The organism is Achromobacter sp. SIMBA_011 (assembly GCF_046535435.1).
Classification (GTDB): domain Bacteria; phylum Pseudomonadota; class Gammaproteobacteria; order Burkholderiales; family Burkholderiaceae_B; genus Achromobacter; species Achromobacter dolens.
On the sequence record NZ_JAWRWN010000004.1, the window covers coordinates 452,427 to 509,125 of the forward strand.

General features: G+C 66.7%; 49 protein-coding genes and 1 other RNA gene (1 of these 50 only partly in view). 39 read left to right on the forward strand and 11 right to left on the reverse strand.

Features of this window, described 5'->3' with window-relative positions; genetic code table 11:
* Nucleotides 1-7 precede the first annotated feature (7 nt).
* Nucleotides 8-2,623 (reverse strand): cyanophycin synthetase, encoded by a 2,616-nt coding sequence (gene cphA / locus SB816_RS17785; RefSeq protein WP_054501471.1) that lies wholly within the window; start codon nt 2,621-2,623, stop codon nt 8-10.
* 260 nt (nt 2,624-2,883) lie between these two features.
* On the opposite strand from cphA, the gene SB816_RS17790 reads away from it, so the two are divergent.
* Together SB816_RS17790 and SB816_RS17795 are read left to right on the forward strand one after the other, a co-directional pair.
* The gene (locus SB816_RS17790; protein ID WP_064527105.1) at nt 2,884-5,169 is read left to right on the forward strand and encodes an ABC transporter ATP-binding protein; all 2,286 of its coding nucleotides are present in this window, start codon (nt 2,884-2,886) and stop codon (nt 5,167-5,169) included.
* Nucleotides 5,170-5,183: 14 nt separating this feature from the next.
* Nucleotides 5,184-5,654 (forward strand): DUF1854 domain-containing protein, encoded by a 471-nt coding sequence (locus tag SB816_RS17795; RefSeq protein WP_049072299.1) that lies wholly within the window; start codon nt 5,184-5,186, stop codon nt 5,652-5,654.
* A 4-nt stretch (nt 5,655-5,658) separates the two neighbouring features.
* Here the strand turns inward: SB816_RS17795 and SB816_RS17800 are convergent, their stop codons facing one another.
* Nucleotides 5,659-6,798 carry a GNAT family N-acetyltransferase gene (locus tag SB816_RS17800; protein WP_054501468.1) on the reverse strand — a complete coding sequence of 380 codons (1,140 nt, stop codon included), beginning with the start codon at nt 6,796-6,798 and terminating at the stop codon, nt 5,659-5,661.
* A 106-nt stretch (nt 6,799-6,904) separates the two neighbouring features.
* On the opposite strand from SB816_RS17800, the gene SB816_RS17805 reads away from it, so the two are divergent.
* The 3 genes from SB816_RS17805 (at nt 6,905) to SB816_RS17815 (ending at nt 9,574) form a co-directional block, all read left to right on the forward strand.
* Nucleotides 6,905-7,825, forward strand: coding sequence for a ferritin-like domain-containing protein (locus SB816_RS17805; RefSeq protein WP_410547341.1), 921 nt, complete (start codon nt 6,905-6,907; stop codon nt 7,823-7,825).
* Nucleotides 7,822-9,051, forward strand: coding sequence for a lytic murein transglycosylase (locus tag SB816_RS17810; protein ID WP_410547342.1), 1,230 nt, complete (start codon nt 7,822-7,824; stop codon nt 9,049-9,051). The genes SB816_RS17805 and SB816_RS17810 overlap by 4 nt, the downstream gene beginning before the upstream one ends.
* A gap of 109 nt (nt 9,052-9,160) precedes the next feature.
* Nucleotides 9,161-9,574, forward strand: a complete 414-nt coding sequence (locus tag SB816_RS17815) for a YidB family protein (RefSeq protein ID WP_054501465.1) — start codon at nt 9,161-9,163, stop codon at nt 9,572-9,574.
* Between the two features lie 124 nt (nt 9,575-9,698).
* Here the strand turns inward: SB816_RS17815 and ssrA are convergent.
* The 5 genes from ssrA to ompA all read right to left on the reverse strand — a co-directional run bounded on the left by ssrA (nt 9,699) and on the right by ompA (nt 13,868).
* Nucleotides 9,699-10,087: a transfer-messenger RNA gene (gene ssrA, locus SB816_RS17820) on the reverse strand.
* An 88-nt stretch (nt 10,088-10,175) separates the two neighbouring features.
* Nucleotides 10,176-11,351: an MFS transporter gene (locus tag SB816_RS17825; protein ID WP_054501464.1), complete on the reverse strand. Its 1,176-nt coding sequence runs from the start codon at nt 11,349-11,351 to the stop codon at nt 10,176-10,178.
* A gap of 381 nt (nt 11,352-11,732) precedes the next feature.
* A complete protein-coding gene (locus SB816_RS17830) occupies nt 11,733-12,407 on the reverse strand; it encodes an HAD-IA family hydrolase (RefSeq protein ID WP_175167614.1) in 675 nt (224 codons plus the stop codon).
* Complete coding sequence (ubiG, locus tag SB816_RS17835; RefSeq protein WP_410547343.1) at nt 12,404-13,132, reverse strand: bifunctional 2-polyprenyl-6-hydroxyphenol methylase/3-demethylubiquinol 3-O-methyltransferase UbiG; 729 nt, start codon at nt 13,130-13,132, stop codon at nt 12,404-12,406. Before ubiG ends, SB816_RS17830 begins: the two co-directional genes overlap by 4 nt.
* Before the next feature lie 142 nt (nt 13,133-13,274).
* On the reverse strand, nt 13,275-13,868 hold the full coding sequence (gene ompA / locus SB816_RS17840) for an outer membrane protein OmpA (protein WP_054429492.1): 594 nt from the start codon (nt 13,866-13,868) through the stop codon (nt 13,275-13,277).
* 413 nt (nt 13,869-14,281) lie between these two features.
* On the opposite strand from ompA, the gene gyrA reads away from it, so the two are divergent.
* The 15 genes from gyrA to cysM all read left to right on the forward strand — a co-directional run bounded on the left by gyrA (nt 14,282) and on the right by cysM (nt 30,968).
* Nucleotides 14,282-16,939: a DNA gyrase subunit A gene (gene gyrA / locus SB816_RS17845; protein ID WP_049072335.1), complete on the forward strand. Its 2,658-nt coding sequence runs from the start codon at nt 14,282-14,284 to the stop codon at nt 16,937-16,939.
* Nucleotides 16,939-18,069, forward strand: a complete 1,131-nt coding sequence (serC, locus tag SB816_RS17850) for a 3-phosphoserine/phosphohydroxythreonine transaminase (RefSeq protein WP_054501461.1) — start codon at nt 16,939-16,941, stop codon at nt 18,067-18,069. Before gyrA ends, serC begins: the two co-directional genes overlap by 1 nt.
* Nucleotides 18,062-19,147: a prephenate dehydratase gene (pheA, locus tag SB816_RS17855; protein WP_054501460.1), complete on the forward strand. Its 1,086-nt coding sequence runs from the start codon at nt 18,062-18,064 to the stop codon at nt 19,145-19,147. The genes serC and pheA overlap by 8 nt, the downstream gene beginning before the upstream one ends.
* 7 nt (nt 19,148-19,154) lie before the next feature.
* Nucleotides 19,155-20,276, forward strand: coding sequence for a histidinol-phosphate transaminase (gene hisC, locus SB816_RS17860; protein WP_054501459.1), 1,122 nt, complete (start codon nt 19,155-19,157; stop codon nt 20,274-20,276).
* Nucleotides 20,273-21,175 carry a prephenate dehydrogenase gene (locus SB816_RS17865; RefSeq protein ID WP_410547344.1) on the forward strand — a complete coding sequence of 301 codons (903 nt, stop codon included), beginning with the start codon at nt 20,273-20,275 and terminating at the stop codon, nt 21,173-21,175. Before hisC ends, SB816_RS17865 begins: the two co-directional genes overlap by 4 nt.
* A gap of 5 nt (nt 21,176-21,180) precedes the next feature.
* Nucleotides 21,181-22,503, forward strand: coding sequence for a 3-phosphoshikimate 1-carboxyvinyltransferase (gene aroA / locus SB816_RS17870; RefSeq protein WP_175142216.1), 1,323 nt, complete (start codon nt 21,181-21,183; stop codon nt 22,501-22,503).
* A 30-nt stretch (nt 22,504-22,533) separates the two neighbouring features.
* Nucleotides 22,534-23,223, forward strand: coding sequence for a (d)CMP kinase (cmk, locus tag SB816_RS17875; protein WP_410547345.1), 690 nt, complete (start codon nt 22,534-22,536; stop codon nt 23,221-23,223).
* Nucleotides 23,224-23,397: 174 nt separating this feature from the next.
* Nucleotides 23,398-25,110 carry a 30S ribosomal protein S1 gene (gene rpsA, locus SB816_RS17880; protein WP_026382780.1) on the forward strand — a complete coding sequence of 571 codons (1,713 nt, stop codon included), beginning with the start codon at nt 23,398-23,400 and terminating at the stop codon, nt 25,108-25,110.
* Between the two features lie 3 nt (nt 25,111-25,113).
* Nucleotides 25,114-25,473, forward strand: coding sequence for an integration host factor subunit beta (locus SB816_RS17885; protein ID WP_006388263.1), 360 nt, complete (start codon nt 25,114-25,116; stop codon nt 25,471-25,473).
* 191 nt (nt 25,474-25,664) lie between these two features.
* Complete coding sequence (locus SB816_RS17890; RefSeq protein WP_049072347.1) at nt 25,665-25,979, forward strand: lipopolysaccharide assembly protein LapA domain-containing protein; 315 nt, start codon at nt 25,665-25,667, stop codon at nt 25,977-25,979.
* Nucleotides 25,980-26,040: 61 nt separating this feature from the next.
* Complete coding sequence (gene lapB, locus SB816_RS17895) at nt 26,041-27,258, forward strand: lipopolysaccharide assembly protein LapB (RefSeq protein WP_054501455.1); 1,218 nt, start codon at nt 26,041-26,043, stop codon at nt 27,256-27,258.
* On the forward strand, nt 27,255-28,196 hold the full coding sequence (gene rfaE1, locus SB816_RS17900) for a D-glycero-beta-D-manno-heptose-7-phosphate kinase (protein ID WP_054501454.1): 942 nt from the start codon (nt 27,255-27,257) through the stop codon (nt 28,194-28,196). Before lapB ends, rfaE1 begins: the two co-directional genes overlap by 4 nt.
* Nucleotides 28,193-29,182, forward strand: a complete 990-nt coding sequence (gene rfaD / locus SB816_RS17905) for an ADP-glyceromanno-heptose 6-epimerase (RefSeq protein ID WP_116792628.1) — start codon at nt 28,193-28,195, stop codon at nt 29,180-29,182. The genes rfaE1 and rfaD overlap by 4 nt, the downstream gene beginning before the upstream one ends.
* A 195-nt stretch (nt 29,183-29,377) precedes the next feature.
* Nucleotides 29,378-29,890: a ComEA family DNA-binding protein gene (locus SB816_RS17910; RefSeq protein ID WP_144655002.1), complete on the forward strand. Its 513-nt coding sequence runs from the start codon at nt 29,378-29,380 to the stop codon at nt 29,888-29,890.
* Between the two features lie 166 nt (nt 29,891-30,056).
* On the forward strand, nt 30,057-30,968 hold the full coding sequence (gene cysM / locus SB816_RS17915; RefSeq protein ID WP_054501451.1) for a cysteine synthase CysM: 912 nt from the start codon (nt 30,057-30,059) through the stop codon (nt 30,966-30,968).
* Nucleotides 30,969-31,084: 116 nt separating this feature from the next.
* On the opposite strand, the gene SB816_RS17920 is transcribed toward cysM, so the two are convergent.
* Both SB816_RS17920 and SB816_RS17925 read right to left on the reverse strand, forming a co-directional pair.
* Entirely contained in the window at nt 31,085-32,065 is a 981-nt protein-coding gene (locus SB816_RS17920; RefSeq protein WP_064527124.1) for a Bug family tripartite tricarboxylate transporter substrate binding protein, read from the reverse strand.
* The gene (locus tag SB816_RS17925) at nt 32,062-32,838 is read right to left on the reverse strand and encodes an IclR family transcriptional regulator (RefSeq protein ID WP_054501449.1); all 777 of its coding nucleotides are present in this window, start codon (nt 32,836-32,838) and stop codon (nt 32,062-32,064) included. Before SB816_RS17925 ends, SB816_RS17920 begins: the two co-directional genes overlap by 4 nt.
* A 68-nt stretch (nt 32,839-32,906) precedes the next feature.
* Between SB816_RS17925 and SB816_RS17930 the strand changes: the two genes are divergently transcribed.
* On the forward strand, nt 32,907-33,956 hold the full coding sequence (locus SB816_RS17930) for a cyclase family protein (RefSeq protein WP_054501939.1): 1,050 nt from the start codon (nt 32,907-32,909) through the stop codon (nt 33,954-33,956).
* Nucleotides 33,957-33,993: 37 nt separating this feature from the next.
* Here the strand turns inward: SB816_RS17930 and mltB are convergent, their stop codons facing one another.
* A complete protein-coding gene (mltB, locus tag SB816_RS17935) occupies nt 33,994-35,154 on the reverse strand; it encodes a lytic murein transglycosylase B (protein ID WP_144655004.1) in 1,161 nt (386 codons plus the stop codon).
* Between the two features lie 10 nt (nt 35,155-35,164).
* Here mltB and SB816_RS17940 point away from each other — a divergent pair, with 10 nt between their 5' ends.
* The 17 genes from SB816_RS17940 to SB816_RS18020 all read left to right on the forward strand — a co-directional run bounded on the left by SB816_RS17940 (nt 35,165) and on the right by SB816_RS18020 (nt 55,499).
* Nucleotides 35,165-36,088 carry a histone deacetylase family protein gene (locus SB816_RS17940; RefSeq protein WP_082401859.1) on the forward strand — a complete coding sequence of 308 codons (924 nt, stop codon included), beginning with the start codon at nt 35,165-35,167 and terminating at the stop codon, nt 36,086-36,088.
* A gap of 79 nt (nt 36,089-36,167) precedes the next feature.
* Complete coding sequence (locus tag SB816_RS17945; protein WP_410547346.1) at nt 36,168-36,917, forward strand: electron transfer flavoprotein subunit beta/FixA family protein; 750 nt, start codon at nt 36,168-36,170, stop codon at nt 36,915-36,917.
* 1 nt (nt 36,918) lies between these two features.
* Complete coding sequence (locus SB816_RS17950) at nt 36,919-37,848, forward strand: electron transfer flavoprotein subunit alpha/FixB family protein (protein ID WP_144655005.1); 930 nt, start codon at nt 36,919-36,921, stop codon at nt 37,846-37,848.
* A gap of 199 nt (nt 37,849-38,047) precedes the next feature.
* A complete protein-coding gene (gene aspT, locus SB816_RS17955; RefSeq protein WP_116792316.1) occupies nt 38,048-39,739 on the forward strand; it encodes an aspartate-alanine antiporter in 1,692 nt (563 codons plus the stop codon).
* A 142-nt stretch (nt 39,740-39,881) separates the two neighbouring features.
* Nucleotides 39,882-41,696: a bifunctional aspartate transaminase/aspartate 4-decarboxylase gene (locus SB816_RS17960; RefSeq protein WP_054501444.1), complete on the forward strand. Its 1,815-nt coding sequence runs from the start codon at nt 39,882-39,884 to the stop codon at nt 41,694-41,696.
* A gap of 37 nt (nt 41,697-41,733) precedes the next feature.
* Entirely contained in the window at nt 41,734-43,437 is a 1,704-nt protein-coding gene (gene aspT / locus SB816_RS17965; RefSeq protein ID WP_116792314.1) for an aspartate-alanine antiporter, read from the forward strand.
* A 161-nt stretch (nt 43,438-43,598) separates the two neighbouring features.
* Complete coding sequence (locus SB816_RS17970; RefSeq protein WP_410547347.1) at nt 43,599-45,425, forward strand: acyl-CoA dehydrogenase; 1,827 nt, start codon at nt 43,599-43,601, stop codon at nt 45,423-45,425.
* A 153-nt stretch (nt 45,426-45,578) separates the two neighbouring features.
* Nucleotides 45,579-46,220, forward strand: coding sequence for a peroxiredoxin (locus SB816_RS17975; protein WP_006388282.1), 642 nt, complete (start codon nt 45,579-45,581; stop codon nt 46,218-46,220).
* 225 nt (nt 46,221-46,445) lie between these two features.
* Nucleotides 46,446-47,474 carry a sulfate ABC transporter substrate-binding protein gene (locus SB816_RS17980; protein WP_049072363.1) on the forward strand — a complete coding sequence of 343 codons (1,029 nt, stop codon included), beginning with the start codon at nt 46,446-46,448 and terminating at the stop codon, nt 47,472-47,474.
* A gap of 24 nt (nt 47,475-47,498) precedes the next feature.
* On the forward strand, nt 47,499-48,389 hold the full coding sequence (gene cysT / locus SB816_RS17985) for a sulfate ABC transporter permease subunit CysT (RefSeq protein WP_064526926.1): 891 nt from the start codon (nt 47,499-47,501) through the stop codon (nt 48,387-48,389).
* Nucleotides 48,386-49,285, forward strand: coding sequence for a sulfate ABC transporter permease subunit CysW (cysW, locus tag SB816_RS17990; protein ID WP_049072367.1), 900 nt, complete (start codon nt 48,386-48,388; stop codon nt 49,283-49,285). The genes cysT and cysW overlap by 4 nt, the downstream gene beginning before the upstream one ends.
* Nucleotides 49,286-49,310: 25 nt before the next feature.
* Entirely contained in the window at nt 49,311-50,375 is a 1,065-nt protein-coding gene (locus SB816_RS17995) for a sulfate/molybdate ABC transporter ATP-binding protein (protein ID WP_175167622.1), read from the forward strand.
* Nucleotides 50,372-51,121 carry a phosphoadenylyl-sulfate reductase gene (locus tag SB816_RS18000; protein ID WP_064526921.1) on the forward strand — a complete coding sequence of 250 codons (750 nt, stop codon included), beginning with the start codon at nt 50,372-50,374 and terminating at the stop codon, nt 51,119-51,121. The genes SB816_RS17995 and SB816_RS18000 overlap by 4 nt, the downstream gene beginning before the upstream one ends.
* Before the next feature lie 40 nt (nt 51,122-51,161).
* Nucleotides 51,162-52,070, forward strand: a complete 909-nt coding sequence (gene cysD / locus SB816_RS18005) for a sulfate adenylyltransferase subunit CysD (RefSeq protein ID WP_064526919.1) — start codon at nt 51,162-51,164, stop codon at nt 52,068-52,070.
* 43 nt (nt 52,071-52,113) lie between these two features.
* Entirely contained in the window at nt 52,114-53,412 is a 1,299-nt protein-coding gene (locus SB816_RS18010) for a sulfate adenylyltransferase subunit 1 (protein ID WP_410547348.1), read from the forward strand.
* Nucleotides 53,413-53,624: 212 nt separating this feature from the next.
* Nucleotides 53,625-54,965, forward strand: coding sequence for a PA0069 family radical SAM protein (locus SB816_RS18015; RefSeq protein WP_054501438.1), 1,341 nt, complete (start codon nt 53,625-53,627; stop codon nt 54,963-54,965).
* Nucleotides 54,966-55,037: 72 nt separating this feature from the next.
* The gene (locus SB816_RS18020) at nt 55,038-55,499 is read left to right on the forward strand and encodes a hypothetical protein (RefSeq protein ID WP_054501437.1); all 462 of its coding nucleotides are present in this window, start codon (nt 55,038-55,040) and stop codon (nt 55,497-55,499) included.
* A gap of 82 nt (nt 55,500-55,581) precedes the next feature.
* Here the strand turns inward: SB816_RS18020 and SB816_RS18025 are convergent, their stop codons facing one another.
* Nucleotides 55,582-56,454, reverse strand: coding sequence for a DMT family transporter (locus SB816_RS18025; protein WP_054501436.1), 873 nt, complete (start codon nt 56,452-56,454; stop codon nt 55,582-55,584).
* Between the two features lie 234 nt (nt 56,455-56,688).
* Here SB816_RS18025 and rplS point away from each other — a divergent pair, with 234 nt between their 5' ends.
* Nucleotides 56,689-56,699, forward strand: the 5' end (the start) of a protein-coding gene (gene rplS, locus SB816_RS18030) for a 50S ribosomal protein L19 (RefSeq protein ID WP_006218237.1). Its footprint extends 370 nt past the window's final position; 11 of the gene's 381 nt are visible here — the first part of the coding sequence; the start codon lies at nt 56,689-56,691; the stop codon falls past the right edge of the window.

The following is a 56,699-nucleotide window of genomic DNA, read 5'->3' on the forward strand; positions in this document are numbered from 1 at the left end:
GATGATGTCAGTGTTGCTGGATCCAGCGGCGGACGAGATCGATGGTGGGGCCGGAGAAGGCTTCGTCGGATTGCAGCAGCACGAAGTCGCCCGCCGCAATGCCGGCGAGCTGGCTCTCGATGGCCCTGCCGTGATCCGGCTCGTCCAGGATCTGCTTGACGCGGCTGCCTTGCTCCAGCCCCTGGCGCAGCAGCGCGCGGGCCTGGCCGGCGGGGCGCTTGCTGGTGACAGTGGTGTCGTCATACAGCACCACGCGGTCGAACGCATCGCCCAGCAGTTTGCCTTGCTCGATCAGGTCCACGTCGCGGCGGTCGGCGCCAGCCGAATAGACGGCGGCGCGGGTGGTCGCTGGGAACTGGTCGATGGCCGTGATGAGCGGGCGCAACGCGGAGGCGTTGTGGACGTCGTCCACCACCACGGTGCTGCCGTTGCGCTCGAACAGGGTGAACTGCCAGGGCGCGTCGGCCTGGTCGATGTCGAAGGTCTCGATGCCGGCGCGGATGAGTTCGACGGGGATGTCGAGCGCCCAGGCTGCGCCGACCGCGGCCAGCACGTTCTCGACCTGGAAGGCGACGCGGCCGCCATGGGTCAGCGGGATCGCGGCGACGTCGGCCAGGCGCTCTTCGTGCGCGCCTTGCGCCAGCACGATGGCGCCGTCGCGCACGAACACCGCGCGGCCCTCCTGTTGCAGGTGGGCGGTGATGGCGGGCAGGGCGGGATCGATGCCGAAGAAGATCACGGCGCCGTCGGACAGCTCCGCCATTTCCACCACGCGCGGATCGCGCGCGTTGAGCACGGCGGCGCCGGTCGGCAGCACCACGTCGACCTGGGTGCGGAACACATTGAACATGCGCTCCGTTTCGTTGATGTCGAAGTCGCCGAGATGGTCCGCGTCGTCGATGTTGGTGACCACGCCGACCTGGCAGCGGTCATACGCCAGGCCCTGGCCGAGGATCACGCCGCTGTCGTTCTCGATGACGGCGGCGTCGACGTTGCGGTTCATCAGCACGCGGGTGCCGGACGCGAAATCGGCGCGGTCGCCCTTTTGCACCAGGCGGCGGTCGAGGTACAGGCCTTCGCTGCAGGCCAGGCCGGTGCGCTTGCCCGACAGGTGCAAGAGGCGCGCGATCAGGCGCGCGACCACGGTCTTGCCGTTGGTGCCGGTGACGCCGACGATGGGAATGCGGCCGGCATCGCCTTCGGGGAACAGGTGCTCGACGATGGCGTGGCCGACCGGGCGCGGGGGGCCGTCGGCCGGCTTCAGATGCATCAGGAGACCCGGGCCGGCGTTGACTTCGACGATGGCGCCGCGCTGCTCGTCGAGCGGGCGCGAGATGTCCTCGGCCACCAGGTCGACGCCGGCGATGTCCAGGCCGACCACGCGGGCCGCCAGGGTCACGGTAGCGGCGACGCTGGGGTGCACGCGGTCGGTGACGTCGAAGGCGACGTTGCCGCTGCGCTGCACCAGCACGCGCTGGCCGTCGGCCGGCACGCTGTCTTCGGACAGGCCCTGGCGGGCGATTTCGAGGCGCGCGGCCGAATCCAGCCGCACCGGATTGAGCGGGTGGTTTTCGGTGCGGCCGCGGCGCGGGTCGGTGTTGATCTGGTTGTCGATGAGCTCGGTGATGGTGGATTTGCCGTCGCCGGTGACCCAGGCCGGTTCGCCGGCGGCGGCGGCCACCATGCGGTTGCCGACCACCAGCAGGCGGTGTTCGTTGCCGAGCACGAAGCGCTCGACGATGACGCCGCTGCCCTCGTCGACGGCGACGCGGTAGGCGGAAACCACTTCCTCGCGCGTGGTCAGGTTGGTGAACACGCCGCGGCCGTGGTTGCCGTCATACGGCTTGACCACCACCGGCAGGCCGATGTCCTCTGCGGCCGACCAGGCGTCGTCCTCGCTGTCGACCAGGCGACCCTCCGGCACCGGCACGCCGCAGGTCGATAGCAGTTCCTTGGTCAGGTCCTTGTCGCGCGAAATGCCTTCGGCGATGGCGCTGGTGCGGTCGGTCTCGGCCGTCCAGATACGGCGCTGGCGCGAGCCGTAGCCGAATTGCACCAGGTTGCCCTCGAACAGGCGGATGTAGGGGATGTCGCGGTCGTCGGCGGCATCGACGATGCAGGCGGTGCTGGGGCCCAGGCAGTGCTTGTCGACCAGCCGGCGCAGGCGCGCCACGGCGGCATCAACGTCGAACGGACGGTCTTCGATGGCGGCCATGACCAGGTCGCGGCCTTCGTTCAGGGCGGTGCGGGTGACCTGTTCCTGCCAGGCGCGCACGACGACCTTGTAGACGCCGCGGGTGGAGGTTTCACGGGCCTTGCCGAAGCCGCCGCGCAGGCCGGCCAGGTTCTGCAGCTCAAGGGTGACATGTTCGAGAATGTGGCCGGGCCAGGTGCCTTCCTTGACGCGGGACAGGAAACCGCCCCGCACGCCCGGGCTGCAGCGGTGCTCGATCAGGGTCGGCAGCCACGCGGTCAGGCGCTCGTAGAAGCCGGGGATCGTGTTGGAGGGATAGTCCTCCAGTTCGCCGATATCCACCCACGCCTCGAGTACCGGACGGTACGTCCAAATGTTCGGGCCGCGCAAAGCCACGACATCGAGGAATTCAATGTCTTTCTTTTTCATGTTTTAATTTACTTGAGAAGCAGGTTGGCACGCGCGGACGCCCCTATGCAAGACCGCGAATTTATTGGGGTTGCGCCTTAAGAATAATGCCAACGAGTGGGGGATCCCAGATATTCCTAATTAGAAAAATCGGCTGATACTATACGACGCCTTCAAAGGCGTGAACTCGTTGTGTTGTAAGGAAGGGACACGTTGCCAACCCGGGGTTGGCATGCCGTCGCCGCCTTGTAGGGCAGAGTCCTGGCCCGGTATGCGTTCTAATGAAAAAAACACACCTGCTTTCCGGCCTAGCCGAAGCCTTTCCTGCCCGCTGGCGGGATGACATCCGCGCGGAACTGGCGCAGGATGAGACCCTGCTGGCCTGGCTTGAAATAGACCTGGACCAGCGGCTGAAGTTCCAGCCCGGCCTGGTCGCCGTCACCGATCGCCGCCTGATCGCCCGCAATGCGGCCGATACCGGCTGGGAATCCTGGGCGTACGGCCCTCAACTGTCCCTGAATCTTTCCGACCACGCTGGCGCGGCCGTGCTGGAACTGCACGACGACACCGCGCGCCTGGGCATCTGGCGCTTCACGCTGGCCTGCAATCCGGCCGCGCTGCGGCTGCTGGGCCAGTTCGAGGCCCAACAGGCAATCCGCCTGTCCGGCCAGCCACAAGCCGAGGCGGGCGAACGCCAGTGCACGATCTGCAACAACGCCATCCCGGCTGGGCAGGACGAGTGTCCGGTCTGCAACCAGGAGCAGGCGGCGCCCTCGACCACCTGGGCGCTGCTGCGCCTGTGGCGCTTCGCGCGGCCGTATCGCGGGCCCTTGCTGGCCGGTTTCCTGCTGACCCTGCTGGGCACCGCGGCGACCCTGGTGCCGCCGTACCTGACCATGCCGCTGATGGACGACGTGCTGATTCCCTTCCAGAACGGCGCGCCCATCGATTACAGCAAGGTCCGCCTGTACCTGGGCGGGCTGCTCGGTTCCGCCATCCTGGCGTGGGGCCTGGGCTGGGCGCGGACCTACATCCTGGCCTGGGTCAGCGAGCGCATTGGCGCCGACCTGCGTACCACCACCTATGAGCACCTGCAGCAGTTGTCGCTGGAGTATTTCGGCGGCAAGCGCACCGGCGACCTGATTTCCCGCATCGGCAGCGAGACCGACCGCATCTGCGTGTTCCTGTCGCTGCACCTGTTGGACTTCGCCAACGACATCCTGATGATCACCATGACCGCGGTGATCCTGGTGTCGATCAATCCGTGGCTGGCGCTGGTCACGCTGGTGCCGCTGCCGTTCATCATCTGGATGATCCACGCGGTTCGCGACCGCCTGCGCCATGGCTTCGAGAAGGTCGATCGCATCTGGTCGGAGATCACCAACGTGCTGGCCGATACCATTCCCGGCATCCGCGTGGTCAAGGCCTTTGCCCAGGAGAAGCGCGAAGTGGCGCGTTTCCGCGAGGCCAACAACCGCAACCTGGAAGTGAACGACCGGGTCAACACCACCTGGTCGCTGTTTTCGCCCACCGTCACGCTGCTGACCGAGGTCGGGCTGCTGGTGGTGTGGATCTTCGGCATCTGGCAGGTCTCGCAGAAGCAGATCACGGTGGGGGTGCTGGCGGCGTTCCTGGCGTACATCGGGCGCTTCTACACCCGCCTGGATTCGATGAGCCGCATCGTGTCGGTGACGCAGAAGGCGGCCGCCGGCGCCAAGCGCATCTTCGACATCCTGGATCACGTCTCGAGCGTGCCGGAACCCCAGAACCCGGCCAAGCTGCCGCAGGTCAACGGCCGCATTGAGTTGCGCGACGTCGGTTTCCGCTACGGCAACCGCCAGGTCATCCGCGGCCTGGACCTGAGCATCGCGCCCGGCGAGATGATCGGCCTGGTCGGGCACAGCGGCTCGGGCAAGAGCACCCTGATCAACCTGATCTGCCGCTTTTACGACGTGTCGGAAGGCGCGATCCTGGTGGACGGCGCCGACATCCGTTCGGTGCGGGTGGCCGACTACCGCCGCAACATCGGGCTGGTGCTGCAGGAGCCCTTCCTGTTCTTCGGCACCATCGCCGAGAACATCGCCTACGGCAAGCCGGACGCTACCCGCGACGAGATCGTGGCGGCGGCCCGCGCCGCCCATGCCCATGAATTCATCCTGCGGCTGCCGCACGGCTACGATTCGCTGGTCGGCGAACGCGGCCAGGCGCTGTCCGGCGGCGAGCGCCAGCGCATCTCGATCGCGCGCGCGCTGCTGATCGACCCGCGCATCCTGATCCTGGACGAAGCGACCTCGTCGGTCGACACCACCACCGAGAAGGAAATCCAGAAGGCGCTCGACAACCTGGTGCGCGGCCGCACCACCATCGCCATCGCCCATCGCCTGAGCACCTTGCGCAAGGCTGATCGGCTGGTGGTGCTGGACCGTGGCCAGATCGTGGAGCAGGGCCCGCACGAGGAACTGATGGCGCGTGAAGGCGCCTACTACCGGCTGTATCAGGCGCAGGCGCGCCAGAACGAGGCCGATGCACAGTCCTCCGGCGGCGAAGACATGGCCGCCGTGGCCTGAGCGAGATAACCGTCATGACGCTTCCCGTTTTTCAACTGCGACGCAATGCGTTCGGGCGTTTGGTGTTCCAGGGCGCCGACGGCGTCGCGCACGAAGGCGTGATTCCGGTGCGGGCCTTTCCGATCAGCGAGGCCGATCGCGGGCTGTCGCTGGTGACCGGAGAAGGCCGCGAGCTGCTGTGGATCGAAAGGCTGGCCGACGTGCCCGCCGCCGAGCGCGCGCTGATCGAAGAGGAACTGGCAGGGCGTGAATTTATGCCCGAGATCCGCAAGCTCGCCAGCGTGTCGACCTTCGCCACGCCCAGCGTCTGGAAGGTGGAGACCGACCGCGGGGCCACCAGCTTCACGCTGCGGGGCGAGGAGGACATCCGCCGCCTTAGCCCGCAGACGCTGCTGATCGCCGACAGCCACGGCATCTTCTATCTGGTGCGCGACATCCTGTCGCTCGACAAGCACAGCCGCAAGCTGCTGGATCGCTTCCTCTGACCGCTCAGTCCGGGGCCGCGCGCTTGAACGGCGTGTGGGTCTCGAGCTCGCCCAGGTAGTCATCCACCGCGGCGGTTTCCTCATCCAGAAATTGCTGGATCGCAGCCGCGAAACGCGGGTCGGCGACCCAGTGCGCCGACCAGGTGGGCGTGGGCAGCAGCCCGCGCGCCATCTTGTGTTCCCCTTGCGCGCCGCCCTCGAATCGCGCCATGCCGTGGGCGATGCAGTAAGCGATGGCCTGCAGATAGCAGGTCTCGAAATGCAGCCCCGGCACGTATTCCGTCGCCCCCCAATAGCGCCCGTACAGCGTGTCGCCGCCCGCCAGGTTCAGGGCCGCCGCCATCGGCTGGCCGTCGCGCTCGGCCAGGATGAGCACGAAGGCGTCGGGCTGGTCACGGTAGGCGCGCAGGAAGAATTCGCGGCTCAGGTACGGCGGGTTGCCGTGGTTGAAGTAGGTATGGCAATAGCACTGATAGAAGAAGTCGAGGTCGGCGGCGTCGATCTGCGCGCCGCGTAGCCAGCGGAACGTCAGCCCGGCCTGCGCCACCTTTTTGCGGTCCTGGCGGATCTTCTTGCGCTTGTCGTGGCTCATCGTGGCCAGGAAGGCGTCGAAATCGGAGTAGCCAGGATTGGTCCAGTGGAACTGCACGCTTTCGCGCACCATGAAGCCGGCCTCGCGCAGGGCTCGCAGGTCCGCGGTGGCCGGAAACAGCAGGTGCAGCGACGACACCTGGATCTCTTCGGCAAAGGCGACCAGCCCGCGCACCAGCGTGTCGCGGTCTTCGTCGCTGCCGGCCAGCAGGCGCGGGCCCGAGACCGGGGTGAACGGCACGGCCGCCAGCAGCTTGGGGTAGTAGCGCAGGCCGTGGCGCTCGAAGGCGTCGGCCCAGGCGTAGTCGAACACGTACTCGCCGCGCGAATGCGATTTCAGGTAGAGCGGCACCGCGCCCGCCAGCGCATCGTCGCGCCACAGCATCAGATAATGGGGCGACCAACCGGTGCGCGGCGCGGCACAGCCGGAATCGTGCAGCGCGTGCAGGAACGCATGCCGCAGGAACGGCTGGTCCCCGGCCAACGCATCCCATTGGCGGGCGTCGATGCGCGACAGGTCGGTCTCGATGGTCAGGCGTAGCGGCGAATCCATGAACGAATGATAAAGTCTTCAGTGGCGCATGGCGCGCGGCGCGGGATGACCGCGCATGGTTATTGTCTTGCGGGCGGCGTTGTTCCGTCCCGCACCGGAAATCTTCATGGACAGCAATTCGATCCTTCCCGTGAACGGGAGCGATCCGCACGAACCCGGCACGCCCTGTCTGCGTGCCCAGGCCCTGCAGGCGCTGGCCGCCACCGGCTGGGCCGACAAGCTGGCGCGGGTGCGCGCCATCGGCGAAGATGCCCCGCTCGATAGCGTGCGGCGCTACGCGACGCCGGATGGATTGCCCGGGCGGCCCGCCGCGCCGGTGCTGGTGGCGCCGTCCGAGGTGCCGCAGCGTTCCATGGCGACGCTGGAGGGCCGCGCGGCGCTGCTGCACGCGCTGGCGCACATCGAATTCAACGCTGTGAACCTGGCGCTGGACATCCTCTGGCGTTTCGCCGGCATGCCGGATGCGTTCTACCGCGACTGGCTGCGCGTGGCGCGCGAAGAGGCTGCGCATTTCGACCTGCTCAATCAGCGGCTTGCCGACCTGGGCCATGCCTATGGCGACTTTCCTGGCCACAACGGCTTGTGGGAGATGGCCGAACGCACTTGCGGCGACCTGCTGGCGCGCCTTGCGCTGGTGCCGCGCACGCTGGAGGCGCGCGGCCTGGATGCGTCGCCGCTGATCCGCAACAAGCTGGCCGGCGCCGGCGATGCGCGGAGCGCGGCCATCGTCGACATCATCCTGCGCGACGAGATCGGCCACGTAGCCATCGGCAACTATTGGTACAAGCGGCTGTGCGCCGAGCAGGGCAGGGAGCCGGTCGCCTGCTATGCCGAGCTGGCCAGCCGCTACAACGCGCCGCGGCTGCGTGGCCCTTTCAACATGGAAGCGCGCCGCGCGGCGGGTTTCGACGAGGCCGAACTGGCCGCCTTGCTCGACAAACGCGCCGTCACGGGCGAAGCCGAAGACAGCCGGCGCCGCCCCGACGGCGGCGCGGCCAACGCATCCGCAGGAGCGCTTTCTCGATGACCTTTCGTCGCGCCATTCCCCTGGCCGCCATGCTGGCGTTGTCCGCGCCCGCCGCGCACGCCGCCGACACCTTCGCCGCTTGCCTGGCCGGATTGCGCGCCCCCGCCGCAAAGGCGGGCGTGTCGGGCGCCACGTTCGACCGGCATACCGCCAGCCTGTCGCCCGACATGGCGGTGATCGGCCTGCTGGATGCGCAGCCGGAATTCAAGACGCCGATCTGGGACTACATGGCGGCGCTGGTCGACGACGAGCGCGTCGCCGACGGCAAGGCCGGCATCGAGCGCTGGCGTGCCGAACTGGACCGCGCCGCGGCGCGCTACGGCGTGGACCCGGCCACCATCGCGGCCGTATGGGGCGTGGAGAGCAATTATGGCCGCACCCTGGGCGGACGGCCGCTTCTGACCTCGTTGTCGACGCTGTCCTGCTTCGGGCGCCGCCAGGCGTACTTCCGCGGCGAGTTCTTCGCCGCGCTCAAGATCGTGCAGGACGAGCGCATCGACCCGGACAAGCTCAAGGGTTCCTGGGCGGGGGCGTTCGGCCAGACCCAGTTCATGCCGTCGACCTATCTGCGGTTGGCCGTCGACTTTGACGGCGACGGCCGCCGCGACCTCATCGACAGCGTGCCCGACGCGCTCGCCTCCACGGCCAACTTCCTCAAGCGCGCCGGCTGGAACAGCGGCCTGGACTGGGGCTACGAGGTGATCCTGCCCGCTGGCGCGAACATCGCCGGCGCGGGACGCAAGAACAAGCGTCCGCTGTCGTTCTGGCGCGGCCAGGGCCTGACCCGCGCTGACGGCAAGCCGTTGCCCGGGGGCGATACGCCCGTCGGGCTGCTGTTGCCGGCCGGACCGAAGGGGCCGGCGTTCCTGGTGACCCGTAATTTCGATGCGCTGTATTCCTACAACGCCGCCGAAAGCTATGCGCTGGCGATTGCGCACCTCTCCGACCGCCTGCGTGGCGGCGGCCCGCTGGCGCAGGCCTGGCCGACCGATGATCCGGGGCTGTCGCGCGCCGAGCGGCGGGAATTGCAGCGGCTGCTGATCGCCCGCGGCTATGAGCTGGGCGAACCCGATGGCATGATCGGCGAGCGCACCCGCGAAGCCCTGCGCGCGGCGCAGCGCGAACTCGGCCTGCCTGCCGACGGCCGCGCCGGTCAGAAGGCGCTGAAAGCCCTCAAGGCCTCCCAGGTTCCCCTGGCCTCGCCAGCCCCGCGCGGCGCGGGCTGAGGGCCGGAACGACAAGCTTTGCAAAGATCGCCGGTTGCCGGCCTTTGGATGACCACATCGGCGCCGCCACGGGCCTATACTGGATTTCCGATTTTCCTGGAGAACGGCGATGAGTCTATTGGATACCTTGGCCTCGATGGCCGGCGGCGGCCAGCAAGGAGGTTCCGCCTCGCTGCTGCCCGCCCTGATCGAACAACTGAGCAAATACCCGGGCGGACTTTCCGGCCTGATCGCCAGCTTCCAGCAGGGCGGCCTGGGCGAGATCGTCGCGTCCTGGATCGGCAAGGGCCAGAACCTGCCGGTCAGCGCCGACCAGCTCGGCCAGGTGCTGGACCCGGGCGTGGTCAACGAACTGGCCGCCAAGACCGGCCAGGACACCGGCTCGGTGCTGGGCTCGCTGTCGTCGCTGCTGCCGCAACTGATCGACAAGGCCACTCCCGAAGGCGCGGTGCAACCCGGCCAGTCGCTCAATCCCGCCGACCTGCTGGCGTCGCTGTCGGGGCTGTTCGGCAATCGCGGCTGAATCCCGGCATGAGCCTGAATGCGGTGCGCGGCAGCACGCGTTGTTGACTCCCGCCCGGTGGCGGCCGCTGCAAAAAAAATGGCCGACCCGTGAAGGTCGGCCATTTGGCGCTATGGCGGAAATTTGGTGGAGCCGGGGGGAATTGAACCCCCGTCCGCAAGCCCTCCGCAACCAGTTCTACATGCGTAGTCGATCTATTTGGTTTTAACCCTGGACTTAGCCAACCGACAGGCCGGACCAGAGCGATTCACGTAATTTAAATTTGAACCGTGTGACCCCAGTTCAAACCGATTCCTTGTGAATGTCGCTGCTGCGGTTCGAGGGTTGCCCCCCTAGGAAGTTGCCTTCCTCCGCCTGACCCAAGGACAGATCAGTGCAGCGGCTCACCGCTTAAGCGGCGAGAGCGAAACGCTCGTCGTTGGCGTTTGTAGTGTTCCAGTGGTTTAACGAGCGTACTGGTGCTCGGCATGCCCTGAGTTGTTTCGCGACCCACGTCGAATCCGGATCGGCCCCAAGAACTTCTATTGTACTGGTAAACGCGATAGCCCGCTGCGTTTCCGCGCCCGCCCGCCCGGACGTGGCGCGAATACCGCAATGTGGCCTAGGCGTTGGCGCAGGCTGCCTTGCCGGCAGGACGGGCGCGCGAGGCCGCCATGAGCACGAACGCCAGGGCGACGGATACCGCGACGATGACCGCAGCCGCCCAGCCGAGCGAGGCCAGGCCGTACTGGTCGATTACGTGGCCGCCGACCACGGCGCCCAGCCCGATGCCGATGTTGGCGCCCGAAATGTTGAGCGACGCGGCGAAGGCGGGCGCTTCCGGCGCCGACTTCATCAGGCGCACGTGGCAGACGATGAACAGCGCCGCCTGGGCGATGCCCCAGATCGTCAGCGCTACGGCCAGCAGGCCATGCGATTGCATCACCGGCGCCACGAAGGCCAGGCCGACCGCCATCAGCGACGAGAACAGCGCGGTGGCGCCCAACGGGCTACGGTCGACCATGCGCCCGCCCAGGGTGTTGCCGATCAGGCCAACGGCGCCGAACGCCATCATGGTCCAGCCGACGATCTGGCCATTGAAGCCGGCCAGGCGCTCCAGCATGTCCGCCAGGTAGGTGTAGGCGGTGAACATGCCCGTGAACACCAGCAACGACAGCAGCACGTGGCCCACCACGATCGGGTTGCGCAGGATGCGCAGTTGCGTCACCAGTTTCACGTTTTCGGCGCGGATGCGGGTGCTGGGGAAGGCCAGCAGCAGCAACAGGGCCTTGGCGAACGCCACCGCCGAGAGCACGCCGAAGGCCGCGCGCCAGCCGAAGGCGTCGGAGATCAGCACGCCGATGGGAATGCCGAACACCGTCGCCGCGACGATGCCGAACGCCACCATCGAGATGGCGCGGCCGGCGCGGGCGGGGCCCACCAGTTCCACCGCGGTGGCGCTGGCCAGCGACCAGAACACCGGCAATGCCAGCGCCGGCACGAAACGGGCGACGGCCATGACCCAGATGTTCGGCGCTGCCGCCGCCAGGGCGTTGGACAGGCCGAACAGCGCCAGCACGCTGATGAACAGTCGTTTGCGCTCGATGTTGGCCATCAGCGCGGTCAGCAGGGGGCCGGTGGCCGCCACCGTGAAGGCGAAAAGTGTCACCAGCAGACCGGCCTGGGAAACCGTGACATCCAGATCGCGGGCCAGGCTGGGCAACAGGCCGACGATCAGGAATTCGGTGGTCAGGATGGTGAAACCGGCGGCCGAAAGTAGCAGGATGGGTAAAAGCATGGGCAATTCCAGGTGCGCACGAAGCCGTGAGGCAACGCGCGGTGGACGGATGGATGGTCTAAAAGGTCTAGGTTGCGCGCCGGGGAGACGTCGGCGCGCGGGCGCGTGAGGGTGGCAAACCGTCGATGCGTAACGAGAGTCGCCGTGCGGGCTTCGCCGCGCGGCGCCCGGCTTTGGCCGGGAAAGGCAATCGGGAGGCACCCGCATTGCCTTGCATTGAAGACACTTTAATTCACCGGCGGCCGGGGATAAACCCTTTTCAGTCGGATAAATTGTTCGGTCAGGCCAACTAATCGGGCCGTGCCGATGTCATCCCGGCCCGCATGCCGCCAGGCAGGGCGGCGATGCGGGACATGGGAGATCAGCGAGGATGACGGCGCCTCAACGCAGATCGCGCGGCAACAGCGGCTCGATTGCCGCCCACAGCTCGGCCGGGGTGTTGGCGCAGGTCTCGGCTTCCCAGGTGCTGATGTTGTCTTCTTCGCCGACGTATCCATAGGCGGCGGCGACCGCCGGCATCCCGGCCGCGTGCGCCGCCTGGATGTCGCGCAGGTCGTCGCCGACGTAGACGCAGCGGTCGGTGGCGAAACCGGCCTCGCGCGCGGCATGCTGCAGCGGCAGGGGATGCGGCTTGGCGTGGGCGGTGGTATCGCCGCAGACCAGCACGGCGCTGTCGCGGGTCAGGTTCAGGTGTTCGACGATCGGCAGGGTCAGGTAGGTAACCTTGTTGGTCACGATGCCCCAAGACAGGCCGCGCTGGCGGATATCGGCCAGCAGCGCCTCGATGCCCGGGAACAGCTTGCTGTGGACGGTGGAGCTGGCGGCGTAGTCTTCGAGGAATTGCAGGCGGGTCGGCTCGTATTCTTCATCGCCCGGCTTCAGCCCCAGCGCCACGCGCAGCAGGCCGCGCGCGCCCTGCGAGGCGACCGGGCGCAGCGTTTCGTAGGGCAGGGGTTCCAGTCCCCGGCGGGTGCGCTGCTGGTTGGCGGCGGCGGCCAGGTCGGGGGCGGTGTCGGCCAGCGTGCCGTCGAAATCAAACAGGATCAGGGCGCTCATTTGCGGGTAGCCATCAGGTAGTTGACCGAGGTGTCGGACGTCAGCGAATAGACCTGCGTGATCGGGTTGTATTCCATGCCGCGCATGCCCACCGGCTCCAGGCCGGCGCCGCGGGCGGCTGATGCCAGTTCGCTCGGCTTGATGAACATATCGTAGGTGTGGGTGCCGCGCGGCAGCAGGCGCAGCACGTATTCGGCGCCGATGATGGCGAACAGGAACGACTTCGGATTGCGGTTCAGGGTCGAGAAGAACACCCAGCCGCCCGGCCTGGTCAGCGTCGCGCAGGCGCGCACAATGGAGGCCGGGTCCGGCACGTGTTCCAGCATTTCCATGCAGGTGACCACGTCGAATTGGCCCGGCTGCTCGGCCGCCAGTTGTTCCACCGGCACCTTGCGGTACTCGACCTTCACGCCCGATTCGAGGCCGTGGAGCTTGGCGATCTTGAGCGACTTGTCGGCCAGGTCGATGCCGGTGACCTCGGCGCCCGCGCGGGCCATGGCTTCCGACAGGATGCCGCCGCCGCAGCCGACGTCCAGCACCTTCTTGCCCGCCAGGCTGCCCACGCTTTCCTGGATCCATTCCAGACGCAGGGGGTTGATGGCGTGCAGGGGCTTGAATTCGCTTTCGGGGTCCCACCAGCGGCTGGCCAGCGCGGCGAACTTGTCCAGTTCGGCCTGGTCTGCGTTGACGGTGGCTTGGGCGGAATCGTGGGTTTGGGTGCTCATGGGCGGTCCAGCATAAGACGGCTCTATATATAGAGGGTCGGCGGCGCCCGCGGGCGCCGGAGCGTTTGCACCGGATTGGTGCAAGCCGGGCGAAAAAAAGGGCCTCGCGATGCGAGGCCCTTTATTGTAGCTAGTCCGGCAATTACTTGCGGCTACCCACGATTTCGATTTCAACGCGACGGTTCTGGGCGCGGCCTTCCTTCGTCTTGTTGGAAGCGATCGGGTTCTTCTTACCCTTGCCTTCCGTGTAGATACGGTTCGGATCGATGCCCTTGCTGACCAGGTAGGCCTTGACCGAAGCGGCACGGCGCTCGGACAGCTTCTGGTTGTAGGCGTCCGTACCGATCGAGTCGGTGTGGCCGACGGCGATGATGGTTTCCAGCTCGATACCGCGAGCTTGCTGGGCGACTTGGTCCAGCAGTTGACGGCCTTCGGGCTTCAGGGTCGACTTGTCGAAGTCGAAGAACGTGTCAGCGTTGAACACGACCTTGGCCGCCATCGGGGCCGGCTTCGCCTTCTGTTGTGCAACCGGAACGCCGTCGCAGCCGGGGATGCCGGTGGCCGGGGTCCAGAACGCATCGCGCCAGCACAGTTCGTTCGTACCGTTCTTCCAAACGTTACCGAACGGATTGCGCCAGTTGTCCACCGTCTGGGGATAGGTCTGGGCCGAGGCTACACCCGAGGCCGTGACGGCGGCGAAGGCGAGCGCCAGAGCGAATTTGGAGGGTTTGTTCATGTTTCTCCTCGTTGAGCTTGAAGCTGGATAAGTGACTCGCAGCGAACCCCCGCCGCATATCAGGAAAACGGGGCCAGTATAGCAACGCCAAGAGCTGGTTCAAAGGAATAGCTACTGGGTTTCCTGCGTGCTGGAAACAATCTTAAGGCATTTGGGGGGCTTTGGCTTCCCTGGACAGCCGCATTGGTGCTGGATATGACGTTTTCCGCGCTCCATCCGTTTGCCATGTTGGTTTTTGACAACAGGCTCGCGGGACCTTGGCGAACGCACCGGTGCCGCTTGCCGCCGACATCCGGTTGCGGGGCCGCGCCGATGGCCGCTCGGGGCCCTTGGGGCCGCGATCCCAATCGAATGATAGAATTTCCTGTTTACCCGGCCCGGGTTCCTCCTTACACGATTCTGTCGTTATATATATGGATTCCTTTGCCAAGGAGACGCTTCCGGTATCGCTGGAAGAAGAGATGCGCCGCAGTTACCTCGATTACGCGATGAGCGTGATCGTCGGGCGGGCGCTACCGGATGTGCGGGACGGGCTCAAGCCCGTCCACCGGCGCGTGCTCTACGCGATGCACGAGCTCAACAACGACTGGAACCGCGCCTATAAGAAGTCCGCGCGTATCGTCGGGGACGTCATCGGTAAGTACCATCCCCACGGCGACCAGTCCGTCTACGACACCATCGTCCGCATGGCGCAGGATTTCTCCATGCGCTACATGCTGGTCGACGGCCAGGGCAACTTCGGTTCCATCGACGGCGACAACGCCGCGGCGATGCGTTACACCGAAATCCGCCTGGCCAAGATCGCCCACGAGCTGCTGGCGGACATCGACCAGGAAACGGTCGACTTCGGTCCCAACTACGACGGCAGCGAGCAAGAACCCCTGCTGCTGCCCTCGCGCCTGCCGAACCTGCTGGTCAACGGCAGCTCGGGCATCGCCGTCGGCATGGCCACCAACATTCCGCCCCACAACCTCCAGGAAGTGGTCGACGGTTGCCTTTACTGCCTGCGCAATCCGGCGTGCTCGGTCGATGAACTCATGGAGATCATCCCGGCGCCGGACTTCCCCACGGGCGGCGTCATCTATGGCATGTCCGGGGTGCGCGAAGGCTACCGCACCGGCCGCGGCCGCGTCATCATGCGCGCCAAGACCCACTTCGAGGACATGGAGAAGGGCAACCGCCAGGCCATCGTGGTCGACGCGATCCCTTACCAGGTCAACAAGAAGACGCTGCAGGAACGCATCGCCGAGCTGGTCAACGACAAGAAGATCGAAGGCATCTCCGACATCCGCGACGAGTCCGACAAGGACGGCATGCGCCTGGTGATCGAGCTCAAGCGCGGCGAAGTGCCCGAGGTGGTGCTGAACAACCTCTACAAGAACACGCAACTGCAGGACACCTTCGGGATGAACCTGGTGGCGCTGGTCGACGGCCAGCCCCGCCTGCTCAACCTGAAGCAGATGATCGACTACTTCCTGCAGCATCGCCGCGAAGTGGTCACCCGCCGCACCGTGTTCCAGTTGCGCAAGGCCCGCGAGCGCGGCCACGTGCTGGAAGGCCTGGCCGTGGCGCTGGCCAACATCGACGACTTCATCGCCATCATCAAGGCCGCCCCGACGCCTCCCGTCGCGCGCCAGGAACTGATGGCCAAGTCCTGGGATTCCTCGCTGGTGCGCGAAATGCTGTCGCGCGCCGACGGCGACACGCCGGGCGGCCGCGCGGCCTTCCGTCCGGACGACCTGGGCGCCGAGTTCGGCCTGCAGGGCGACGGCCTGTACCGCCTGAGCGACACCCAGGCCCAGGAAATCCTGAACATGCGCCTGCAGCGCCTGACCGGCCTGGAGCAGGACAAGATCGTCGGCGAATACAAGGACGTCATGTCCGCCATCGCCGACCTGCTGGACATCCTGGCCCGTCCCGAGCGCATCACCACCATCATCGGCGAAGAGCTGCAGGCCATCAAGGCCGAGTTCTCCACCGGCGCCAAGGACACGCGCCGTTCGGAAATCGAGCTGAACGCGACCGAACTCGACACCGAAGACCTGATCACGCCCACCGACATGGTCGTGACGCTGTCGCACGGCGGCTACATCAAGAGCCAGCCGCTGTCCGAGTACCGCTCGCAGAAGCGCGGAGGCCGCGGCAAGCAGGCCACGGCGATGAAGGAAAACGACTGGATCGACCAGTTGTTCATCGCCAACACCCATGACTTCCTGCTGTGCTTCTCGAACCGCGGCCGGGTCTACTGGCTCAAGGTCTGGGAAGTGCCGCAAGGCACGCGCAACTCGCGCGGCAAGCCGATCGTCAACATGTTCCCGCTGGCCGAAGGCGAGAAGATCACGGTGGTGCTGCCGGTCAAGGAATTCAGCGAAGACCACTACGTCTTCATGGCGACCTCGCGCGGCACGGTCAAGAAGACCCCGCTGTCCGACTTCTCCAACCCGCGCAAGGCCGGCATCATCGCGGTCGATCTGGACGATGGCGACTACCTGATCGGCGCCGATCTCACTGACGGCAAGCACGACGTCATGCTGTTCTCGGACGCCGGCAAGGCCGTGCGCTTCGACGAGAACGACGTGCGCCCGATGGGCCGCAATGCCCGCGGCGTGCGCGGCATGATGCTCGAGGACACGCAGAACGTGATCGCGCTGCTGGTGGCCGGGGATGAAACGCAGAGCGTGCTGACGGCCACCGAAAACGGCTACGGCAAGCGCACCCCGATCACCGAATACACGCGCCACGGCCGTGGCACCAAGGGCATGATCGCCATCCAGACCAGCTCGCGCAACGGCAAGGTGGTCGGCGCCGTGCTGGTGATGCCTTCGGATGAAATCATGCTGATCACCACCGGCGGCGTGCTGGTGCGTACCCGCGTCGCGGAAATCCGCGAAATGGGCCGCGCCACGCAAGGCGTCACCCTCATCAACGTCGACGACGGCAGCTCGCTGTCCGGCGTGCGCCGCGTGGTCGAGAGCGATGCGGACGATGACAGCGAAGACCTGGACGATGGCCAGGAAGAGGGCAACGGCGACGCCGCTGCAACGGATTCGACGGAACCTACGGAGCAATAATGGCCCGCCCCTGGAACTTCTCGGCAGGCCCCTCGGCCTTGCCCGAGGTGGTGCTGCAGCAAGCCGCTGCGGAAATGCTGGACTGGCACGGCAGTGGCATGTCCGTGATGGAAATGAGCCATCGCGGCAAGCACTTCGTGCAGATCTGCGACGAAGCGGAAAGCGACCTGCGCGATCTGCTCGGCCTGTCTCCCGACTACGCGGTGATGTTCATGCAGGGCGGAGGTTCCGGGGAGAACGCCATCGTTCCCATGAATCTCATGGGACGGCGCGGCACGCCGGCGGCCGACTTCGTCGTGACCGGCCACTGGTCGTCGCGTTCCCACAAGGAAGCCGGCCGCTACGGTGACGCGCAGGTCGCGGCCACCAGCGGTCAGGCGATACAGCTGGACGGCCGCGAGCAGGCGCCGTTCACCTGGGTGCCGCCGGTCGACACCTGGAAGGTGCGCAAGGATTCAGCGTACCTGCACCTGTGCAGCAACGAAACCATCGGCGGCGTCGAGTTCCTGGATTGGCCCGACACGGCCGCGCTCGGCGCGCCCGACGTACCGCTGGTGATCGACGCTTCCTCGCATTTTCTGTCGCGTCCGATGGACGTCAGCCGCTGCGGCATGATGTACGCCGGCGCCCAGAAGAACGCCGGCCCGGCCGGCGTGACCATGGCCATCTGCCGCCGCGACCTGATCGGCCACGCGCTGCCGATCTGCCCGTCGGCGTTCGACTACGCCAACGTGGCCGCCGAGCATTCGCGCTACAACACGCCGCCGACCTTCGCGATCTACATCGCCGGGCTGGTGTTCAAGTGGGTCAAGGCCAATGGCGGCGTGGCCGGCATGGAAGCGGCCAACAAGGCCAAGGCCGAACTGCTGTACGGCTACCTTGATAGCACCAGCTTCTATCGCAATCCGATCCACGCCCCCGTGCGCTCGCGCATGAACGTGCCGTTCGTGCTGCGCGACGAATCGCTCAACGACGCCTTCCTGCAAGGCGCCGACGCGGCCGGCCTGACCCAGCTCAAGGGCCACAAGAGCGTGGGCGGCATGCGTGCCTCGATCTACAACGCCGTGCCGCTGGCCGCCGTGGCCGCGCTGGTCGAGTACCTGAAGGAATTCGAGCGCCGCTATGGATGACGATCTGCAGCGCAAGCTGCGCCCCTTGCGCGACCGCATCGACGCGCTCGATGCGCAAATCCTGGATCTGCTGTCGCAGCGCGCCCGTGCCGCGCAGGAGGTGGGCGAGGTCAAGCACGCCGCGCACGCCGACGGTCCGGTGTTGCGTCCCGAACGTGAAGCCGAAGTGATCCGGCGCCTGCAGCAACTCAATCCCGGTCCGTTTCCGGCGGCCGGCGTGGCCTCGGTCTGGACCGAGATCATTTCGGCCTGTCGCGGCCTGGAGCGCGGCATGACCGTCGCCTACCTCGGGCCGCAGGGCTCGTTTTCCGAGCAGGCCGCGCTGGAGCATTTTGGCCACGCCGTGCAGAAGCTTCCCTGCGTGTCGTTCGACGAAGTCTTCCGCGCCGTCGAGGCGGGGCAGGCCGACGTCGGCATGGTGCCGGTCGAGAACTCGACCGAGGGCGCGGTCAACCGCAGCCTGGACCTGCTGCTGAACACGCCGCTGCGCATCCTGGGCGAGCGTTCGCTGGTCATCCGCCATTGCCTGATGTCGCAGTCCGGCAACATGGACGGCATCAAGACGATTTCCGCGCATCCGCAGGCGCTGGCCCAGTGCCAGGGCTGGCTGACACGCAATTACCCGGACCTGGAACGCGTGGCCGCGGCCAGCAATTCCGAGGCCGCGCGCGTGGCCGCGTCCGACCCGACCATCGCCGCCATCGCCGGCGAGGTGGCGGCGCCGGCCTGGAACCTGCAGGTCGTCAGCGCCGGCATCCAGGACGATCCGCACAATCGCACGCGCTTCCTGGCCATCGGCAACATCGAGCCGCTGGTCAGCGGCAAGGACAAGACCAGCCTGATCCTGGCGGTGCCGAATCGCGCGGGCGCGGTCTACGAGATGCTGGCGCCGCTGGCGGCCAACGGCGTGTCGATGACGCGCTTCGAATCCCGCCCGGCCCGCACCGGCGAGTGGGAATACTATTTCTACGTCGATGTCCTGGGACATCGCAACGATCCGAATGTCGCGCTCGCCCTGGATACCCTGCGGGCGCAGGTTGCCTACCTGAAAGTGCTGGGTTCCTACCCGGCGCCGTGAGTCCTCCATGACCAACACTTCCAAGCCTCTCGCCGCTCCCGCGCACGTCAGCGCCATCGCGCCTTACCAGGCAGGCAAGCCCATCGAGGAACTGGCCCGCGAATTCGGGCTGGATCCGGCCGGGATCGTCAAGCTGGCCTCCAACGAGAACCCGCTGGGCATGCCGCAGTCGGCGCGCGCCGCCATGCTGGCCGCCGCCGAGTCGCTGGCGCGCTATCCGGACCCCAACGGCTTCGACCTGAAGGCCGCGCTGGCCGCGCGCTACGAAGTGCCGATGAACTGGATCACGCTGGGCAACGGCTCCAACGACATCCTGGAAATCGCCGCGCTGGCATTGCTGGAGCCGGGTACGTCGGCGGTCTACGCGCAGCATTCGTTCGCGGTCTATCGCCTGGCCACGCAGGCCCGCGGTGCGCGCCACATCGTGGTGCCGGCCAAGGACTACGGCCATGACCTGGACGCCATGTTCGACGCCATCGCCGACGACACGCGCCTCTTGTTCATCGCCAACCCCAACAACCCCACCGGCACCTTCGTGCCGGGCGAGCAGGTGGCCGCGTTCCTGGAGCGCGTCCACGCCGCCCACGGCGATCGCGTCACGGTGGTGCTGGACGAGGCCTATAACGAATACCTGGAACCGCAATTCCGGTTCGACAGCACCGCGCTGGTGCGCCGCTATCCCAACCTGATTGTCTCGCGCACCTTCTCCAAGGCCTACGGCCTGGCCGGCCTGCGCGTGGGCTTCGCGGTGGCGCAGCCGACCCTGACCGACCTGCTCAACCGCGTGCGCCAGCCGTTCAACGTCAACACGCTGGCGCAGGCCGCCGCCGTGGCTGCGCTGGGCGATGCCGCCTACCTGGAACAGGCGTACACGTCCAACAAGGCCGGCAAGGCGCAGTTGTGCGAAGCCTTCGACCGCCTCAAGCTGCGCTACGTGCCCAGCTACGGCAACTTCGTGCTGGTGCACGTGGGCGATGCGCCGCGCATCAATCTGGCGCTGCTCAAGCGCGGCGTGATCGTGCGCCCCGTGGCTGGCGACGGCCTGCCCGAGTGGCTGCGCGTGTCCATCGGCCTGCCGCAGGAAAACGCCCGCTTCATCGACGCGCTGACCGCCATCCTGTCCGAATGAACGGCGCTTCCTCCAAGCCGAATCAGGGGGCCGCTGGCCCCCTGATTCCTGTGTTGGCCGTCGTCGGCGTGGGCCTGATTGGCGGTTCCTTCGCCGCGGCCTTGCGCCGGGCGGGGCAGGTGGGACGGGTGCTGGGCGTGGGCCGCAATGCCGCGTCGCTGGCGCGCGCGGTGGAGCTGGGCCTGATCGACGAGGCTGTCAGCGCCGAAGAGGCCGCCGCCCGCGCCGACCTGGTGTTCCTGGCCACGCCCGTGGGCGGCCTGCAGGACATGCTGGCGCGCATGCTGCCGCACCTGCGTGACGCGACGCTGCTGACCGACGGCGGCAGCACCAAGGCCGAGGTGGTCGATGCCGCCCGTCTGGCGCTGGGCGCGCGCATCGGCCAGTTCGTGCCGGGCCATCCCATCGCCGGCGCCGAGCGCAGCGGCCCCGATGCCGCCGATGCCGGCCTGTACCAGGGGCGTTGCGTCATCCTGACGCCGCTGGCCGAGAATAGTGCCGCCGCCATCGCCCTGGTGCGCGATGCGTGGCTGGCTTGTGGCGCGCAAGTCATCGACATGGACGCCGGCGCGCACGATCGGGTGCTGGCGTCGGTCAGCCACCTGCCGCACCTGCTGTCGTCCGTGTACATGGAGCAGGTCGCCACCGCCGAGGACGCCGCCACGCGGCTGGCGCTGGCGGGCAGCGGCTTCCGCGACTTCACCCGCATCGCGGCGGGTTCGCCCGAGATGTGGCGCGATATCTTTCTATCCAACCGCGGCGCCATGCTGGCGGAGCTGGCGGCCGTGCGCGCCGTGCTGGACCGCGCCGAGCGCGCGATCGATGGCGGCGACGGCGCGGCCTTGCTGGCATTGCTGGACACGGCGGCGCAGGCGCGCCGCAACTGGCGCAAGGAGTAATCGACATGGGCGCGTTGCCTTTCCTGGATCTGCCGCGCGTGCGGCGCGCGCAGGGCGTCATGGCCTTGCCCGGCTCCAAGAGCATTTCCAACCGCGTGTTGCTGCTGGCAGCCATCGCCGAGGGCGAGACCGCCATCACGGGGCTGCTGGATTCGGATGACACCCGCGTGATGCTGGCTGCCCTGCGGCAGTTGGGCGTGGCGGTGTCCGAGCTGGCCGAGGGCCGCGTCACCGTGCGCGGCGTGAGCCGCTTTCCGGTCGACAGCGCCGACCTGTTCATGGGCAACGCCGGCACCGCCATCCGGCCGCTGACGGCGGCCTTGGCGCTGATGGGCGGCGACTACCGCCTGTCCGGCGTGCCGCGCATGCACGAGCGTCCCATCGGCGACCTGGTCGATGCGCTCAAGGCGCTCGGCGCCCGCATCGACTACCTGGGGCAGCCTGGCTACCCGCCGCTGCATATCGGCCGCGGCGAGATCGCGACGCCGGCCGTGACGCAGGTGCAGGGTTCGGTCTCCAGCCAGTTCCTGACCGCCTTGCTGATGGCCGCGCCGCTGCAGGCCGGCCAGAGCGGCCAGCCGGTGGTGATAGAGGTGCTGGGCGAACTGATCTCCAAGCCCTACATCGAGATCACCCTGAACCTCATGGCGCGTTTCGGCGTGACCGTGCAGCGCGACGGCTGGAGCCGCTTCACCATCGCCGGCGGCGCCCGCTACCGCAGCCCGGGCCGGATCGCGGTCGAGGGCGATGCCTCCACCGCGTCGTATTTCCTGGCGCTGGGCGCCATCGGCGGCGGTCCGCTGCGGGTGACCGGCGTGGGCGCCGACAGCATCCAGGGCGACGTCAAATTCGCCGACACGCTGGCGGCCATGGGCGCCAGCGTGACCTACGGCGACGGCTGGATCGAAGTGACCGGCGTGCGCGTGGCCGAGGGCGGTCGCCTGAAGGCCTTTGACACCGATTTCAACCTGATTCCCGACGCCGCCATGACGGCCGCCGCGCTGGCGCTGTACGCCGATGGCCCCTGCCGCCTGCGCAACATCGGCAGTTGGCGCGTCAAGGAAACCGACCGCATTCACGCCATGCAGACCGAGCTGGAAAAGCTGGGCGCACGGGTGGAATCGGGGCCGGATTGGCTGAGCGTGATGCCACCCGCCGAGGGGGGCTGGCGCGATGCGCACATCGGCACCTGGGACGACCACCGCATGGCGATGTGCTTTTCGCTGGCCGCGTTCGGCCCGGCGGCGGTGCGCATTCTGGATCCGGGTTGCGTCAGCAAGACGTTCCCGGGTTACTTTGATGTCTACGCCGGCCTGGTGTCGGCGTAGCGACCACGGGCTCCGGCCCATTTTCCCTACATGACTTCGACTGATCCGATCGTGACTTCCGCTGCTCCCGTCATCACCATCGACGGCCCGACCGCCTCGGGCAAGGGCACCGTTGCCCACCGCGTCGCCAAGGCGCTGGGCTGGGCGGTGCTCGACAGCGGCGCGCTCTACCGGCTGACCGCCCTGGCTGCGATCAACCGGGGCGTCGACGCGGCCGACGAGCCCGCCGTGGCCCGCGTGGCCGAGACGCTGGACGTTCGTTTCGACGGCCCTCATGTCTACCTGGAAGGCGCCGATGTCGGCCATGAGATCCGCCGCGAGGCTGTTGGCAATTTCGCTTCGCGCGTGGCCGCGTTCCCCGGCGTGCGGCAGGCACTGCTCGAGCGCCAGCGCGCCTTTCGCCTGCCTCCCGGGCTGGTGGCGGACGGCCGCGACATGGGCACGGTGGTGTTCCCTGATGCGTCCCTGAAGGTGTTCCTGGTGGCCGACGTGGTCGCACGGGCTGAGCGGCGGCGTAAGCAGTTGATCGAAAAGGGAATTTCTGCTAATCTAGATAACCTTTTGCGGGACATGCGAGAGCGGGATGCCCGCGACACGCAACGCGCCACAGCGCCGCTTGCTCCCGCAGCGGATGCACACGTGCTGGATTCGTCGAATCTGACGATTGCGGAAACCGTGCAGGCAATACTGGATCTCTGGCAGGCCCGCCCGATCGACTGATCGGGCAGCCCCCCGCCAATCGTTTTTTTTATCGGCCCTGTCCTGGCCAGGCGACACCCCCACGGGACACCCCGCAAGGGCAAACCGGCAGGCAGGTATTTTGACTCCACTGTGGCGGGCAATCCGCTGCGGTGTGTTTTTAACGGCCATTTCGGCCCAATGGATTTCAACCCCATGTCTTCCGTTTCCACTACCGCCACCGGCGGCGAAAGCTTCGCCGACCTTTTCGCCCAGAGCCTCAAGAGCCAGGACATGAAGTCCGGCGAGGTCATCAGCGCCGAAGTCGTGCGCGTCGACCACAACTTCGTCGTCGTCAACGCCGGCCTGAAGTCCGAAGCGCTGATCCCCCTGGAAGAGTTCCTGAATGACCAGGGCGAGCTCGAAGTGCAACCCGGCGATTTCGTCTCGGTGGCCATCGATTCCCTGGAAAACGGCTACGGCGACACCATCCTGTCGCGTGACCGCGCCAAGCGCCTGTCGGCCTGGCTGCAACTGGAAAAGGCCCTGGAAAACGGCGAGCTGGTCACCGGCACCATCACCGGCAAGGTCAAGGGCGGCCTGACCGTCATGACCAACGGCATCCGCGCGTTCCTGCCGGGTTCGCTGGTGGACCTGCGTCCGGTCAAGGACACCACCCCGTACGAAGGCAAGACCCTCGAATTCAAGGTCATCAAGCTCGACCGCAAGCGCAACAACGTCGTGCTGTCGCGTCGCCAGGTGCTGGAAGCCAGCATGGGCGAAGAGCGCCAGAAGCTGCTCGAAACCCTGCACGAAGGTGCGGTGGTCAAGGGCGTGGTCAAGAACATCACCGACTACGGCGCGTTCGTGGACCTGGGCGGCATCGACGGCCTGCTGCACATCACCGACATGGCCTGGCGCCGTGTGCGTCACCCGTCCGAAGTCCTGCAAGTGGGTCAGGAAGTCGAAGCCAAGGTCCTCAAGTTCGACCAGGAAAAGAGCCGCGTCTCGCTGGGCGTCAAGCAACTGGGCGAAGATCCGTGGGTGGGCCTGGCTCGCCGCTACCCGCAAGGCACCCGCCTGTTCGGCAAGGTCACCAACCTGACCGACTACGGCGCGTTCGTTGAAGTCGAAGCCGGCATCGAAGGCCTGGTGCACGTCTCCGAAATGGACTGGACCAACAAGAACGTCGATCCGCGCAAGGTCGTGACCCTGGGCGAAGAAGTCGAAGTCATGGTCCTGGAAATCGACGAAGACCGTCGTCGCATCTCGCTGGGCATGAAGCAGTGCCGCCAGAACCCGTGGGAAGAGTTCGCCACCAACTTCAAGCGTGGTGACAAGGTCCGCGGCGCCATCAAGTCGATCACCGACTTCGGCGTGTTCGTCGGCCTGCCCGGCGGCATCGATGGCCTGGTTCACCTGTCCGACCTGTCGTGGACGGAAACCGGCGAAGAAGCCGTGCGCAACTTCAAGAAGGGCGACGAGATCGAAGCCGTGGTCCTGGGCATCGATACCGACAAGGAACGCATCTCGCTGGGCATCAAGCAGCTGGAAGGCGACCCCTTCAACAACTTCGTTGCCACGTTCGACAAGGGCGCCGTGGTTCCGGGCACCATCAAGTCGGTCGAAGCCAAGGGCGCCGTCGTGACGTTGTCCGTGGACGTCGAAGGCTACCTGCGCGCTTCCGAGATCTCCTCGGGCCGCGTCGAAGATGCCACCACCGTGCTGACCGCCGGCGAGAACATCGAAGCCATGATCGTCAACATCGACCGCAAGACGCGTTCGATCCAACTGTCGATCAAGGCCCGCGACAACGCCGAAACCGCCGAAACGATCCAGCGCATGTCCGACGCCAGCGCTTCGTCCGGCACCACCAACCTCGGCGCGCTGCTGAAGGCCAAGCTGGACCAACAGCGCAACGACGGTTAATTCGTGACCAAGTCGGAGCTGATCGCCGCCTTGGCGGCCCGCTATCCTCAGCTGGCCGCCCGCGACACCGATTACGCGGTCAAGACCGTGCTCGATGCGATGACCCAGGCCCTGGCCTCGGGCCAACGCATCGAAATCCGCGGTTTTGGCAGCTTCTCGCTGTCGCAGCGGTCTCCCCGCATCGGCCGCAACCCGAAATCCGGCGAACAAGTGCTGGTGCCTGGTAAACAGGTGCCGCATTTCAAGGCGGGCAAGGAATTGCGCGAGCGGGTGGACTTGGTCGGCGGCAACGACGAGGACGCTCAATCCTCTGGATCGAGCGAACCGATGCCGTCCATGGCTGGCTTGCACGCCATGCATTGACGGCACGGCCAGCAGGCCGCCTTCGGGCGGATCGGACCGCGAGCAAAGCCCCTTGAGCAATCAAGGGGCTTTGTTTTTGGGCTTCCCGCCAGCAGGCTTGGCGACCATCGAAGGCGCGCCTTTGATGGTCGATACACGAGGTGTGGAGGTCGCTTACAATTGACCCTCTCGAATTCTTAGGAGCATGCGTCATGCGCTACCTTGTCTGGGCCCTGCGATTGCTCGTGTTCGTGGCGGTATTGATGTTCGCGTTGAAGAACACCGATCCCGTCGCCGTGAAGTTCTATGCCGATTACGTGGTGCAGGACGTGCCGCTGATCGTCGTCATGCTGGTGGTGTTCGTGGTCGGCGCCCTGTTCGGCCTGCTGCTGACCGTGCCCGCCGCCATGCGCCGCCGCCGCGAGGCCATCCGCCTGCGCCGCGAACTCGACCGCGTGCAGGCCGCCGTGGCCGGCACCACGCCGGCCGTGCCGCCGGAAGCCGTCGCCCCGATGTCGCCGCTGTGACGGCGCCGCGCCATCCGCAGGCCTTTCTTTTCCGCATTGAATCTACGCAAGAGCCCGCATAGTGGATTTTGAACCTTGGTGGTTGATATTCGTGCCGGTGTTGTTCGCGCTGGGCTGGTTGGCCGCGCGCTTCGACATCCGGCAGATGCTGCGGGAGACCCGCAGCCTGCCCGATTCGTATTTCCGGGGCCTGAACTTCCTGCTCAATGAGCAGCCCGACCGCGCCATCGACGCGTTCGTCGAGGTGGCCAAGCTCGATCCCGAGACGACCGAACTGCACTTCGCGCTGGGCAGCCTGTTCCGCCGCCGCGGTGAAATGGAGCGCGCCATCCGCGTGCACCAGAGCCTGCTGAACCGCTCCGACCTGCCCGCCGCCGAGCGCGAGCACGCCCAGCATGAACTGGCGCAGGATTTCCTCAAGGCCGGCATGCTCGACCGCGCCGAAAGCGGCTTCGAGCAGCTCAAGGACACCCGCTATGCCTTGCCGGCGCTGCGCTCGCTGATCCGCATCTACGAATCCGAGCACGACTGGCCGCGCGCCATCGAGGCCGTCAAGACGCTGCATGGCCTGGTCGACGAGCCGGTGCCGCAGATCGTGCATTACTACTGCGAGCAGGCCGCGACCGCACTGGCCGCCAAGCCGCCCAATGTCGATGCCGCGCACGCCGCCCTGGATGCCGCCGATCACGCCCTGTCGACCGCGGATGCCGGCATGTCGAGCAAGGGCGCCATGGTGCGCACCGCGATGCTGCGCGCGCGCCTGGCGCTGATCGAGCAGGATCCCAAGCGCGAGCGCCTGTACCTGGAGTCGGTCATGACCGACGCCCCCGAGTACGCCGGCCTGGTGGCCGAGCAGTTGCTGGCCAACTACCGCGCCGCGGGCCAGGCCGAGGCCGGGCTGGAGTTGCTGCAGCGCCAGTACGCCCGCCATGCCTCGCTCGACCTGTTCAATGTCGTGTTCCGCGAGCTGCGCGTGCAGCAAGGCTCGGCGCCGGCCTGGGCGTTCGCCCGCGGCGCGCTGCGCAGCCATCCCTCGCTGCTCGGCCTGGACCGGCTGCTGGAGGCCGAACTGGCCAACGCGGAAGGCGCCACCGAACAGGGCCCCGTGCCCGGGGCCGACCTCACGCTGCTGCGCAGCCTGATCCACAAGCATACGCAACGACTGGACCGCTACGCGTGCCGGAGCTGCGGTTTTCAAGCGCGCCGTTTCTACTGGCAATGTCCTGGCTGCAATGCCTGGGAAACCTACGCGCCGCGTCGTCTGGAAGAACTTGAATGAGCCAATTTCCCGCCGAATCCATTTCGCATAGCCGCGTGCTCGTGGTGGGCGATGTCATGCTGGACCGTTACTGGTTTGGCGAGGTGGAGCGTATTTCGCCCGAGGCGCCGGTGCCGGTGGTGCGCGTCGCGCGCCGCGAGGACCGCCTGGGCGGCGCCGCCAACGTGGCGCGCAACGTCGCCGCGCTGGGCGGCCATGTCACGCTGGTGGGCGTGCTGGGCGAGGACGAGGCCGGCGACAGCGTGCGCCGCCTGGCCGCCGAGGCCGGCATCCAGGCCGACCTGATCACCGACCTGAGCCTGCACACCACGCTGAAGATGCGCGTGCTGGGCCGCCAGCAGCAGTTGCTGCGCGTCGACTTCGAGCAGCATCCGGCGCAGGAAGCGCTCGACAGCATCGACGCCGCGCTGGCGCGCCACCTGGCCAACCACGACATCGTGGTGCTGTCGGATTACGCCAAGGGCGTGCTGACGCGAGTCGAGTCGCTGATCGCGCTGGCCCGCAGCGCGGGCATTCCGGTGCTGGTCGACCCCAAGGGTGATGACTATTCGCGCTATCGCGGCGCCACGCTGGTCACGCCCAACCGTTCCGAAATGCAGCAGGCCGTCGGCCGCTGGAATTCCGAATCCGAACTGACCGATCGGGCGCAACGCCTGCGCGCCGATCTGGACCTGGAAGCCTTGCTGGTGACGCGTTCCGAGCAGGGCATGACTTTGTTTACCGACACGGGCCGCGAGCACATCGACGCGCAGGCGCATGAGGTGTTCGATGTGTCCGGCGCGGGCGATACCGTGTTGGCGACGCTGGCCGTCTCGCGCGCCATCGGCCTGCCGTGGGCGGATGCCATGGGCTGGGCCAACCGGGCCGGCGGCATCGCCGTGGGCAAGCTGGGCACGTCCGTCGTCACCGCCGCCGAACTGGCAGGAGAACTCTCATGATCGTCGTTACCGGAGCCGCGGGCTTCATTGGCAGCAACCTGGTTCGCGGCCTCAATCGTCGTGGCATCGAAGACATCATCGCGGTCGATGACCTGACCGAGGGCGACAAGTTCGTCAATCTCGTGGACTGCAAGATCGCCGACTACCTGGACAAGGACGACTTTCGCCGCCGCGTCGCCGATGGCAGCCTGCCGCAGATCCGCGCCGTTCTGCATCAGGGCGCCTGCTCGGACACCACCGAGCGCAACGGCCGCTACATGCTCGACAACAACTACCGCGTCACGCTGGAATTGTTCGAATTCTGTCAGGCGCGCCGCATTCCTTTCCTGTATGCCTCGTCGGCCGCTGTCTACGGCGGTTCGTCGATCTACGTGGAAGATCCGGCCAACGAAGGCCCTCTGAATGTCTACGGCTATTCCAAACTGCTGTTCGACCAGGTGCTGCGCAAGCGCATGGACTCCCTGACCGCCCAGGTTGTCGGCTTGCGCTACTTCAACGTCTACGGTCCGCACGAGCAGCACAAGGGCCGCATGGCCTCGGTGGCCTTCCACAACATGAACCAGTTCCTGGAACACGGCCACGTGCGCCTGTTCGCCGGCTGGGACGGCTATGTGGACGGCGGCCAGAGCCGCGACTTCATCTCGGTCGAGGACGTGGTGGCGGTCAATCTGCACTTCCTGGACCATCCGGAGCAGTCGGGCGTGTTCAATTGCGGCACGGGCCGGGCCCAGCCGTTCAACGACGTCGCCGCGGCGGTGGTGAATACGCTGCGCGCCGAACGCGGCGAGGCGCAGTTGACGCTGGCCCAGTTGGTCGAGCTGGACCTGATTCGTTACATCCCGTTCCCGGATGACCTCAAGGGCCGTTACCAGAGCTACACCCAGGCCGACGTCAGCCGCCTGCGCGCGGCGGGCTTTACCGCCCCCATGCGCGACGTGCAGACCGGCGTGGCCGAGTATGTGCGCTACTGGCGCGCGCGCAAGTAGGCCGATACGGCCGCCGCCGGCCTGTGGCCGTGCCGACTTGAAACAGAGCCGCCTTCCGAGGCGGCTTTTTTTGGCCTACGCAGTTGCCGAGGTGGATCAATCCATGCACAGCGCAACCGCCGGGCGCGGCGCGCGGGCCATGATCCGGAGGTGGCGCGGCAACCGTTGCGCCACGCCTTTTCCGGAGACCTGTCCATGAATCCCTTCCTCCATTCCACCGTTGCCCGCCGCCTGCCCGCGCTGCCGTGGCGCCGTCAACGACCCGTCGCCGCGCGGCGCGGTACGCCGGTGTTGCGCCAGGCGCTGGGTGCGGCCCTGCTGGTCGTCGGCGTGGCGCACGCGCCGGCGCAGGCGCTGGATCTGAACGATGCCACCGTGCAGCAGCTCGAGGGCATCCGCGGCATCGGGCCGCGCACGGCGCAGATCATCGTCAGCGAACGCGACCGCGCCGGCAAGTATGAATCGCTGCAGGACCTGGCCGACCGGGTACGCGGCATCAGCCAGAAGAAGGCGGAGGCCCTGGGGGCCGCCGGCCTGACGGTTGGCGCGGCCGGCGCCGAGCCGAAGGGCGCGGGCGCGAAACCGGCGGTCCCGGCGTCGGCCCGGTCCGCGGCAGGGGCGGGCGCCGCCAAGGGCGCCCCCGCGGGTGTCGGGGCCAGGCCCGGCGCGGCCCAGGCGGGCAAGCCCGCCGCGCCAACCCGGCCTTGACCGGCGCCGCCTCGGCCTGCCTGCGTTGCCATGTCCGCCGCCATGGCCGGGGCGGATTCGGGCCTTGCCCGGCGCCTGGCGGGGCTGGCGCTGCCGGGCACGGAACCCCTGGCGCGAGCGCGGCTTTTGGCGACGCGTCGCGCCGGGCGGGGTTATCATCGGCCCCATGACTACTACCTATCCCACTATCGAGCAGACCGTCGGCAACACGCCGTTGGTGCGCCTGCAGCGCATTCCCGGCGCCGCAGGCGCGGCGCGCGGCAACGTTATCCTGGCCAAGCTGGAAGGCAACAATCCGGCCGGCTCGGTGAAGGACCGGCCGGCGCTCTCCATGATCAAGCATGCCGAGGAGCGCGGCGACATCAAGCCGGGCGACACGCTGATCGAGGCGACCAGCGGCAACACGGGTATCGCGCTGGCCATGGCCGCCGCCATGCGCGGCTACCGCATGATCCTTATCATGCCCGACAACCTGTCGGTGGAACGCCGCGCCGCCATGACGGCCTATGGCGCCGAGCTGATCCTGACGCCGGCCGACAAGGGCGGCATGGAATACGCCCGCGACCTGGCCACGGAAATGCAGGCCGATGGGCGCGGCGTGGTGCTGGACCAGTTCGCCAATCCGGATAATCCGCGCGCCCACGTCGAGACCACCGGCCCGGAAATCTGGACCCAGACCGACGGCCGCGTCACGCACTTCGTCAGCGCCATGGGCACGACCGGCACCATCATGGGCGTGTCCACCTATCTGAAGTCGCGTAATCCGGCGGTGCAGGTGGTGGGCGCGCAACCGGCCGAGGGGTCATCGATTCCCGGCATCCGCAAATGGCCGGAAGCCTACCTGCCCAAGATCTTCGACCGCAGCCGCGTGGACGCCTACGAGTCCATCGAGCAGGCCGAGGCCGAAGCCATGGCGCGCCGCCTGGCGGCTGAAGAGGGCATCTTCGGCGGCATTTCGTCGGCCGGCGCGCTGGTCGCCGCCCTGCGCGTGGCCGAGCGCGTGAACGACGCGACCATCGTCTTCATCGTCTGCGACCGCGGCGACCGCTACCTGTCCACGGGCGTCTTCAACAACTGACGCCTTGCACGGGGCCGCTTCGCCCCAGGAAAAACGCCCCACGTCCCGGATGCCATCCGGAGCGTGGGGCGTTTGCGTTGCGGGCCCGATCGCGCGGCGCCGCGCCCGTCCAGTCCTTATTCGGGCTGGATGTTGGCGTCCTTCATCACCTTGATCCAGCGTGCGCTTTCGGCCAGGTTGAAGGCTTCGGCTTCCTGGTAGCTCATGGTGCTGGGCAGGGTGCCTTGCGATTTCAGCGCCTCGACCACCTTGGGCGATTGCGACGCCTCGATCATGGCCTTGTTGAGCTTGGCGATGATGGGTTCGGGCGTGTCCTTGGGCACCCACATGCCGTACCAGGTGACGATGTCGAAGCCGGGCAGGCCATTCTCGGCGATGGTCGGGACGTCGGGCAGCTCGGCCAGGCGGGTCTTGGTGGTGACGGCGATCGGGCGCACCTTGCCGCTCTGGATCAGGGGCAGGGCGGGCGCCAGCGGTGCGTACATCAGGTCGACGTGGCCGCCGGCGACGTCGGTCAGGGCCGGGCTGCTGCCGCGGTAGCCGACGTGCGAGATGGAGGCCTTGGTGGTGGTGTTGATCAGCTCACCGGCCAGGTGCGGCAGCGTGGCCACGCCGGGCGAGGCAAAACTGAGCGAACCCGGCTGGGCCTTGGCCTGCGCGATCAGCTCGCCGAAGGTCTTGAACTTGGAGTCGGGCGGCACCACGGCCACCATCGGCACCGTGCCCAGCACGCCGACCATGCGGAAATCCTTGATCGGGTCGAAAGTCAGGCTCTTGAACTGGGCGGGGTAGATGCCCTGCACCGACGGGTTCATCAGCACGGTGTAGCCATCGGCCGGCGCGCGCGCGACCTGGGCGGCGCCGATGGTGCCGCTGGCGCCGGGACGGCTTTCGATCACCAGCGGCTGGCCCAGGATTTCACCCATGCGCACCGCGATCACGCGGCCCACCACGTCGGTCGGGCCACCCGCGGCCCACGGCATGATTACGCGGATCGGCTTGTCGGGATAGGCGTCCTGCGCCTGTGCGCCAGCCAGCGGCAGGGCCCCTATGGCGATCGCCGAGCATGCCGCGGCGAGCAAAGTGCGCTTGTTCATCTGCTGTCTTCTCCTACAAAGGTGAGGTTGGCCGAGGGCAGGGCCGCGTACAGCAGCGCCTTGACCTCTTTCAGTTGCTGGCCAGTGGTGGCTTCGTTCTTCTGCATGCGCCCCAGGGGGCCGGCCACCACGATGGCGAAGGGTTGTTCATAGGCGCGGAACCCGAGCGAGATGGACATCACGTCCTCGACGTTTTCGCCCAGGGAACGTTGCCAGCCGCGCTGGATGCCGGCCTGCAGGTCGCGCTCGAACGCGGCCTGGCTGGTCAGGGTGGTTTCGGTGTACGAGGCGAAGCCGGGATAGGTCTTGAACCATTTCTGGCGCTCGTCCTCGGACAGCACCGAAAGCAGGGCCTTGCCCGAGCTGGTGGCGTGCACCGCCTTGAATCCGCCGGGCTGATGCGAGAAGCGGATGGTCTGCTTGGACTCGGCGACGATCAGGTACACGACCTTGTCGTCTGCAAGCTTGGCCAGCAGGGCGGTCTCGCCGGTGATGTCGCGCACCCGCGCCAGCACCGGTTCGATCACGGCGTTCAGCGGATCGCTGCGACAGATCAGGGTGGCGACGTGGATCAGCTTCTGCGTCGGGTAGTAGCCGTGCTTCTTGCCGATCTCGTACAGATAGCCGCGCGCCACCATGGTCTTGAGCAGACCATGGCAACTGGACAGCGGAATCTCCATCTGCGCGGCGATCTCGCTGTACAGCAATGGCTTCTGCGCCTCGGCGAAGAGGTTCAGAACATCCAGGACTCGTGCGGCTGTTTTCACATCCATGATGTTATTATCCTATATGTGATAAATTTGTGTCAAATTCTTAATTCATGGCCAAGGAGCCGCGCCACATGAGATGGAAGAACCGTCCCGAGGGATCGAACTGGGGAGACTTCGGCCCTGATGACCAACGGGGTTGCCTGAATTACATCACTCCCGCGAACGTGATGAAGGGAATCCAGGAAGTCCGCGAGGGCCTGAGCTTCTGTCTGTCGCTGCCGCTGGACTATCCCGGCGGCAACGGCGTCAATGTGCGCCGCCATCCGCCCAAGCTGCGGCCGACCGAGCGCGACGGCGACCAGTACCTGAACTTTCCGCTGGGCCGCCTGCGTCCGGGATGCGTCGATGTGCTGAGCGACGACATCGTCGAGATGAGCCTGCAGTACTCGACCCAGTGGGATTCGCTGGCGCACGTGGGCGCCTTGTTCGACGCCAATGGCGATGGCCTGCCCGAGCGCGTCTACTACAACGGCTACCGTCCCAACGAACACGTGGTCGGCCCGGTGGACTACGACGTCGACAATGGCTTCGCCAAGACCGACCTGGGGCGTGGCGGCGCCTCCCATGCCAAGAAACTGGACATCACCCACCTGGCTGAATCCTGCCTGCAGAGCCGTGGCGTCATGGTGGACCTGGCCCGGCATTATGGCCGCGAGCAGAAGTCGGTGGGCTACGACGATCTGATGCGCATCATCGAGGCCGATGGCATCGAGATCGAGCAGGGCGATATCGTGCTGTTCCATACCGAATTCGGCGATGCGCTGCTGGAAAAGCAGCGCCAGCCGGACCACCACACCCTGCACGAGATCTGCGCCGGGCTGGATGGCAGCGACGAGAAGCTGCTGCAGTGGATCACCGATTCCAAGGTGGCCGCCATGGCGTCGGACAACCACGCGCTGGAGATCTACCCGACGCAGAAGCCGAACGCGTGCTGCGCGGCATTGCCGCTGCACCACCACTGCATCTTCAAGCTCGGCCTGCCGATCGGCGAGATGTGGTATCTGGGCGCGCTGGCCCGCTGGCTGACCGCCAACGGCCGCAGCCGCTTCCTCCTGACCGCGCCGCCGCTGAACCTGCCGGGCGCGGTGGGTTCGCCCGCCACGCCGGTGGCCACGGTATGAAGCCTGCGGCGGCGCGGGCGCGGCGGGCACCGGCCCCTCAGCGGCCGACGCGCGCCTCGATTTCGCTGGCCAGATCTGCCACGGCAGTGGCGTAGAAGTAGCTGCGGTTGTACTTCGTCAGCGCGAAGAAGTTGGGCGTGCCGACGCGGTATTGCGCGGTGCCGCGGGCTTCTTCCACCAGATCGACCACGCCCATGGGCTGGCTGCCCCAGCCGTTGGCCGAGGCGCCGGGCTGCAGGCGCGCGCCGGCCGCTGTCAGGGTGCCCCAGGTCTGCTTGGGTTCCAGGCCGCCGTCCACCAGCGCGGTGGGATCGGCCGGCAACGTCACCGGCGCGAATACCGGCAGTCCGCGTTGCCAGCCGTGCTGCGACAGGAAGCTGCCGACCGACATGATGGCGTCGCGGGTGTTGTTGGTCAGGTCGATATGGCCGCTGCCGTCGCCGTCCACCGCGTAGTGTTTGATGCTGGTGGGCATGAATTGCGGCATGCCGATGGCGCCGGCGTAGGAGCCACGCGTTTCGAGGTCGAGCTTGCCGGTCATGGCCAGCGTCAGGAAGTCGGCCAGTTGGCCTCGGAACATGGTGGCGCGCTCGGGCTTGGCCGGGTCCGGATAATCGAAGGCCAGCGTGGTCAGCGCGTCCAGCACGCGGAAATTGCCCATGTTGCGGCCATAGAGCGTTTCAACGCCGATGATCGAGGCGATGATCGGCGCCGGCACGCCAAAGCGCTGCGCGGCCTGGTTGAGTTGGTCGCGATGCTCGTTGTAGAACTCCACGCCCCAGCCGATGCGCTTGGGCTCGACGAAGCGCGAGCGGTAGGTCAGCCAGCTGCGCCAGATCTTTTTCCCCGGCGGTGACGGCGCGATCAGGCGCGCCACGGTGGCGTTGTAGCGCGTGCTTTCGAGCGCCGAGACCATCGGCTGCAGCGGCAGATTGCGTTCGACGGCCAGGCTTTCGACGAAGCTGCGCACCTCGGGGCGCAGGACGCCGCTGGGGGTGAGGGCGGCCGGGCCGTCGTCCGCCAGTTCGGGGCCGGGGGGCGGCGCCGCGGGTCCGATGCGGATGGGGGCGGGGTTGCCGGCGGTGGCCGCGGGGGCCTGGACGGCGGAGGGATTCGAGGCGGTGGGAGCGGTGGTGGAACAGCCGGCCAGGAGGGCCGACAAGGTGCCGAGTTGCAGTAATCGCCGACAGGTGAACATAATCTTCCTTATGGAGACCATGTATCTTACCCACCCGGCATGCCGCTTGCATGAAATGGGCAGTTGGCATCCGGAGAGCCCGCAGAGGCTGGACGCCATTTCCGACCAATTGCTTGCCAGCGGCCTGATGCCCTATCTGGATGACCGGCAGGCGCCGCAGGCGTCGCGCCATGACTTGCTGCGGGTGCACACTGTCCAGTATCTGGACGATTTGCGCGGACATACGCCCGAGCAAGGGTATTACCCGATAGATCCCGATACCCTGATGAATCCGCATACCTACGAGGCCGCGCTGTACGCTGCCGGCGCAGGGGTGGCGGCGGTCGACGCGGTGATCGGCGGCGAGGCCCGCACGGCTTTTTGTGCGGTGCGTCCGCCCGGGCACCATGCCTGCCGCACGCAGGCGATGGGCTTCTGCTTCCTGAACAACGTGGCCATCGCGGCCCGCCACGCCATGGACTTCCACGGCCTGTCGCGGGTGGCGATCGTCGATTTCGACGTGCACCACGGCAACGGCACCGAGGATGTCTTCGCCGGCGACGACCGGGTGCTCATGTGCAGCATTTTCCAGCATCCCTTCTTTCCCAACAGCGGCACCGAACATCCGGCGGCCAACATGGTCAACGTGCCGGTGGCCGCCTATACGGCGGGCGCCGCCGTCCGCGCCATCGTCACGGACACCTGGCTGCCGCGGCTGGAGGCGCACCGCCCGGAACTTATTCTGATTTCGGCCGGTTTCGATGCCCACCGCGAGGACGACATGGGTCAAATGGGGCTGGTGGAGGCCGACTATGCATGGATCACCGAGCAGCTCGTGGAGGTGGCCGAACGCCACTGCCAGGGGCGGATCGTCAGCACGCTCGAGGGCGGTTACAACCTGTCCGCCCTGGGGCGCAGCGTCGTGGCCCATATACGGGCGCTGGCGAAGCTGTAGAATCAGGAAAAAATTGTGCAATGCGATCCCGGCGGGTCGTTGATCCGCCGGGAATTTATTTCCATTTGGAGGCAGCGGGATGAAGGTGTTGGTACCTGTCAAGCGCGTCGTTGACTACAACGTCAAGGTGCGCGTCAAGTCTGATCAGACCGGCGTGGATATCGCCAATGTGAAGATGTCGATGAACCCCTTTGACGAGATCGCCGTCGAGGAAGCCACCCGCCTGAAGGAAAAGGGCGCCGTGGCCGAGGTCGTGGCGGTTTCTTGCGGCGTTGCGCAATGCCAGGAAACCCTGCGCACCGCCATGGCCATCGGCGCCGACCGTGGCGTGCTGGTCCAGACCGACGCCGAACTGCAACCGCTGGCCGTGGCCAAGTTGCTCAAGGCCCTCGTCGACAAGGAACAGCCGCAACTGGTGATCCTGGGCAAGCAGGCCATCGACGACGACGCCAACCAGACCGGCCAGATGCTGGCCGCGCTGCTGGACTGGCCGCAAGCCACGTTCGCCAGCAAGGTCGAGCTGGCCGATGGCAAGGCCACCGTCACGCGTGAAGTGGACGGCGGCCTGGAAACGCTGACGCTCAAGCTGCCGGCCATCATCACCACCGACCTGCGCCTGAACGAGCCGCGCTACGTCACGCTGCCGAACATCATGAAGGCCAAGAAGAAGCAGCTGGATACCGTCACCCCCGAGGAACTGGGTGTGGATCCGGCGCCGCGCCTGAAGACGCGCAAGGTCAGCGAGCCGCCCGCCCGCAAGGCCGGCATCAAGGTGGCCGATGTCGCGGCCCTGGTGGACAAACTCAAGAACGAAGCGAAGGTGGTTTGAGATGACGACGCTGGTTATTGCCGAACACGATAACGCCCAACTCAAGGGCGCAACCCTGAACGCCGTCGCCGCCGCCGCCAAGATCGGAGGCGACGTCCACGTGCTGGTCGCCGGCGCCAATGCCCGCGCCGTGGCCGACCAGGCCGCGCAGGCGGCTGGCGTGGCCAAGGTGCTGCTGGCCGACGCGCCGCAACTGGCCGACGGCCTGGCCGAGAACGTCGCCGCCCAGGTGCTGGCCGTGGCCTCGGGCTACAGCCACATCCTGTTCCCGGCCACCGCCTCGGGCAAGAACGTCGCCCCGCGCGTGGCCGCCAAGCTCGACGTGGCCCAGATCTCCGACATCATCGGTGTCGAATCCGCCGACACCTTCCAGCGCCCGATCTACGCCGGCAACGCCATCGCCACCGTGCAGTCGGCCGACCCGGTCAAGGTCATCACCGTGCGCACCACCGGCTTTGACGCCGTGGCCGCGCAGGGCGGCTCGGCTGCCGTGGAAGACGTCGCCGCCGTGGCCGATTCCGGCCTGTCGAGCTTCGTCGGCCGCGAAGTCGCCAAGAGCGACCGTCCGGAACTGGCCGGCGCCCGCGTCGTCGTGTCCGGCGGCCGTGGCCTGGGCAGCGCCGAGAACTTCAAGATCCTGGATCCGCTGGCCGACAAGCTCGGCGCGGCCCTGGGCGCCTCGCGCGCCGCGGTCGATGCCGGCTACGCGCCGAACGATTGGCAGGTCGGCCAGACCGGCAAGATCGTTGCGCCGCAACTGTACGTGGCCGTCGGCATTTCCGGCGCCATCCAGCATCTGGCCGGCATGAAAGACTCCAAGGTCATCGTCGCCATCAACAAGGATGCCGAAGCGCCGATTTTCGGCGTGGCCGATTATGGCCTGGTTGGCGATCTGTTCCAGGTGGTTCCCGAACTGACCAGCGCCCTGTAAGTCGACGCGCCCCGGCGTTAATGCCAAAAGCCCGCGGACATTATGTCCGCGGGCTTTTTATTTGCCCGCCTGACAATCGAAACTATTTGCTATTTCCAGTGCAATTCTTTTGATCTTTGGAAAGATTCTGATAATGTATGCCGCGCGCAGATAGGATTCGCGCAAGTGCTTGGCCGGTACATAACGAAGGAGATTCGGGATGGAATGGTTATTTGACACTCTGCGGAAATATCCGGAACTGGCGATATTCCTTACCCTGGGTCTGGGATATTGGATCGGTGCCAAAAAGATATTCGGATTCAACCTGGGGGCGGTCACCGGCACCCTGCTGGTGGGCGTGCTGGTCGGCCAGCTCGATATCACGATCGCCCCGATCGTCAAACAAGTCTTCTTCCTGCTGTTCCTGTTCGGCCTGGGCTATGGCGTCGGCCCGCAATTCTTTCGCGGCATGAAAAGCGATGGCCTGCCGCAAGTCATTTTCGCCGTGGTCATCTGCGTCATCTGCCTGCTGGTGACCTGGGGCACTGCCGTGGGCTTCGGCTTCGATGCCGGCACCGGCGCGGGGCTGCTGTCCGGCGCGCAGACCATTTCGGCGGTGATGGGGGTGGCCACCGACACCATTAACGGCCTGGGCATCGACGCGGCCACCAAGAAGAAGTGGATCGACAGCATTCCGGTGGCGTATGCGGTCTGCTACATCTTCGGCACGGTCGGCAGCGCCTGGCTGCTGGCCTCGCTGGGCCCGAAACTGATGCGCGTGGACATCGTCAAGGAGTGCAAGGAGTACGAGGCCAAGATGTCCGGCGGCGCGGATTCGATGGAGCTGTCGGGCTACCGCAAGTTCATCTCTCGCGCCTACAAGCTCGATCATTCCGAATGGGTCGGCAAGACCGTGGGCGATGTCGAGTCGCGCTTCGTCGAGGCGCGCGTGTTCATCGAGCGCATCCGCCGCGGCGACCAGATCCTCGACACCGATTCCACCACCGTGCTGCAGGCCGGCGACGTCCTGGGCGTGGCTGGCCGGCACGACGCGCTGGTATTGCAGGCGGCCGGGATCATCGGCGCCGAAGTCGAGGACCGTGACCTGATCAACCTGCCCGCCGAGATCGTCGAGGTTGTGCTGACCAACAAGAATCTGGCGGGCAAGACCGTCAAGGAAATCGCCGAAATGGAGCAGGTACGCGCACTGGGGCGTGGCGTGTTCCTGCGCAAAGTGGTTCGCGGCGGCCATGAGATGCCGATCAACTGGGGCCTCAAGCTCGACCGCGGCGACCGCCTGTTCCTCCTTGGCGCCAAGCGCGATGTCGAGCGGGTGGTCGGCAAGGTGGGGTACGTGGACCGCGCCACCGAGCAGACCGACATGGTGTTCGTGGGCTTCGGAATCCTGCTGGGCGGGCTGTTCGGCACGCTGGTGCTGACCGTGGGCGGCATTCCGATCACGCTGTCGACTTCGGGCGGCTCGCTGATCGCGGGGCTGATCTTCGGCTATCTGCGATCGGTGCACCCGACTTTTGGCCGGGTGCCGGAACCCGTGCACTGGTTCCTCACTTCGGTCGGCCTGACCGCCTTCGTGGCCGTGGTCGGAATCAGTTCGGGCCCAGGCTTCGTGCAGGGCTTCCAGCAACTGGGCGCCAAGCTTTTCATTGCGGGCATCATCGCCACCAGCGTGCCGATGATATTGGGGGTGTATATCGCCCGCTACGTCTTCAAGTTCCACCCGGCCATCGTCCTCGGGGTCTGCGCCGGGGCGCGCACCACCACGGCCGCCATCGGCCAGATCACCGAGACCGCGAAGAGCCAGGTGCCCGCCCTGGGCTACACCGTGCCCTACGCCATCGGCAATACCCTGCTCATCATCTGGGGCATTGTCATCGTCATGCTCATGACCTAGGGGCCGTTTCCGCCGAAGGAAATCTCGCCCTTCGGGGGAAACGGATTTCTGCGGGATGTCCGCCCGCGAACCGCGGGCGGACCATCCGTCCGGGAAATTCCCGGCAAGCGTCCGTCAATCGCAAACCAGGAGTAACTGAACAATGGCTTCCACCGCGCCTCTCACCGTCAGCCTGGCCTCGGCCCTGAAAACCACCCGCTCGCGCCAACGCGACCTGGAGCAACTGTCTCCCTTTGAACTGAAGGATTATCTGATCACGCTGGCCAAGGACACCCAGCAGACGGCCGCGCTGACCATGTTGAACGCGGGTCGCGGCAATCCCAACTGGATTGCCACCGAACCGCGCGACGCCTTCTTCCTGCTGGGCCAGTTCGCCATGAAGGAAGCGCGCCGGGTGCGCGACGATGTGATTCTGGCGGGCATGCCGCCCAAGAAGGGCTGCGCCGACCGCCTGCGCAAGTTCCTGTCCAAGAACAAGGGCGCGGCGGGCGCGGACTTCCTGGCCGGGGTGCTGGAGTACGGCGTGAAGATCAAGAACTTCGTGCCCGACGAATGGATCCATGAGCTGACCGACAGCGTCATCGGCGACAACTATCCGGTGCCGCCGCGCGCCCTGGTGCATCTTGAGCAGGTGGTGCATGACTACCTGATCAAGGAAATGTGCGACGGCCGGCCGCCCAAGGGCAAGTTCGACCTGTTCCCGGTCGAGGGCGGCACGGCGGCCATGTGCTACATCTTCGATTCGCTGATGCAGAACGGGCTGCTCAAGCAGGGCGATACCATCGCGCTGTTCCTGCCGACCTTCACGCCCTACATCGAGATCGCGCACCTGGAGCGCTTCCAGTTCAAGATCGTCGCCATCAACGCCAGTAGCGTGCGCGCCGACGGCACCCACGACTGGCACTATCCGGCCTCGGAAATCGCCAAGCTCGAGAATCCGAAGATCAAGCTGGCGGTGACGGTGAACCCCAGCAACCCGCCGTCGGTCGCCTTCAGCCCGGTCGAGATGAAGCAGATCGTGGGACTGATCCGCAAGAATCCGGACCTGGTGCTGGTGACAGACGACGTGTACGGCACCTTCGTGCCCAACTTCCGCTCGCTGATGGCCGAGGTGCCGCACAACACCATCTGCGTGTATTCGTTCTCGAAGAACTTCGGCTGCACCGGCTGGCGCCTGGGCGTGATCGCGACCCACGAGCAGAACACCATGGACCGCCGGATCGCCGAGCTGCCGGCGTCGTGGAAGAAGCGCCTGAACAAGCGCTATGGCGCCATGACCATGGAGCCCGAGAAGCTCAAGTTCATCGACCGAATGGTGGCCGACAGCCGCAACGTGGCGCTGAACCACACGGCGGGCCTGTCGCTGCCGCAGCAGGTGCAGATGGGCTTTTTCGCTCTGTCGCACCTGCTGGACCTGAAGGACGCCTACAAGCACCTGACGATGCAGATCGTGCGCGCCCGACGCGACGCGCTGTGGCGCGGGCTGGGGGCGCCGCTGCCGCCGGAAGACCCGATGCGCGGCTGGTACTACGTCGAGCTGGACTTCATGGTGTGGGCCAAGAACACCTACGGCGATGCCTTCTGCAAATACATGACGTCCAACTACGAGCCGGTCGACTTCCTGTTCCGCCTGGCCGAGAAATCCGGCGTGGTGTTGATGGACGGCGGCGGTTTCGGCGGCCCGCCGTGGTCGATCCGGATTTCGCTGGCCAACCTGGATGATGGCGACTATTCCAAGATCGGCAAGCACATGGTCGACGCCGCCACGGAATACGTCGAGGCCTGGAAGGCCGGCCAACTGGTGCGTTCGGGTCCGACCGCCGGCAAGGGCCAGAAGGTCAAGCCCGCCGCCGCCAAGCGCAAGGCCGCCGGCAAGCAAGCCGCCAAGAAGGCGGTGAAGCAGGCGGTCAAGAAGGCCGCCAAGGCCGAGCGCTCGGCCACCAAAGGGGCGAAGTAGCCGCCATCGTCCGCCAGATCCAGGGTGACATGACCTCATGACGTGCTCAGTCGGGTTTTTCAATAACGTTCCCATCGCGGTGCTGTTTCTGACGGTGGGGTTGGGATACCTGATCGGCAAGCTCAAGGTCGGGCCGATCCAGCTCGGGGGCGTGTGCGGCACGCTCATCGTTGCCCTGCTGATCGGCCAGACCGGTTGCCAGATGCGCGGCGACCTGAAGGAGGTCGCGTTCGCCCTGTTCATCTTCGCCATGGGCTATTCGGGCGGACCGCAGTTCTTCGCCAACCTGAACCGGTCCAGCCTGCGCTACATCGTGCTGCCCATCATCGAGGCGCTGCTGGTGCTGACCATCGTGCTGCTGGCGGTGCCGCTGTTCGGGCTGGACGCGGGCACGGCGGCTGGACTGGCTGCCGGGGCGGCAACCGAGTCGGCCGTGGTCGGGACCGCGGCGGAGGCGCTCAAGCACCTGGGTCTGCCCGACGCCGACGTGCAGCGCATGGAGGCCAATATCGCCACCGCCTACACGCTGACTTATCTGGTGGGCCTGATCAGCATCGTGTTCTTCACCAGCCAGGTGGCGCCGGCCCTGTTGCGCATCAACCTGCGCGAGGCCTCCAAAGCGCTTGAGGAGAAACTGGGCGGGGGGCCGGGCGAGACCGACGAGAACCTGCTGCCGACCCTGCCGCGGCTGGTGGGCCGCTCGCACGTGGTCAAGGACGCGGACGGCAGGACGGTGGGCGAGGTCGAAGCCGAATTGGGCGGACGCACCGCCATCAGCCGCATCCTGCGCAATGGCGAGGCGATCGAGCCCACGCCCGAGGACCGGCTGGCCACCGGCGATATCGTCGTCGTGCTGGGCCTGCGCCGCTTCGCGCTGCGGGCCGGCTCGGTCGTCGGGCCGGAGATCCAGTTGCCGGAGGCGCATGCCGATGACCTGCAACTGGCCGAGTTGCAAGTCATCGTCAACAGGAAGACGGTTAATGGCCGCACCCTGGGCGAATTGGCCAAGGGGCCGCGCGCGCAGCGGGCGCGGGGCGTGTTCCTGCAGTCGATCCAGCGGTCCGGTCATATGCTGCCGCTCACGCCTGCCACCGTGGTGCAGTATGGCGACCTGGTGACGCTGGTGGGCGCCGAGCCCGAGTTGTCGCAGGCCGGCGCGGGGCTGGGCAACGAGCTGCGGCGCAGCGGCGTGACCGACCTGGTGTTCCTGGCCTTCGGCATTCTCGCGGGCTTGATGATCGGCGCGCTGGGGGCACGCCTCTGGGGCATTCCGGTGTCGCTGGGCAGCGGCGGCGGCGCCCTGGTCAGCGGCCTGGTGTGCGGCTGGATCAACGCCAAGCGGCCCGCATTGGGGCACATGCCGGACCAGGCGGTGCAATTGCTCAAGGATCTGGGGCTGGCGGTGTTTGTCGCCTGCGTCGGCCTGTCGGCCGGGCCGGAGGCGGTGTCGCTGATCCGCGAGCACGGCGCGGTGCTGCCGCTGATCGGCCTGCTGGTATCGCTCGGGCCGGCCTGCCTGTCGCTGTGGGTCGGGCACAAGCTGCTCAAGATAGAGGGGCCGCTGCTGGTCGGCGCCATCGCGGGCCAGCACGTCAGCACGCCGGCGATCAGCGCCATCCTGGGCGCCAGCGGCAGCGCGGTGCCGCTGCTGGGCTACACCGTGACCTACGCCATCGCCAACGTGCTGTTGCCGGTGCTGGGGCCGATCATTGTGTCGCTGGCGCATCACCTCGGTGGATGAGGCCGGCAGGGCGCGTTGCCCCATGAGGCGGAGCGAGGGTTTAACATAGGCTAGGGAAACTACCGAGACCGCCATCGACCGCGCCATGCGTGTCGCCCAAGGCGGCATCCCATCGCACCCCGCCGCCCCCGCCGTCACGGGCGCAGGCTCATGGAGACAAGATGCCCTACCTTACCCCGCTGCAGGATTTCCGCTTCGCGCTGAAGGAACTGGCCGGCCTGGACGACGTCCTCAAACTGCCCGGATTCGAAGAGGTGACGCCCGATCTGGTGGACGCCATCCTGGAAGAGAACGGCCGCTTCGTCGAGCAGGCGATCGCGCCGCTGAACGTACCCGGCGATACCCGCCCGCCCGTCTGGAACGACGGCCATGTGACCGCGACGCCAGGCTACGCCCAGGGATTCAAGGACTATGCCGCCGGTGGCTGGCAGGGACTGCAGCATCCGCAGGCCTGGGGCGGCCAGGGGCTGCCCAAGCTGGTCGCGGCCGCGCCTGGCGAAAACATCCAGGCCGCCAGCCTGGCGTTTTCGTTGTGCCCGATGCTGACCGACGGCGTGATCGAGGCCATCCTCACCGTCGGCTCGGAAGAACAGCGCAAGAAGTTCGTGCCCAACCTCATCGGCGGCAAATGGACCAGCACCATGAACCTGACCGAGCCGCAGGCCGGCTCGGACCTGGCCCAGGTCGCCACCCGTGCGGTGCGCCAGGAGGACGGCAGCTATCGTCTGTCGGGCCAGAAGATCTTCATCACCTACGGCGAGCATGACCTGGCCGAGAACATCATCCACCTGGTGCTGGCGCGCACGCCGGACGCGCCGCCCGGGGTCAAGGGCATCTCGCTGTTCATCGTGCCCAAGTTCCTGGTCGGCGCCGATGGCGCCCTGGGCGCGCGCAACGACGTCTGGTGCGCCTCGCTGGAGCACAAGCTGGGCATCCATGGCAGTCCCACGGCCGTGCTGCTGTATGGCTCGGGCAAGGGCGAGGCGGGCGAAGGCGCGGTCGGCTATCTGGTGGGCGAGTTGAATCGCGGCCTGGAATACATGTTCATCATGATGAACGCGGCCCGCTATTCGGTCGGGCAGCAGGGCATCGGCGTGTCCGAGCGGGCTTACCAGCACGCGCTGGCCTATGCGCGCGAACGGGTGCAGGGCAGGGCGGTGGAAGGTTCCTCCGCGGCGGTCGCGATCGCGCGCCATCCGGACGTGCAGCGCATGCTGCTGACCATGAAGGCGCTCACCGAGGCGGCGCGCGCCGTGTCGTACGTGACCGCCGCTGCGCACGACAAAGGCACGCATCACCCGGATCCCGAGCAGCGCGCCCGCAATCGCGCGTTCTACGAATACATGGTGCCCATCGTCAAGGGCTTCTCGACCGAATCGGCGGTGGAGGTGGCCTCGCTCGGCATCCAGGTGCATGGGGGCATGGGCTATATCGAGGAGACCGGGGCCGCGCAGTATTACCGTGATGCGCGCATCCTGCCGATCTACGAAGGCACCACCGCGATCCAGGCCAATGACCTGGTCAGCCGCAAGACGCAGCGCGATGGCGGCGCCACCGCCTACGCCGCCATCTCGGCCATGCGCGAGACCTTGCGGGCGGTCGAGGCCGAGTCGTCGCGGGCGGCCGCCGCCGACCGCGACGGCCTGCGCCTGCTGCGCGACAACCTCGACAGCGCCATCCAGGCCTATGAGTCGGGCGTGGAATTCATCCTTGAACAATCCGCGGCGAATATCCGGGCGGTGTACGCCAGCAGCGTGCCGTACCTGATGCTGGCCGGCGTCGTGCATGGCGGCTGGCAGATGGCGCGCGCGGTGCTGGCGTGCCGCCGGCTCCTGGCGGGGGGATCGACCGATCCGTTCCATCGCGAGAAGCTGGCGACGGGATTGTTCTACGCCGCCCACATCCTGCCGCGCGCCCTGGCGCTGTCGGCGGCGGTGCGCGCCGGCGTGGTGGCGGACGCCTGCGGCGCGGCCGCGAATATTGCATAAGGTTATATGTCTTGCGTATTTCCCCTGCAACAGGTTTGATGGAAGAATCGTTTCCAGGGGCGGCACAGGCCGCCGCCGAAACGTTTTTCAGGCCGGCCGCCGGACGTGGCGGCCGGTCGATTCCGTAACCTGAATCCGCAAGCAGGAGACACCATGAGTCATCTACGCCTGGGCGACACCGCGCCCGATTTCGAACAGGAATCCTCGGCCGGCCCGATCCGTTTCCATGAGTATCTGGGCAATAGCTGGGGCGTGCTGTTCTCGCATCCGGCCGACTTCACGCCTGTCTGCACCACCGAGCTGGGCTACACCGCCAAGCTGGCCGACGAATTCGCCAAGCGCAACGTGAAGGTGCTGGCGCTGTCGGTGGACGGCACCGACTCGCACACCAAGTGGATCGAGGACATCAACGACACCCAGTCGACCAAGGTCAATTTCCCGATCCTGGCCGACAAGGATCGCAAGGTGTCCGAGCTGTACGACATGATCCACCCCAACGCCAACGCCACGCTGACTGTGCGCTCGGTCTTCATCATCGACCCGAACAAGAAGGTGCGCCTGATCATCACGTATCCGGCCAGCACTGGCCGCAACTTCAACGAGATCCTGCGCGTCATCGACTCGCTGCAACTGACCGACAGCCACAGCGTGGCCACGCCGGTCAACTGGGAAGACGGCGACGACGTCATCATCGTGCCGTCTCTGCAGGACGAAGCGGTGATCAAGCAGAAGTTCCCGAAGGGCTACAAGGCGGTGCGTCCCTATCTGCGCATTACGCCCCAACCGAATAAGTAAATAAGAAATCCGTGCGCAAGGCGGTGCGTCACCGCTTGCCCGGATTCTGGCGCCAGCCACCCGCAAAGCCGCGTATTCCCTGGGAATGCGCGGCTTTTTCACAGGGGGCGGCGGCCGCGCTATATGCCTGGGAGCGATGAGCAATCAAAGAATGATTCGTTCCGTTCAGAACAGGCCCCCGGCAAACTTGCTTCCACATTGCCAAACACGCGAAGGGAGCAGGGAATGTCTTTCAGGAAAGCCGGATGGTTGGCCGCCTTGGCCGCAGTGACGATGTCTCTCGCCGCGATCGCGCCGGCGCAGGCGCAGCAGAAGCAGACTCTTTTGAACGTGTCGTACGACCCGACGCGCGAACTGTATCGCGCCATCGATGACGCCTTCATCAAGCAGTACAAGGAAAAGGCCAACGTCGACCTGACCATCCGTCAGTCGCACGGCGGCTCCGGCCGCCAGGCGCGCTCGGTCATCGACGGCCTGGAAGCCGACGTGGTGACGCTGGCGCTGGCCTACGACATCGACGCCATCGCCGACCGCGGCCTCTTGCCCGAGAACTGGCAGGCGCGCCTGCCGCAGAACAGCTCGCCCTACACCTCGACCATCGTGTTCCTGGTGCGCAAGGGCAATCCCAAGCACATCAAGGACTGGGACGACCTGGTCAAGGACGGCGTGCAGGTGATCACGCCCAACCCCAAGACCTCGGGCGGTGCCCGCTGGAACTATCTGGCCGCCTGGGCCTACGCGCTGGAAAAGAACGGCGGCAGCGAAGAGAAGGCGCGCGCCTATGTCGGCGAGCTGCTCAAGCACGTGCCGGTGCTCGATACCGGCGCCCGCGGCGCCACCACGACCTTCGTCGAGCGCGGCGTGGGTGATGTGCTGCTGGCCTGGGAAAACGAAGCCTTCCTGGCGCTGGAGGAACTGGGTCCGGACAAGTTCGACATCGTGGTGCCGTCGCTGTCGATCCTGGCCGAGCCGCCCGTGGCCATCGTCGACAAGATCGTCGACAAGAAGGGCACCCGTGCCGCGGCCCAGGCCTACCTGGAATTCCTCTACACCCCGGCGGCCCAGGAGATCATCGCCAAGAACTACTACCGGCCGATCGACAAGACCGTGGCCGCCAAGTACGAAAGCAAGTTCCCCAAGGTCAAGCTGGTGACCATCGACGACAAGATCTTCGGCGGCTGGCGCAAGGCGCAGAAGGACCACTTCAGCGACGGCGGCACCTTCGACCAGATCTACCAGCCGCAGAAGAAGTAAGCGGACAACCAGCGGACGACGGCCATGACTTCAGCCTCGATTCCGACGGCAAAGGGCGCGCAGGCGCCTTTTGCCGTTCGGCGCAACAGCCCGGGCGTGCTGCCCGGTTTCGGCATTTCCATGGGCTACGCGGTGCTGTACCTGAGCGTGCTCGTGTTGATTCCCCTGGCGGCGCTGCCGATCAAGAGCGCCTCGCTGGGCTGGCAGGGCTTCTGGGACGCGGTTACGGCGCCACGGGTGCTGGCCTCCTATCAGCTCACCTTCGGCGCCTCGCTGCTGGCGGCGCTGGTGAACCTGGTGTTCGGCACCATCGTGGCCTGGGTGCTGGTGCGCTACCGCTTTCCCGGCAAGAAGATCCTGGACGCGCTGGTGGATCTGCCGTTCGCGCTGCCCACCGCCGTGGCCGGCATCGCCCTGACCGCGCTGTACGCCGAAAAGGGCTGGCTGGGCGCGCCGCTGGCCAACTGGTTCGGCCTGAAGGTGGCGTTCACGCCGCTGGGCATCGTGATCGCGCTGATCTTCATCGGCGTGCCGTTCGTGGTGCGCACGGTGCAGCCGGTGCTGGAAGACATCGAGCGCGAAATCGAGGAGGCCGCCGCCAGCCTTGGCGCCGATCGCTGGCAGACCATCCGCCGCGTGCTGCTGCCGACCCTGTTGCCGGCGCTGATGACCGGCTTCGCGCTGGCGTTCGCCCGCGCCGTCGGGGAGTATGGCTCGGTGGTTTTCATCGCCGGCAACATGCCGATGGTGTCCGAGATCACGCCGCTGCTGATCATCGCCAAGCTGGAGCAGTTCGACTACGCCGGCGCCGCCGCCATCGCCACCGTGATGCTGGTGCTGTCGTTCGTGCTGCTTTTCGTCATCAATCTGCTGCAGGGCTGGCAGGCCCGTCGCGGCCTGGGGAGACAGGCATGAGCTTTGTTGACCGTCCCGCGCACCTGACCGAGCCGCGCTGGGTGCGCGGCATTCTGCTGTTCCTGGCGCTGGGCTTTCTGGCGCTGTTTCTGTTGGTGCCGCTGGCCGCGGTGTTCTACGAAGCATTCCGCAAAGGCTGGGCGCTCTACCTGGAAGCGATCGTCGAGCCGGACGCCCTGGCCGCGATCCGCCTGACCTTGCTGGTGGCGGCGATCGCCTTGCCCGTCAATCTGGTGTTCGGGGTGGCCGCGGCCTGGGCCATCACCAAGTTCCAGTTCCGCGGCAAGCAGTTCCTCATCACGCTGATCGACCTGCCGTTCTCGGTGTCGCCGGTGGTGGCCGGCCTGGTGTTCGTGCTGCTGTTCGGCACCCAGGGCTGGTTCGGCGGCTGGTTGCAGGCGCACGACCTGAAGATCGTCTACGCCGTGCCCGGCATCATCCTGGCCTCGCTGTTCGTGACCTTTCCCTTCGTCGCGCGCGAGCTGATTCCGCTGATGCAGGCGCAGGGCAGCGAGGAAGAACAGGCCGCGCTGACGCTGGGCGCGAACGGCTGGCAGATCTTCTGGCGGGTGACGCTGCCGAACATCAAGTGGGGCCTGCTGTACGGCGCCATTCTCTGCAATGCGCGGGCCATGGGCGAGTTCGGCGCGGTGTCGGTGGTGTCGGGCCAGATCCGCGGCCTGACCAACACCATGACCCTGCATGTGGAGATTCTCTACAACGAATACCAGTATTCGGCGGCATTCGCGGTGGCCTCGCTGTTGGCGCTGTTGGCGTTGGTGACGCTGGTGGCCAAGAACGTGGTCGAGTGGCGCAACGCGCGCTACCTGAAGGCGGCGGAGCTGCCGGTCGAGTATCCCGGGCCGGCGACGGCCATCAAGCCGGCCGTCGCCTGACGCGGCCAGCCAGACGGAGACAAGCATGAGTATCGAGGTTCGCAATCTATCCAAGCGCTTCGGCCAGTTCCGCGCGCTCAATGACGTATCGCTGCACATCGAGACGGGCGAGCTGGTGGCGCTGCTGGGGCCTTCGGGCTGCGGCAAGACCACGCTGTTGCGCATCATCGCCGGGCTGGAATCGGCCGACACGGGCAGCGTGCTGTTCGCCGGCGAGGACGCCACCGCGGTGGACGTGCGCCAGCGCCAGGTCGGTTTCGTGTTCCAGCACTACGCGCTGTTCAAGCACATGACGGTGTTCGAGAACGTTGCCTTCGGCCTGCGCGTCAAGCATCGCTCGCAGCGGCCGCCGGAAGACCAGATCCGGCGCAAGGTGCATGACCTGCTCAACCTGGTGCAGCTCGATTGGCTGGCGGACCGCTACCCGGCGCAACTGTCGGGCGGCCAGCGCCAGCGTATCGCGCTGGCGCGCGCGCTGGCGGTGGAGCCGCGCGTGTTGCTCCTGGACGAGCCGTTCGGCGCGCTCGACGCCAAGGTGCGCAAGGAGCTGCGCCGCTGGCTGCGTCGCTTGCACGATGAGCTGAACGTGGCCAGCGTGTTCGTCACCCACGACCAGGAAGAGGCGCTGGAAGTGGCCGACCGCGTGGTGCTGATGAACGCCGGCAGGATCGAACAGGTCGGCACCCCGCGCGAGGTCTGGGAAGGACCGGCCACGCCGTTCGTCTACGGTTTCCTGGGCGACGTCAACCAGTTGCAAGGCGTCGCGAGCCGCGGCGTCTGGGAGGGGGCGGGACTGTCGCTGCCTGCGCCAGAACTGGCGCAGGCCGAGGCGCAGCGCGCCACCGCTTATGTGCGGCCGCACGAATTCGACATCGAGCGCTACCGCGAGGGTGGCGCGGGCATCCCGGTGCGTCTCTCCCATGCCTACCTGGCCGGCCCCAGCGCCTACCTGGAATTGGCCAGCCAGGATTCCGACGCCGTCATCGAGGCCGAGGTGCCCGAGCATCTCTATCGCGAACTGGCGCTGCGCGATGGCGACATCCTGCTGGCCCGCCCGCGCCGGGCGCGTGTCTTCGCGGTGCAAGCATGACGGCCGTCGATCTCGCCGCCGGCCTGGCGCCGGCCCTTGCGGTTCGCTGGCACGAACTGATCGCGCGGCTGGCGGACGCGCGCCAGCGCTATCCCGACGCGGCGCTGGCCTCGTCGCTGGCGGCCGAGGACATGGTGCTGACGCACGCCATCTACAGCGCCGGCCTGGACCTGGAGGTCTTCACGCTGGACACCGGCCGGCTGCACGCGGAAACGCTGGGCGTGCTGGACGCGGTGCGCGAACGCTACGGACGCGAGATCACCGTGTATCGACCCGATTCCGGGGCGGTCGAGCGCCATGTGGCCGAGCACGGCGCCTACGCCTTCTACGAGAGCGTCGAGCTGCGCAAGGCCTGTTGCCAGATCCGCAAGGTCGAGCCGCTCAAGCGCGCGCTGGCAGGACGCGGCGCCTGGATCACCGGGCAGCGGCGCGCGCAATCGACCACGCGCGGTGAACTGCACCTGGAAGAGGGCGACGCCACCTTCGGCCTCTACAAGTTCAACCCGCTGGCCGAATGGAGCGAAGAGGATGTCTGGGGCGTGATCCGCGGCCTGGGCATCCCCTACAACCCGCTGCACGACCAGGGCTATCCGTCCATCGGCTGTGAGCCCTGTACCCGCGCCATCCGCCCGGGCGAAGACCTGCGGGCCGGGCGCTGGTGGTGGGAGTCGTCGGACTCCAAGGAATGCGGCCTGCACGCAGGCAACCGGGTCATTGGCATCGTCGCGGAAAACACGCGCGCCTGACGCCCATCACGTATCAAGAATTCGTTTTAGGGGAATACCTATGTCCGCAGTGATTCAACGCAGCCACCTGGACTGGCTGGAATCGGAAGCCATTTTCATCATGCGCGAGGTGGCGGCCGAGAGCGAGAAGCCCGTGCTGCTGTTCTCGGGCGGCAAGGATTCGGTGGTGCTGCTGCGCCTGGCCGAAAAGGCCTTCCGGCCGGGGCGCTTTCCGTTCCCGCTGATGCACATCGACACCGGCCACAACTTCGACGAGGTCATCGCCTTCCGCGATGCTCGCGCGGCCGAGTTGGGCGAGACCCTGATCGTGCGCAGCGTGGAAGACTCGATCAAGCGCGGCAGCGTGGTGCTGCGGCGCGAGACCGACTCGCGCAATGCGGCGCAGGCCGTGACGCTGCTGGAGGCGATCGAGGAGTTCGGCTTCGACGCCTGCATCGGCGGAGCCCGCCGCGACGAGGAAAAGGCGCGCGCCAAGGAGCGCATCTTCTCGTTCCGCGACGAGTTCGGCCAGTGGGACCCCAAGGCCCAGCGCCCGGAACTGTGGAACCTGTTCAACACCAAGGTGCACCGCGGCGAGAACATGCGGGTGTTCCCGATCTCCAACTGGACCGAGCTGGACGTCTGGCAGTACATCCAGCGCGAACGGCTGGCGCTGCCGTCGATCTACTTCAGCCACGAGCGCGAGGTGGTGCGGCGCAAGGGCCTGCTGGTGCCGGTCACGCGCCTGACGCCGCCGCAGGACGGCGACACGGTCGAGCGCCTGTCGGTGCGTTTCCGCACCGTGGGCGATATCTCCTGCACCTGCCCGGTGGCCTCGGATGCCGCCGATACCGCCGCCATCATCGCCGAGACCGCGGTGACCGATATCACCGAGCGCGGCGCCACGCGCATGGACGACCAGACTTCCGAGGCCTCGATGGAGCGCCGCAAGAAGGAAGGCTATTTCTGATCGCACGAGTGGCCGGCGCCTGGCCGGCCGACAGGGGACGCATATGAACGCAGTAAACGATTCTTTTCTTTCGGGCGCCGACTCGGGCGTGCTGCGCCTGATCACCGCGGGATCGGTGGACGACGGCAAGTCGACGCTGATCGGCCGCCTGCTGTATGACAGCAAGGGCGTGTTCGCCGACCAGCTCGACGCCATCTCGCGCGCCAAGTACAAGCGCGTGGCCGAGGGCGGCATCGACTTCTCCCTGCTCACGGATGGCCTTGAGGCCGAGCGCGAGCAGGGCATCACCATCGACGTGGCCTATCGCTACTTCTCGACTCCGGCGCGCAAGTTCATCATCGCCGACGCGCCCGGCCACGAGCAGTACACCCGCAACATGGTGACCGGCGCATCGACCGCCGACGTGGCCGTGATCCTGATCGACGCCACCCGCGCCGCCGATGGCAAGCTGCTGCCGCAGACCAAGCGCCACAGCACCATCGCCCGCCTGCTGGGCATCCGCCACATCGTGGTGGCCGTCAACAAGATGGACCTGGTGGATTGGGACCCGGCCGTGTTCGAGCGTATCCGCGCCGCCTATGCCGACCTGGCGGGCAAGCTCGGCATCGCTCACTTCGACGCGCTGCCGTTGTCGGCGCTGAACGGCGACAACTTGGTGACGCGGTCGGACAAGACGCCTTGGTACTCGGGGCAACCGCTGCTGACGTTGCTGGAGTCGCTGGATCTGAGCGGCGACGGCGGCGCGGGTCCGCTGCGCTTTCCGGTGCAGTGGGTGGCGCGCCACGATGGCAATCGCAAGGACGATTTCCGCGGCTATGCCGGCCGCATCGCCAGCGGCGTGCTGCGTCCCGGCGACGAGATCGCGGTGCAGCCGTCGGGCGTGACCGCGCGCGTGCAGGAAGTGCGGTTGTTCGATCGGGCACTCGATGAAGCGGTGGCGGGCGACTCGGTCACGCTGGTGCTGGACCGCGACGTCGATGTCTCGCGCGGCGACGTGATCGTGCACGCGGCGGCGCCGGCGCAGGTCGCGCGCGAATTCGAGGCGGAGCTGTGCTGGCTCGATGCGCAGGCGCTCAACCCCGCGCGCAAGTATCTGCTCAAGCATGGCACGCGACTGACGTCGGCGAAGATCCGCGCGGTGCTCTCGCATCGCGACATCCACGAACTGCAGGAAGTGGAGAACACCGAAGGCACGCTGCGCATGAACGACATCGGTCGCGTTGCATTCACCACGCGCGAGTCGTTGGCGGTCGATCGATACGCCGATGTGCCCGCCACCGGCGCCTTCATCCTGATCGACGAAGCCACGCATCAGACCGCGGCGGCAGGCATGCTTCGGTAAACCGCAAGTCGGGGCGGGAAGGGCCCGCCCCGCACCGGTTTTTGGGTGTTGTTTTTATTCCAAACCCAATGCCGGCGCGGGTTTCCGGGCGATATCGCAACATGAAATCGAATTGTCCGGACGCCGTCTTCGTCTTGCGGTAAAGTGGGGCTGTCTTACGAAAAGGCTTTTGGTGCTTGTCAAAACCACTGTGTTTTTGTACAGTTGTTTTCATGGCACGCACCGATCATTCTTTTCCCGCCGGTTCTGGGTCCCCGGCTGCCGCCCCCGCCGCCTTGCGCGGTCGGGGTGCGGTTACTAATGTTCGGCATCGCTTCCAGAAAGACGATCGCGTGCAAGTCGACGATGGCTGGTCCGCTTCGGGCCTCCCGGCCGATTTCGTTGATGCCGTCCCCAATACTTCCGTCATCCCCATCCTGCCCGATGTCCGCCGGGCGCCTGCGGCCCCCAAGACCACCGTCACCGCCGAAGAAGCCCGCAAGATCCTGTCGCGCAACGATTCGCCCGACATCCCCTTCGACGTGGCCGTCAATCCCTACCGTGGCTGCGAGCATGGCTGCGTCTATTGCTACGCCCGTCCCACCCATTCCTACCTGGGCTATTCCCCCGGCCTCGATTTCGAGACGCGGCTGGTGGCCAAGGCCAACGCCGTAGAGGCGCTGCGGGCGGAAATCAGCCGTCCTGGCTACAAGCCGTCGCCCATCAACATCGGATCGGCCACCGACGCCTACCAGCCCATCGAGCGCGACTGGCGCCTGACGCGCGGCATGCTCGAGCTGATGCTCGAGACCCGCCACCCCCTCACCATCGTCACCAAGAACGCCCTGGTGGCGCGCGACCTCGACCTCCTGGCGGCGTTGGCCGAACAGAACCTCGTGGTCGTCTACATGAGCATCACCACGCTGGACGCCGACATGGCCCGCACGCTCGAGCCGCGCGCCGCGGCGCCGTGGCGCCGCCTGGAGGCCGTGCGCAGCCTGACCGCCGCCGGCGTGCCGGTCGGCGTGCTGGTGGCGCCCGTGATCCCCTTCATCAACGATGACGCCATGGAACACATCCTGCAGGAGTCCAAGGCGGCCGGTGCGCACTACGCCAGCTACACCGTCATCCGCCTGCCCTGGGAAGTCAAAACGCTGTTCGAGGACTGGCTCAACGCCCATTTCCCCGACCGTGCGCAGCGCGTGCTCCACCGTATCGAAGACCTGCGCAACGGCCGCCGCAACGATCCCAACTTCGGTTCGCGCATGCGGGGCACCGGCATCTGGGCCGACCTGCTGCGCCAGCGCTTCGCCGTGGCCACCCGCAAGCTTGGCCTGAACCGCCACCGGCTTGCCCTCGACTGCGACCGTTTCCTGGCCCCGGCGCCCGCCGGTGGTTCGGCCGCCTTGTTCCCGCCAGCCGCTGCCGGCGCTCCCGTTTTCCCATCCCCGGCTGACGCGAAAGCGTCTTCAGGGGTCCCTTTTGCCAGTGCCTTGCCGGTTGCCGGCGCCTACGGGCGCGGCGCGCGCCAGTTGCGCGCGATGGTCGCCGGGCAGTTGTCGTTGTTCGATTGACCCACGGCCCAGCCTTGGGTCGCCGCCGCGGCGTGTCGCCGCGGTTCTTGATCGCGTTATTAGGAGTTCCTCATGAACACCGCTCAGCTTTCCGTCCTGCCGGATGATCTCGCCGTTGTTTCCCTGACGCCGCTGCGCCGTGCGGCGCAACGCGCCCGCGCCATCTATGCGCGCTTCGCGGGGCTGGCCATGCCCGGGTCGGCCACGCCGGCGAGCAGCCATGCGAGGGGCGCCGTATCCATCGATCTTGCGGTGCCCGCCGCTGACGGCGTGGCGACGCCCGCGGAAGTCGAGCCGCGCAAGCGGGCGGGCACGCTGCCCGGCCGGTGGCCGTTTCCGCCGGCGGCGGTCGACGCCCTGCCGGTCGGCAACGTCGTCCAGGCGCCCCGCGAGCGCAGCCTGGGCAACGCCACGGTCGAACCGGTGTCGGATCAGGTCAGCGTGAAAAGCATGGTCGTGGACGTGGTGCTGGTGCTGGCGTGGGGCGCGATGATTCCCGCCCTCATGTGGTTGGGCGTGGCCGGCGGCTTTTGAGAGCAGGCCGGCGCCGGAGTCCGAAACCGGCAGGATGGCTGCACGGAAGGTGGCGCCGGTTCCAGCACCGGGCCGGGGCTTTTCAGGTCGAGCCCAGCAGCACGACGCCCGCCAGGATCGACAGGCAGCCCGCAAGACGGCCGGGGCCGACTTTCTCGCGCAGCAGGAACATGCCTGCCAGCGTGCCCAGCATCATCGACATTTCCCGCGCCGGCGCCACCAGGCTCAGCGGCGCGCCATTGCGCAGCGCATACAGCACCAGGATGTAGCCCAGTGGCGACAGCAGTCCCACCGCCAGGGCCAGATGCCAGTGGCCGCGCATCAGTTCCCACGCCTGCGCGCGGCGCTTTACCATGTGCGGGGTCATCATCGCGGTGCGGGTGACACAGGTGAACCAGTCGAACAGCACCGGGCTGATCAGCAGCACCTTGACGCCATAGGCATCCACCACGGTGTAGGCGGCGATGAACAGGCCGATCACCATGCCCCAGCGCACGCCCACCCAGGCCTGCGCGTTGCGGAAGATCGCCAGCCGTCCCTGGGTGGCGATCAGCAGCACCCCGATCACCACGCAGAGCATGCCGGCAATGCCGGTGGCGGTGGCCGGTTCGCGCAGCAGCAGGAAGGCGCCAGTCGTGGAGAGCAGGGGGCCGGTGCCCCGGGCGATCGGGTACACCACAGACAGGTCGGCCACCTGATAGCCGCGCTGCAGGCACAGGCTGTAGCCCAGATGCAACAGGCTGGATGTCAGGATCGCCCCCACCACGGGCCAGGTCCAGGTCATGCCGTCGTGCAGCAGCACCCAGATCACCCACGGCGCATACAGTACCGAAGCGCACAGGCCGTAGGCGAACACGAACGGAGCGCCCACCATGGCCGCGCGCTTGGCAAGCAGATTCCACGTTGCGTGGGCCATCGCCGCCAGGACGACCAATAACAGGGACGAGTACGACATGAGGGGAACAGCGTCTTATGACGTGTTTGTTACAGAAACCGCTAGGGTACCGCAAACCTGCGGGCAGGGCGCCATGTTACCTGAGGCATCCGCCAATTTTTGGTGTAGAATCATTGGTTTGCCAAATCTCATCCTCTGCTTGCGGTACATGGCCTGGCCTTTTTGGCAGGCGTGAACAACATCGAACGGCAAAGCGCTTTAGTCCGCAAAGGCATGATGATCTAGGAGTTCTCAATGAACCTTAT

What these genes read in the sequence shown, in the direction of transcription:
- cphA (WP_054501471.1), bottom strand. Translation starts at nt 2,623, where the DNA reads ATGAAAAAGAAAGACATTGAATTCCTCGATGTCGTGGCTTTGCGCGGC.
- SB816_RS17790 (WP_064527105.1), top strand. Translation starts at nt 2,884, where the DNA reads ATGAAAAAAACACACCTGCTTTCCGGCCTAGCCGAAGCCTTTCCTGCC.
- SB816_RS17795 (WP_049072299.1), top strand. Translation starts at nt 5,184, where the DNA reads ATGACGCTTCCCGTTTTTCAACTGCGACGCAATGCGTTCGGGCGTTTG.
- SB816_RS17800 (WP_054501468.1), bottom strand. Translation starts at nt 6,798, where the DNA reads ATGGATTCGCCGCTACGCCTGACCATCGAGACCGACCTGTCGCGCATC.
- SB816_RS17805 (WP_410547341.1), top strand. Translation starts at nt 6,905, where the DNA reads ATGGACAGCAATTCGATCCTTCCCGTGAACGGGAGCGATCCGCACGAA.
- SB816_RS17810 (WP_410547342.1), top strand. Translation starts at nt 7,822, where the DNA reads ATGACCTTTCGTCGCGCCATTCCCCTGGCCGCCATGCTGGCGTTGTCC.
- SB816_RS17815 (WP_054501465.1), top strand. Translation starts at nt 9,161, where the DNA reads ATGAGTCTATTGGATACCTTGGCCTCGATGGCCGGCGGCGGCCAGCAA.
- SB816_RS17825 (WP_054501464.1), bottom strand. Translation starts at nt 11,351, where the DNA reads ATGCTTTTACCCATCCTGCTACTTTCGGCCGCCGGTTTCACCATCCTG.
- SB816_RS17830 (WP_175167614.1), bottom strand. Translation starts at nt 12,407, where the DNA reads ATGAGCGCCCTGATCCTGTTTGATTTCGACGGCACGCTGGCCGACACC.
- ubiG (WP_410547343.1), bottom strand. Translation starts at nt 13,132, where the DNA reads ATGAGCACCCAAACCCACGATTCCGCCCAAGCCACCGTCAACGCAGAC.
- ompA (WP_054429492.1), bottom strand. Translation starts at nt 13,868, where the DNA reads ATGAACAAACCCTCCAAATTCGCTCTGGCGCTCGCCTTCGCCGCCGTC.
- gyrA (WP_049072335.1), top strand. Translation starts at nt 14,282, where the DNA reads ATGGATTCCTTTGCCAAGGAGACGCTTCCGGTATCGCTGGAAGAAGAG.
- serC (WP_054501461.1), top strand. Translation starts at nt 16,939, where the DNA reads ATGGCCCGCCCCTGGAACTTCTCGGCAGGCCCCTCGGCCTTGCCCGAG.
- pheA (WP_054501460.1), top strand. Translation starts at nt 18,062, where the DNA reads ATGGATGACGATCTGCAGCGCAAGCTGCGCCCCTTGCGCGACCGCATC.
- hisC (WP_054501459.1), top strand. Translation starts at nt 19,155, where the DNA reads ATGACCAACACTTCCAAGCCTCTCGCCGCTCCCGCGCACGTCAGCGCC.
- SB816_RS17865 (WP_410547344.1), top strand. Translation starts at nt 20,273, where the DNA reads ATGAACGGCGCTTCCTCCAAGCCGAATCAGGGGGCCGCTGGCCCCCTG.
- aroA (WP_175142216.1), top strand. Translation starts at nt 21,181, where the DNA reads ATGGGCGCGTTGCCTTTCCTGGATCTGCCGCGCGTGCGGCGCGCGCAG.
- cmk (WP_410547345.1), top strand. Translation starts at nt 22,534, where the DNA reads ATGACTTCGACTGATCCGATCGTGACTTCCGCTGCTCCCGTCATCACC.
- rpsA (WP_026382780.1), top strand. Translation starts at nt 23,398, where the DNA reads ATGTCTTCCGTTTCCACTACCGCCACCGGCGGCGAAAGCTTCGCCGAC.
- SB816_RS17890 (WP_049072347.1), top strand. Translation starts at nt 25,665, where the DNA reads ATGCGCTACCTTGTCTGGGCCCTGCGATTGCTCGTGTTCGTGGCGGTA.
- rfaE1 (WP_054501454.1), top strand. Translation starts at nt 27,255, where the DNA reads ATGAGCCAATTTCCCGCCGAATCCATTTCGCATAGCCGCGTGCTCGTG.
- rfaD (WP_116792628.1), top strand. Translation starts at nt 28,193, where the DNA reads ATGATCGTCGTTACCGGAGCCGCGGGCTTCATTGGCAGCAACCTGGTT.
- SB816_RS17910 (WP_144655002.1), top strand. Translation starts at nt 29,378, where the DNA reads ATGAATCCCTTCCTCCATTCCACCGTTGCCCGCCGCCTGCCCGCGCTG.
- cysM (WP_054501451.1), top strand. Translation starts at nt 30,057, where the DNA reads ATGACTACTACCTATCCCACTATCGAGCAGACCGTCGGCAACACGCCG.
- SB816_RS17920 (WP_064527124.1), bottom strand. Translation starts at nt 32,065, where the DNA reads ATGAACAAGCGCACTTTGCTCGCCGCGGCATGCTCGGCGATCGCCATA.
- SB816_RS17925 (WP_054501449.1), bottom strand. Translation starts at nt 32,838, where the DNA reads ATGGATGTGAAAACAGCCGCACGAGTCCTGGATGTTCTGAACCTCTTC.
- SB816_RS17930 (WP_054501939.1), top strand. Translation starts at nt 32,907, where the DNA reads ATGAGATGGAAGAACCGTCCCGAGGGATCGAACTGGGGAGACTTCGGC.
- mltB (WP_144655004.1), bottom strand. Translation starts at nt 35,154, where the DNA reads ATGTTCACCTGTCGGCGATTACTGCAACTCGGCACCTTGTCGGCCCTC.
- SB816_RS17940 (WP_082401859.1), top strand. Translation starts at nt 35,165, where the DNA reads ATGGAGACCATGTATCTTACCCACCCGGCATGCCGCTTGCATGAAATG.
- SB816_RS17945 (WP_410547346.1), top strand. Translation starts at nt 36,168, where the DNA reads ATGAAGGTGTTGGTACCTGTCAAGCGCGTCGTTGACTACAACGTCAAG.
- SB816_RS17950 (WP_144655005.1), top strand. Translation starts at nt 36,919, where the DNA reads ATGACGACGCTGGTTATTGCCGAACACGATAACGCCCAACTCAAGGGC.
- aspT (WP_116792316.1), top strand. Translation starts at nt 38,048, where the DNA reads ATGGAATGGTTATTTGACACTCTGCGGAAATATCCGGAACTGGCGATA.
- SB816_RS17960 (WP_054501444.1), top strand. Translation starts at nt 39,882, where the DNA reads ATGGCTTCCACCGCGCCTCTCACCGTCAGCCTGGCCTCGGCCCTGAAA.
- aspT (WP_116792314.1), top strand. Translation starts at nt 41,734, where the DNA reads ATGACGTGCTCAGTCGGGTTTTTCAATAACGTTCCCATCGCGGTGCTG.
- SB816_RS17970 (WP_410547347.1), top strand. Translation starts at nt 43,599, where the DNA reads ATGCCCTACCTTACCCCGCTGCAGGATTTCCGCTTCGCGCTGAAGGAA.
- SB816_RS17975 (WP_006388282.1), top strand. Translation starts at nt 45,579, where the DNA reads ATGAGTCATCTACGCCTGGGCGACACCGCGCCCGATTTCGAACAGGAA.
- SB816_RS17980 (WP_049072363.1), top strand. Translation starts at nt 46,446, where the DNA reads ATGTCTTTCAGGAAAGCCGGATGGTTGGCCGCCTTGGCCGCAGTGACG.
- cysT (WP_064526926.1), top strand. Translation starts at nt 47,499, where the DNA reads ATGACTTCAGCCTCGATTCCGACGGCAAAGGGCGCGCAGGCGCCTTTT.
- cysW (WP_049072367.1), top strand. Translation starts at nt 48,386, where the DNA reads ATGAGCTTTGTTGACCGTCCCGCGCACCTGACCGAGCCGCGCTGGGTG.
- SB816_RS17995 (WP_175167622.1), top strand. Translation starts at nt 49,311, where the DNA reads ATGAGTATCGAGGTTCGCAATCTATCCAAGCGCTTCGGCCAGTTCCGC.
- SB816_RS18000 (WP_064526921.1), top strand. Translation starts at nt 50,372, where the DNA reads ATGACGGCCGTCGATCTCGCCGCCGGCCTGGCGCCGGCCCTTGCGGTT.
- cysD (WP_064526919.1), top strand. Translation starts at nt 51,162, where the DNA reads ATGTCCGCAGTGATTCAACGCAGCCACCTGGACTGGCTGGAATCGGAA.
- SB816_RS18010 (WP_410547348.1), top strand. Translation starts at nt 52,114, where the DNA reads ATGAACGCAGTAAACGATTCTTTTCTTTCGGGCGCCGACTCGGGCGTG.
- SB816_RS18015 (WP_054501438.1), top strand. Translation starts at nt 53,625, where the DNA reads ATGGCACGCACCGATCATTCTTTTCCCGCCGGTTCTGGGTCCCCGGCT.
- SB816_RS18020 (WP_054501437.1), top strand. Translation starts at nt 55,038, where the DNA reads ATGAACACCGCTCAGCTTTCCGTCCTGCCGGATGATCTCGCCGTTGTT.
- SB816_RS18025 (WP_054501436.1), bottom strand. Translation starts at nt 56,454, where the DNA reads ATGTCGTACTCGTCCCTGTTATTGGTCGTCCTGGCGGCGATGGCCCAC.